Origin of the sequence: Paenibacillus sp. LC231, from assembly GCF_001860525.1 — a bacterium.
In the GTDB taxonomy this organism is placed as follows: Bacteria; Bacillota; Bacilli; order Paenibacillales; family Paenibacillaceae; genus Paenibacillus_AQ.
Window position 1 is genome coordinate 1 of sequence record NZ_JFOM01000024.1, and the last position, 57671, is coordinate 57671.

General features: G+C 50.3%; 57 protein-coding genes, 1 rRNA gene and 1 riboswitch (1 of these 59 running past the window's edge). Of the genes, 2 read left to right on the forward strand and 56 right to left on the reverse strand.

The features are described 5' to 3' along the window. From AK95_RS16700 to pth, 38 genes are all read right to left on the reverse strand, one after another. Positions 1–69: ribosomal RNA gene (locus AK95_RS16700) — 16S ribosomal RNA — on the reverse strand; the annotation flags it as partial. Positions 70–448: 379 nt separating this feature from the next. Next, positions 449–985: a hypothetical protein gene (locus tag AK95_RS16705; RefSeq protein WP_071221053.1), complete on the reverse strand. Its 537-nt coding sequence runs from the start codon at positions 983–985 to the stop codon at positions 449–451. Between the two features lie 157 nt (positions 986–1142). Next, positions 1143–2654 carry a lysine--tRNA ligase gene (gene lysS, locus AK95_RS16710; protein WP_071221054.1) on the reverse strand — a complete coding sequence of 504 codons (1512 nt, stop codon included), beginning with the start codon at positions 2652–2654 and terminating at the stop codon, positions 1143–1145. Between the two features lie 310 nt (positions 2655–2964). Further along, entirely contained in the window at positions 2965–3441 is a 477-nt protein-coding gene (gene greA, locus AK95_RS16715) for a transcription elongation factor GreA (protein ID WP_009591919.1), read from the reverse strand. Positions 3442–3651: 210 nt separating this feature from the next. Then, entirely contained in the window at positions 3652–4683 is a 1032-nt protein-coding gene (gene dusB, locus AK95_RS16720) for a tRNA dihydrouridine synthase DusB (RefSeq protein ID WP_071221055.1), read from the reverse strand. Positions 4684–4907: 224 nt separating this feature from the next. Then, the gene (locus AK95_RS16725; protein WP_071221056.1) at positions 4908–5114 is read right to left on the reverse strand and encodes a helix-turn-helix domain-containing protein; all 207 of its coding nucleotides are present in this window, start codon (positions 5112–5114) and stop codon (positions 4908–4910) included. Further along, on the reverse strand, positions 5066–5614 hold the full coding sequence (folK, locus tag AK95_RS16730; protein ID WP_071221057.1) for a 2-amino-4-hydroxy-6-hydroxymethyldihydropteridine diphosphokinase: 549 nt from the start codon (positions 5612–5614) through the stop codon (positions 5066–5068). The genes AK95_RS16725 and folK overlap by 49 nt, the downstream gene beginning before the upstream one ends. Before the next feature lie 7 nt (positions 5615–5621). Continuing rightward, entirely contained in the window at positions 5622–5984 is a 363-nt protein-coding gene (gene folB / locus AK95_RS16735; protein WP_006207454.1) for a dihydroneopterin aldolase, read from the reverse strand. Between the two features lie 39 nt (positions 5985–6023). Then, positions 6024–6884 (reverse strand): dihydropteroate synthase, encoded by an 861-nt coding sequence (gene folP / locus AK95_RS16740; RefSeq protein WP_071221058.1) that lies wholly within the window; start codon positions 6882–6884, stop codon positions 6024–6026. Beyond that, on the reverse strand, positions 6881–7768 hold the full coding sequence (locus tag AK95_RS16745) for an aminotransferase class IV (protein ID WP_071221059.1): 888 nt from the start codon (positions 7766–7768) through the stop codon (positions 6881–6883). Before AK95_RS16745 ends, folP begins: the two co-directional genes overlap by 4 nt. After that, positions 7765–8346, reverse strand: coding sequence for an aminodeoxychorismate/anthranilate synthase component II (gene pabA, locus AK95_RS16750; protein WP_071221060.1), 582 nt, complete (start codon positions 8344–8346; stop codon positions 7765–7767). Before pabA ends, AK95_RS16745 begins: the two co-directional genes overlap by 4 nt. A gap of 1 nt (position 8347) precedes the next feature. Beyond that, positions 8348–10012, reverse strand: coding sequence for an anthranilate synthase component I family protein (locus AK95_RS16755; RefSeq protein WP_071221061.1), 1665 nt, complete (start codon positions 10010–10012; stop codon positions 8348–8350). A 263-nt stretch (positions 10013–10275) separates the two neighbouring features. Then, on the reverse strand, positions 10276–11211 hold the full coding sequence (cysK, locus tag AK95_RS16760) for a cysteine synthase A (RefSeq protein ID WP_071221062.1): 936 nt from the start codon (positions 11209–11211) through the stop codon (positions 10276–10278). Between the two features lie 429 nt (positions 11212–11640). After that, complete coding sequence (locus AK95_RS16765; protein WP_071221063.1) at positions 11641–12576, reverse strand: peptidylprolyl isomerase; 936 nt, start codon at positions 12574–12576, stop codon at positions 11641–11643. A 20-nt stretch (positions 12577–12596) separates the two neighbouring features. After that, entirely contained in the window at positions 12597–13481 is an 885-nt protein-coding gene (gene hslO / locus AK95_RS16770) for an Hsp33 family molecular chaperone HslO (RefSeq protein ID WP_071221064.1), read from the reverse strand. A 57-nt stretch (positions 13482–13538) separates the two neighbouring features. Further along, positions 13539–14303 carry a type III pantothenate kinase gene (locus AK95_RS16775; protein ID WP_071221065.1) on the reverse strand — a complete coding sequence of 255 codons (765 nt, stop codon included), beginning with the start codon at positions 14301–14303 and terminating at the stop codon, positions 13539–13541. Then, positions 14300–15175 (reverse strand): carboxylating nicotinate-nucleotide diphosphorylase, encoded by an 876-nt coding sequence (gene nadC, locus AK95_RS16780; protein WP_071221066.1) that lies wholly within the window; start codon positions 15173–15175, stop codon positions 14300–14302. Before nadC ends, AK95_RS16775 begins: the two co-directional genes overlap by 4 nt. Further along, the gene (gene nadB, locus AK95_RS16785; RefSeq protein ID WP_071221067.1) at positions 15165–16781 is read right to left on the reverse strand and encodes an L-aspartate oxidase; all 1617 of its coding nucleotides are present in this window, start codon (positions 16779–16781) and stop codon (positions 15165–15167) included. The genes nadC and nadB overlap by 11 nt, the downstream gene beginning before the upstream one ends. Before the next feature lie 38 nt (positions 16782–16819). Then, entirely contained in the window at positions 16820–17758 is a 939-nt protein-coding gene (gene nadA / locus AK95_RS16790; protein WP_071221068.1) for a quinolinate synthase NadA, read from the reverse strand. Positions 17759–17987: 229 nt separating this feature from the next. Next, a complete protein-coding gene (gene ftsH / locus AK95_RS16795; RefSeq protein WP_071221069.1) occupies positions 17988–20063 on the reverse strand; it encodes an ATP-dependent zinc metalloprotease FtsH in 2076 nt (691 codons plus the stop codon). Positions 20064–20162: 99 nt separating this feature from the next. Further along, on the reverse strand, positions 20163–20702 hold the full coding sequence (hpt, locus tag AK95_RS16800) for a hypoxanthine phosphoribosyltransferase (RefSeq protein ID WP_071221070.1): 540 nt from the start codon (positions 20700–20702) through the stop codon (positions 20163–20165). A gap of 68 nt (positions 20703–20770) precedes the next feature. After that, the gene (gene tilS / locus AK95_RS16805; protein WP_071221071.1) at positions 20771–22201 is read right to left on the reverse strand and encodes a tRNA lysidine(34) synthetase TilS; all 1431 of its coding nucleotides are present in this window, start codon (positions 22199–22201) and stop codon (positions 20771–20773) included. 48 nt (positions 22202–22249) lie between these two features. Continuing rightward, the gene (locus AK95_RS16810) at positions 22250–23170 is read right to left on the reverse strand and encodes a serine/threonine protein kinase (RefSeq protein WP_071221072.1); all 921 of its coding nucleotides are present in this window, start codon (positions 23168–23170) and stop codon (positions 22250–22252) included. Beyond that, positions 23154–23894: a vWA domain-containing protein gene (locus tag AK95_RS16815; protein ID WP_071221073.1), complete on the reverse strand. Its 741-nt coding sequence runs from the start codon at positions 23892–23894 to the stop codon at positions 23154–23156. The genes AK95_RS16810 and AK95_RS16815 overlap by 17 nt, the downstream gene beginning before the upstream one ends. Positions 23895–24063: 169 nt before the next feature. Further along, a complete protein-coding gene (gene spoIIE, locus AK95_RS16820) occupies positions 24064–26574 on the reverse strand; it encodes a stage II sporulation protein E (protein ID WP_071221074.1) in 2511 nt (836 codons plus the stop codon). Positions 26575–26919: 345 nt separating this feature from the next. Beyond that, a complete protein-coding gene (locus AK95_RS16825) occupies positions 26920–27408 on the reverse strand; it encodes a S1 domain-containing RNA-binding protein (RefSeq protein WP_009591896.1) in 489 nt (162 codons plus the stop codon). A 114-nt stretch (positions 27409–27522) separates the two neighbouring features. Next, the gene (locus tag AK95_RS16830; protein ID WP_071221075.1) at positions 27523–27873 is read right to left on the reverse strand and encodes an FtsB family cell division protein; all 351 of its coding nucleotides are present in this window, start codon (positions 27871–27873) and stop codon (positions 27523–27525) included. Between the two features lie 11 nt (positions 27874–27884). Further along, complete coding sequence (yabQ, locus tag AK95_RS16835; protein ID WP_071221076.1) at positions 27885–28454, reverse strand: spore cortex biosynthesis protein YabQ; 570 nt, start codon at positions 28452–28454, stop codon at positions 27885–27887. Continuing rightward, positions 28451–28732: a sporulation protein YabP gene (yabP, locus tag AK95_RS16840; RefSeq protein WP_009591926.1), complete on the reverse strand. Its 282-nt coding sequence runs from the start codon at positions 28730–28732 to the stop codon at positions 28451–28453. The genes yabQ and yabP overlap by 4 nt, the downstream gene beginning before the upstream one ends. A gap of 220 nt (positions 28733–28952) precedes the next feature. After that, a complete protein-coding gene (locus AK95_RS16845; RefSeq protein WP_071221077.1) occupies positions 28953–29231 on the reverse strand; it encodes an RNA-binding S4 domain-containing protein in 279 nt (92 codons plus the stop codon). Beyond that, on the reverse strand, positions 29231–29503 hold the full coding sequence (locus AK95_RS16850) for an HU family DNA-binding protein (protein WP_009591918.1): 273 nt from the start codon (positions 29501–29503) through the stop codon (positions 29231–29233). The genes AK95_RS16845 and AK95_RS16850 overlap by 1 nt, the downstream gene beginning before the upstream one ends. 166 nt (positions 29504–29669) lie before the next feature. Continuing rightward, positions 29670–31184, reverse strand: a complete 1515-nt coding sequence (gene yabN / locus AK95_RS16855; protein ID WP_071221078.1) for a bifunctional methyltransferase/pyrophosphohydrolase YabN — start codon at positions 31182–31184, stop codon at positions 29670–29672. A 93-nt stretch (positions 31185–31277) separates the two neighbouring features. Beyond that, the gene (locus tag AK95_RS16860; protein ID WP_071221079.1) at positions 31278–32957 is read right to left on the reverse strand and encodes a putative polysaccharide biosynthesis protein; all 1680 of its coding nucleotides are present in this window, start codon (positions 32955–32957) and stop codon (positions 31278–31280) included. A gap of 198 nt (positions 32958–33155) precedes the next feature. Further along, positions 33156–33698, reverse strand: coding sequence for a stage V sporulation protein T (gene spoVT / locus AK95_RS16865; RefSeq protein WP_071221080.1), 543 nt, complete (start codon positions 33696–33698; stop codon positions 33156–33158). Positions 33699–34024: 326 nt separating this feature from the next. Further along, on the reverse strand, positions 34025–35110 hold the full coding sequence (locus AK95_RS16870; protein WP_071221081.1) for a peptidylprolyl isomerase: 1086 nt from the start codon (positions 35108–35110) through the stop codon (positions 34025–34027). After that, positions 35094–38621, reverse strand: coding sequence for a transcription-repair coupling factor (mfd, locus tag AK95_RS16875; protein ID WP_071221082.1), 3528 nt, complete (start codon positions 38619–38621; stop codon positions 35094–35096). The genes AK95_RS16870 and mfd overlap by 17 nt, the downstream gene beginning before the upstream one ends. 186 nt (positions 38622–38807) lie before the next feature. Then, positions 38808–39038 carry an anti-sigma-F factor Fin family protein gene (locus tag AK95_RS16880; protein ID WP_006207424.1) on the reverse strand — a complete coding sequence of 77 codons (231 nt, stop codon included), beginning with the start codon at positions 39036–39038 and terminating at the stop codon, positions 38808–38810. 127 nt (positions 39039–39165) lie between these two features. Continuing rightward, a complete protein-coding gene (gene pth / locus AK95_RS16885; protein WP_071221083.1) occupies positions 39166–39729 on the reverse strand; it encodes an aminoacyl-tRNA hydrolase in 564 nt (187 codons plus the stop codon). Between the two features lie 107 nt (positions 39730–39836). Between pth and AK95_RS16890 the strand changes: the two genes are divergently transcribed. After that, on the forward strand, positions 39837–40037 hold the full coding sequence (locus AK95_RS16890; RefSeq protein ID WP_071221084.1) for a hypothetical protein: 201 nt from the start codon (positions 39837–39839) through the stop codon (positions 40035–40037). Positions 40038–40190: 153 nt separating this feature from the next. On the opposite strand, the gene AK95_RS16895 is transcribed toward AK95_RS16890, so the two are convergent. The 13 genes from AK95_RS16895 to AK95_RS16955 all read right to left on the reverse strand — a co-directional run bounded on the left by AK95_RS16895 (position 40191) and on the right by AK95_RS16955 (position 52814). Continuing rightward, on the reverse strand, positions 40191–41144 hold the full coding sequence (locus AK95_RS16895; RefSeq protein ID WP_006207421.1) for a ribose-phosphate diphosphokinase: 954 nt from the start codon (positions 41142–41144) through the stop codon (positions 40191–40193). 81 nt (positions 41145–41225) lie between these two features. After that, positions 41226–42620: a bifunctional UDP-N-acetylglucosamine diphosphorylase/glucosamine-1-phosphate N-acetyltransferase GlmU gene (glmU, locus tag AK95_RS16900; RefSeq protein ID WP_071221085.1), complete on the reverse strand. Its 1395-nt coding sequence runs from the start codon at positions 42618–42620 to the stop codon at positions 41226–41228. A gap of 110 nt (positions 42621–42730) precedes the next feature. Continuing rightward, positions 42731–43015 carry a septation regulator SpoVG gene (spoVG, locus tag AK95_RS16905; RefSeq protein ID WP_006207419.1) on the reverse strand — a complete coding sequence of 95 codons (285 nt, stop codon included), beginning with the start codon at positions 43013–43015 and terminating at the stop codon, positions 42731–42733. Between the two features lie 183 nt (positions 43016–43198). After that, positions 43199–44026, reverse strand: a complete 828-nt coding sequence (purR, locus tag AK95_RS16910; protein WP_071221086.1) for a pur operon repressor — start codon at positions 44024–44026, stop codon at positions 43199–43201. Positions 44027–44135: 109 nt separating this feature from the next. Then, positions 44136–44990, reverse strand: a complete 855-nt coding sequence (ispE, locus tag AK95_RS16915; RefSeq protein ID WP_071221087.1) for a 4-(cytidine 5'-diphospho)-2-C-methyl-D-erythritol kinase — start codon at positions 44988–44990, stop codon at positions 44136–44138. 178 nt (positions 44991–45168) lie between these two features. Beyond that, positions 45169–45351, reverse strand: coding sequence for a small, acid-soluble spore protein, alpha/beta type (locus tag AK95_RS16920; protein WP_009591920.1), 183 nt, complete (start codon positions 45349–45351; stop codon positions 45169–45171). A 234-nt stretch (positions 45352–45585) separates the two neighbouring features. After that, positions 45586–45861: a biofilm formation stimulator Veg gene (veg, locus tag AK95_RS16925; protein ID WP_006207415.1), complete on the reverse strand. Its 276-nt coding sequence runs from the start codon at positions 45859–45861 to the stop codon at positions 45586–45588. Positions 45862–46150: 289 nt separating this feature from the next. Beyond that, positions 46151–47053 carry a sporulation peptidase YabG gene (yabG, locus tag AK95_RS16930; RefSeq protein WP_071221088.1) on the reverse strand — a complete coding sequence of 301 codons (903 nt, stop codon included), beginning with the start codon at positions 47051–47053 and terminating at the stop codon, positions 46151–46153. A 112-nt stretch (positions 47054–47165) separates the two neighbouring features. Beyond that, a complete protein-coding gene (gene rsmA / locus AK95_RS16935; RefSeq protein WP_071221089.1) occupies positions 47166–48050 on the reverse strand; it encodes a 16S rRNA (adenine(1518)-N(6)/adenine(1519)-N(6))-dimethyltransferase RsmA in 885 nt (294 codons plus the stop codon). Next, the gene (gene rnmV / locus AK95_RS16940; protein WP_071221090.1) at positions 48047–48598 is read right to left on the reverse strand and encodes a ribonuclease M5; all 552 of its coding nucleotides are present in this window, start codon (positions 48596–48598) and stop codon (positions 48047–48049) included. Before rnmV ends, rsmA begins: the two co-directional genes overlap by 4 nt. 185 nt (positions 48599–48783) lie before the next feature. Then, on the reverse strand, positions 48784–49971 hold the full coding sequence (locus tag AK95_RS16945; protein WP_071221091.1) for a 3D domain-containing protein: 1188 nt from the start codon (positions 49969–49971) through the stop codon (positions 48784–48786). 271 nt (positions 49972–50242) lie between these two features. Beyond that, a riboswitch (cyclic di-AMP (ydaO/yuaA leader) is annotated at positions 50243–50457 on the reverse strand. 205 nt (positions 50458–50662) lie between these two features. Beyond that, positions 50663–51427 (reverse strand): TatD family hydrolase, encoded by a 765-nt coding sequence (locus AK95_RS16950; RefSeq protein ID WP_071221092.1) that lies wholly within the window; start codon positions 51425–51427, stop codon positions 50663–50665. Between the two features lie 97 nt (positions 51428–51524). Further along, positions 51525–52814: an HD domain-containing protein gene (locus AK95_RS16955; protein WP_071221093.1), complete on the reverse strand. Its 1290-nt coding sequence runs from the start codon at positions 52812–52814 to the stop codon at positions 51525–51527. Between the two features lie 323 nt (positions 52815–53137). On the opposite strand from AK95_RS16955, the gene AK95_RS16960 reads away from it, so the two are divergent. Beyond that, positions 53138–53392 carry an AbrB/MazE/SpoVT family DNA-binding domain-containing protein gene (locus tag AK95_RS16960; RefSeq protein ID WP_006207408.1) on the forward strand — a complete coding sequence of 85 codons (255 nt, stop codon included), beginning with the start codon at positions 53138–53140 and terminating at the stop codon, positions 53390–53392. Positions 53393–53652: 260 nt separating this feature from the next. Here the strand turns inward: AK95_RS16960 and rsmI are convergent, their stop codons facing one another. From rsmI to holB, 5 genes are all read right to left on the reverse strand, one after another. Further along, complete coding sequence (gene rsmI / locus AK95_RS16965) at positions 53653–54546, reverse strand: 16S rRNA (cytidine(1402)-2'-O)-methyltransferase (protein WP_071221094.1); 894 nt, start codon at positions 54544–54546, stop codon at positions 53653–53655. After that, entirely contained in the window at positions 54543–55310 is a 768-nt protein-coding gene (locus AK95_RS16970; RefSeq protein WP_071221095.1) for a tRNA1(Val) (adenine(37)-N6)-methyltransferase, read from the reverse strand. The genes rsmI and AK95_RS16970 overlap by 4 nt, the downstream gene beginning before the upstream one ends. Positions 55311–55515: 205 nt before the next feature. Beyond that, the gene (gene yabA / locus AK95_RS16975) at positions 55516–55884 is read right to left on the reverse strand and encodes a DNA replication initiation control protein YabA (protein ID WP_009591928.1); all 369 of its coding nucleotides are present in this window, start codon (positions 55882–55884) and stop codon (positions 55516–55518) included. A gap of 32 nt (positions 55885–55916) precedes the next feature. Further along, a complete protein-coding gene (locus AK95_RS16980; RefSeq protein WP_071221096.1) occupies positions 55917–56717 on the reverse strand; it encodes a PSP1 domain-containing protein in 801 nt (266 codons plus the stop codon). Positions 56718–56773: 56 nt separating this feature from the next. After that, positions 56774–57671: the 3' portion of a DNA polymerase III subunit delta' gene (gene holB, locus AK95_RS16985; RefSeq protein ID WP_071221097.1), read on the reverse strand. The gene runs 89 nt beyond the window's last position; only the last 898 of its 987 coding nucleotides appear in the window; its start codon lies beyond the right edge, outside the window; it ends in the stop codon at positions 56774–56776.

The window sequence follows — 57671 nt, forward strand, 5'->3', positions numbered from 1 at the left end:
CCGCTCGACTTGCATGTATTAGGCACGCCGCCAGCGTTCGTCCTGAGCCAGGATCAAACTCTCCAATAAAGTGTTTGACTTGCTCATTTCTTAACTGACGAGAATTTGTTCAATTCTCTATTTCAACTCCCCACCAAAGTGGTTCGTTTTACTCACTCGTTGTTCAGTTTTCAAAGATCAACTTCTTCGTTTGTCGCCAACAGTTTATCTCGTTAGCAACTCTTATATCTTATCACATCCGCTCGATCATTGCAAGCTTTTTTTGAATTTAATTTTTCAAATTCATTTTGGCTTGTTGTCCCAAGCGTTTGTTTCGACCGTATTTCTTGGCCGGAAATATAATATACCATGGCACTCGACGATATGCAACCCTTTTGAGCAAATTAGTATTAAGGTAAAATAATACATTCATTTACTTACTATAATACTGTGTATTCATTATATCCATTTACCTCACCTGCTTCTTAGGCCAGAAGGTATAACTGAAGCTATATATGAAGTCAATTCCCAAGATCACCGCCCATTGCAAGGCCATAGCCTTTAACTGCTCTGTTCGCGCTAGCTCCCCAACCACAAGGATCATAACGCCAAGCAGCATAACTCCTATCATCCACGCCAACACATGGCGATACCAACCCTGACGCTCACGCTTCGCGCGAGCCGATCCATATTTCGGGGCAGGCTCCGGTTTCTTGCCACCTGCAAATCGGTGAGCAAACCGGGCGTCCGCCCATTGGATCATCCGATGCCCAAAAGCAATCGTCACCCCGATATATACAGCTGCCAGCCCATGCATGAATCCGGCTTCCGCCCCGCCACGCAGATCTATAATGGTTACGGCTATCAACAATAAGTCGATGATCGGCGTACACAGCAGCAGTATTCCGCCCGTTCTTTTCAGCCCGAGCAGATATCTTGCGCTTAATCCGGCTAGAACAAATACCCAGAATAAAATCTCACATCCAATAATAAAAGCCCCAATCATTCCGCCAACCTCCTTTTTTAATACAATTGTACCAAATAAATTTAACACAGCTTCCTTCTCTGAACAAGTACAATCGAGAAGTCCAAACAAAAAAGGCAGCCGACTATAGAAATCTATAGTCAACTGCCTCTTCAACCATCGATGAATGGAGCAAATTCTATTCCTTATTACGCATATGCGGGAACAGCAAGACATCACGAATGGACGGGGAATTCGTAAGAAGCATGATCAAACGATCGATCCCGATACCAAGTCCGCCTGTTGGCGGCATACCGTACTCCAGTGCACGCAAGAAATCCTCATCCATCTCGTGCGCTTCATCATTGCCCTGTTCTTTTTCCTTCATCTGCGCTTCAAAACGCTGACGCTGGTCGATTGGGTCATTGAGCTCCGAGAAGGCGTTCGCATGCTCACGCGCCACGATAAACAGCTCAAAGCGATCCGTGAACCGCGGATCCACGTCGTTCTTCTTCGCAAGCGGCGAAATCTCAACCGGATGGCCGGTTACGAACGTCGGCTGAATCAGCGTCTCTTCAACGAACTGCTCAAAGAATGCATTCAAGATGTGGCCGAATGTCATATGCGGCTCTACCGGAACTTTATGTTCTTTTGCAAGGCGATGCGCTTCCTCATTGGACATTTGCACACTGAAGTCTACACCTACAACTTCTTTTACCGCATCCACCATGGATACATGACGCCATTGTGGCGTCAGATCAACTTCATGCCCTTGATAGGAAATCACTTGTGTACCCAGCACCTCTTGGGCAATATGTGCGATCATATTCTCGGTCAATGCCATAATATCCTTATAGTCCGCATAAGCTTCATAGAGCTCAATCATCGTGAACTCCGGATTATGACGGGTAGAGATCCCCTCATTCCGGTACACGCGGCCAATCTCGTACACTTTTTCCAGACCGCCCACGATCAGACGCTTCAGGTGAAGCTCAATCGCGATTCGCATATACAGCTCCATATCCAGCGCATTATGATGCGTAATGAACGGGCGTGCCGCCGCACCACCAGCGATCGAATGCAAAGTCGGGGTCTCCACTTCAAGATACCCTTGTGAATCCAGGTAACGACGCATCGATTGGATAATACGGGAACGGGCAATGAAGGTCTTCTGCACATCTGGGTTAATAATCAGGTCGACATAACGCTGACGGTAACGGAGTTCCACATCCTTCAAACCATGGAATTTCTCAGGGAGCGGATACAACGACTTCGAAAGAACCTCCAGCTCCTTTACCTTAATGGTGGTTTCACCGGTTTTGGTCTTGAACAAGACCCCTTTTACCCCGATGATGTCACCCAGATCAAGGATGCTGAATGCTTCATATTGCGCTTCTGCAATCGAATCCTGGCGAACATAGATCTGAATTCGACCGCTCAAATCCTGAATATGAGCAAAAGAAGCCTTGCCCATGCCGCGCTTAGCCATAATCCGGCCGGCCAGGTTCACTTCCACCTGCTTCTCTTCAAGTTCTTCCTTGGAGAGCTCGTCATACTGCTTCAGAATATCACCTGCGTGATGTTCTCTTTCATATTTTCCGCCAAACGGATCGATGCCCAGCTTCCGAAGCTCGTCCAATTTGTTGCGGCGGATTTGCAAAAGCTCACTTAACTCCTGTTCTTGTTCCTGGTTATTCATTTCTTCCGTCATCGTCATTCATCTCCTTCATTTCACTTCCATCGTAATCCCCAACAGCACAAACGCCGCCACCTATAACATCCGGACAGCCCTTAAACAACTTGTATACATTCGGCTAGGACTTAACGGTAGGGCAGCCATTTCAAGACATGCCACTAACCCATTAAGCCCTCAACACAGCCTGCCTATTCAAAATAACCCCACAAAGTGGAGCCTATGCTTCGATGCTTATTCCAAATACTTTGCGGGGACCCCAAAAAACTTATAAATTCTAATATGTTAAAAAAGCCCCCCGAAGGAAGCTTTCTATACACATTCCGACTTACTTCTTAATGTCTACAATTTTATATTGAATAACGCCCGCAGGAACGTTAACATCTACAACCGAACCTTTTTGCTTGCCAATAATCGCTTTGCCGACAGGACTCTCGTTAGAGATCTTGTTGTTTAGCGGATCCGATTCAGCCGTACCGACAATGGTATATTCCATTGTGTCGCCGAATTCCAAATCCTCTACGATCACCGTGTTGCCCACGCCAACTACATCCGTATTGATATCATCGTTGTTGATGATGCGCGCATTACGGAGCATTTTCTCCAGCGTTATAATCCGGCCTTCGATAAAGGCTTGCTCGTTCTTGGCGTCTTCATATTCGGAGTTTTCACTAATATCACCATAACCGATGGCAACTTTAATCCGCTCAGCCACTTCACGGCGTTTTACAGACTTCAGATTCTCAAGTTCGTCCTCCAGTTTCTTCAGACCGTCCTGGGTAAGAATGACTTCTTTATCGCTCATTAACCGATTCTCCTGTCATGTAAATAATTTAAACCACGGTATCAACATACTATATGCGAATTCTTGGGGATCAGAACTTCCCTCTGATGCCTGCTCAATTTCTTGAATTTATACTGAAAGATTATATGGGAACCATTTCAAAAAGTCAATGCGCGCAAAGGCTGTCACGAATGTCGCATACACGCACCCGTTAACAGCCTGCACCCCTAATTATCCCATCGCCGCAACGGCTTGAGGATATACACTTTTTGTCGATTCTTCTTGGTCCTCCAGATTGTTCACAAAGTTGTTCAGAAGGTTCACCATTTCGTCGCGCTTCGTTTCTTCCATAATGATATCTTTAATGCGGGCGGAGCCTTTCAGACCTTTCAGATACCACGCAAGATGCTTACGCATTTCCCGTACCGCTACCGCTTCGCCGCGCAGAGCAATCAGACGGTCCATATGCAGAATGGCAATTCGGATTTTCTCCTGCGGAGCCGGATCCGGCAGCAGCTTGCCTGTCTTCAGATATTCCACGGTCCGATACAGCATCCATGGGTTGCCCAGCGCCCCGCGGCCGATCATGACGCCATCGCATCCTGTCGTATCCAACATCCGGCGAGCATCCTCCGGTGTCACCACATCGCCGTTACCGATAACCGGAATGGAGACGGCTTCTTTCACTTGGCGAATGATGTCCCAATCCGCGTATCCGGTGTAGAGCTGCTCGCGCGTACGTCCGTGAACGCTGACCGCCTGACCGCCCGCGCGTTCGACAGCCTGTGCATTTTCGACAGCATAGATGTGATCACTATCCCAGCCTGTACGCATCTTCACCGTGACCGGTTTGTTCACGGCATCGACAACCGCCGCCACCATCTCATAGATTTTGTTCGAATCCAGAAGCCAGCGTGCACCCGCATCCATCTTGGTTACCTTCGGTGCAGGGCAGCCCATATTAATGTCGATGATGTCGGCATTGGTTTGCTGATCGACCACTTTGGCCGCTTGCACCAAAGATTCGCGGTCACCACCAAAAATTTGCAGGCTCAGCGGCTTCTCCCGCTCGTCGACAAACAACATCTCCTGGGTGCGCTTGTTTCCGTGAACAATGGCCTTGCCGCTCACCATTTCAGCGCAAACCAATCCGGTGCCGAATTCCTTAGCAATCAATCGGAACGCCGGGTTGCATACGCCAGCCATCGGCGCTAGAACCACTTGATTTTTCATCTCGATGTTTCCGATTTTCAACTTATCCATTTTATGTGTCACCCCTTTGTGTTCAGATATTTATAGTCGAAAGATCCCGGTTATCGTGCAAGGGATCCCTGAGTTTCAAACCAAACCATCATACTCATTCATCGCGTTATCGTCCAGTCCGCAAAAATTACATGTTCTTGTAGATCGCATCCAGAAACATCATCCTATATGAATGGCAGAGTTTGATGAAAAACAAACCTGCACCGGCTTCCTATTTAGATAATCTAGCTCCGTTCCTTAAGCTCCTGCAATGAAATCTCCAGCACATCCGCAATCTGAGCCAACATTTGCTCCTCGGCACGGCGGTTCCCCCGCTCAATCGCACCAAGGACGGCTAGTGAAATACCGGTTCGCTCAGCGAGCTCTTGCTGGGTCAAACCCTTCAATTTTCGGAAAGCGCGGATACGCTGCGCCAGTTGCTTGTTTTCCAAAGCTGTATTCCTTCCTTTCCTTCCAGGTTCTCAAGTGCTGTCTTCACCATATTGTACAGACCTGAAGGTTCGAACTCATATACGATATCGGCCAGCGGTCTGAGCACAAAAGCCCGCTCCTGCATACGGGGATGCGGCAGTACAAGGTCCGGCGTATCCAGACGGCGCCCTTCCATCCATAGCAGGTCCAAGTCCACCGTCCGCGGCCCCCAATGAATATGACGGACCCGGCCGAGCTGCTTTTCAATTCGCTGCATTTCGGCAAGCAGTTCATGAGGACTCAGCGATGTCGACACGGCTGCTGCCATATTGAGAAACATCGGTTGGTCCACGTATCCGACCGGCTCGGTCTCATACAAGTTGGATACGCGCTCTACCGTAATGCCGGGTACTTCATGAAGCCGTTCCAAAGCCTCCATCAGGTTATCCTCGCGGTCACCCAAATTGGCCCCTAAAGCAATATAAGCCTCTGAACACTCAGAGGTGGCGTGTGAATTCATGATTGTCTCACTTCCTGGTCCGGTGCAGCTCAATGGTCACACCTTCAAAATGAATGTCAAAAGGCGGGTGCGGCTTCGTCAATCGGACCGTTAAAGCATCGATAATAGTATAAGTGTCCAATACCTTAGATGCAATATGCTCCGCTAAAGCTTCAATCAGGCGGAACGACTCCGTCCGCATAATATCCAGCAAAAGATCATGAATCTCGGCATAATTTACCGTGAGCGTCAGATCGTCAGTCTTGGCGGCTTTGCTCAGATCCATCTCCAGCTCCAGATCCACATAGAATCGTTGTCCCAGCTTACGCTCTTCCTCAAACACACCATGGTAGCCGTAGTATTCCATGCGGCTCAGTATCATTTTATCCATCTCGTACTCCGTCCTTCCATCCTTTGTCCCAAGGAAAAATTATATGCGTCTAAGCTCCGTCGAAGCGTAGGTCATGGCATCACACATCTTCGCTGTCCGTTTCATATGCAGCACGTCATGCACACGAACGATCTGGCAGCCTTGGGCAATCCCGTAAGCCACCGTGGCAGCCGTTCCTTCCAGCACATCCTGTGCCGGAGCGCCAAGCGCGGTCTGGATAAACCGTTTGCGGGAGGTAGCCAGCAGCACCGGAAACCCAAGCCCCACCAGCTGATCGAGGGATGCCATCACTTTCATGTTCTCATCATAGTCCTTGGCAAACCCGATACCCGGATCGAGCAAAATATGATGATCCTGCACGCCTGCAGCCCGCGCAATCTCGACACTTTCCAGCAAATCACGCTTTACGTCCTCGATAAGATTGGTGTAATTTCGATCGCGGCGATTGTGCATCAGGATCACGGGACATCCGAGCTCTGCGGCTGTCTTGGGCATATCCGCGTCGTCTTTAAAGCCCCAAATATCATTAATGATATGAGCACCCGCTCCAATAGCCTGACGCGCAACTTCCGCTTTATACGTGTCAATCGACAATGGAATATGCGGCGCGTGCCGGTGAATGGCTTCTATAACCGGGATTACCCGGGCAAGCTCCTCTGCGGCTTCAACCGGCTCGTGGCCCGGACGCGTCGATTCTCCGCCGATATCGATGATGTCGGCTCCCTCTTCCACCAGCTGAAGCGCGTGCTCGACCGCCCGCTCCGTATCGTTGTATCGACCTCCGTCCGAGAAGGAATCCGGGGTCACATTCAATATACCCATAATGAGCGTGGACTGACCGAGCTTTAACACAGCATCCTTGCTCAGATGAAATTCACGTTCGTAAATCGTTGTTTTCATGCCTTTTGCCCTGCTTTCCTTCTATATGCGCTCAGTAATGTACGGGTTATCGGACCGGCCAATCCTTGTCCAATAACTAGAGGCTCGCCTTCAGCTCCAATCAACGTCGTGACCGGAACAATCTCCTGCACAGAGCCTGTCGTAAATATTTCATCCGCTCCGGTAAAGAACTCCCAACTGTATCGGCCTTCTTCGGCTTCAATACCAAGATCGGCAGCCAACTCCAGCACCACAGCCCGGGTAACCCCTGGCAAAATGCCCGTGCCAACGTCAGGCGTATATAATCGACCCGATTTGACAAAAAAGACATTGCTGACAATGCCTTCTGCCACTTCCCCGGCCGCCGTTAGCATCAGCCCCTCTATTGAACCATTCGAGTGGCCGGGGTATCCGGCCACTTCCCGCTTTGCGAGAATATTGTTCATATAATGCAGAGATTTAAACCGAACCGATGATTCCGGTGTGTTACGCGGAAGGGACAATCTCCGCAAGGCTCTGCCTTTCTCGTAGAGCATTTCGTTTGCGGCCGGCAGCTCTTTGGCGAATAAAATCTCGGAAGGCTTCAAATAATCGCCAGCAGGCAAACCGAGCAATCCCTCTCCTGCCGTTACGGTATACCGGATATAAGCATCCTGAAGACCATTGGCCTCCATCAGTTCCGTTATCCAGCGGTTGATCCTCTCAGCATCCGTCCTGTGAACGATCCCGAGCTCCCTGCAGCTGTCCATGAGCCGGTTCAAGTGCCGCTCTATTAAAAAAGGCTTCCCCTCATAAGTGCGGAAGGTCTCGAATAACCCCATTCCGTACAGAAGGCCGTGATCCATTACAGGTATGACAGCCTCGGCAGCTTCAACGATGCCGCCGTTCATGCCAATATATTTCATGCTTTGGCGCCGGCCGTACGCTTCAGGAAATTGCGCAGCATCTGATGGCCATGGTCCGTAATGATGGACTCCGGATGAAACTGCACCCCTTCTACCGGATATTGTTTATGCCGCAACCCCATGATTTCGCCCTCCTCGGTCCATGCGGTAATCTCCAGCTCATCCGGCAAGGTCTCCTTCTCAACGATCAGCGAGTGATAGCGCGTTGCGGTGAACGGAACTGGCAAGCCTTCGAAGACCGAGCCACCCGTATGCTGGATCGCAGATGTTTTCCCATGCATGAGGCGCTCCGCACGAATCACGTTGCCGCCAAAGGCTTGCCCGATCGCCTGATGGCCGAGGCAGACGCCGAAGATCGGAATGACACCCTTGAAATGCGAAATCACATCCAGACTGACGCCGGCTTCATTCGGCGTACACGGTCCCGGCGATATCAGGATATGGTCCGGAGCCAACGCCTCGATGCCGGCGATGTCGATCTCATCATTCCGGTAAACCTTCACTTCCTCGCCGAGCTCACCCAAATATTGAACCAGGTTATACGTAAACGAATCATAATTGTCGATGACAAGTATCATGTTATTTCCCCCCTATATTCGCAGCCACTGCTGCCGCTTCCTCTTCACTGCATATCAGTGCGGCAATCAAAGCCTTTGCTTTGTTATGACACTCCCTGTATTCCCGGTACGGATCAGAGTCAATAACAATCCCTGCACCCGTCTGAATGTAACCAACCCCATCCTTCACGGCGAGGGTCCGAATAATAATGTTAAGCTCCATATCACCATTATAATCGATCCAGCCCATGGAGCCGGTATAGGGCCCTCGCGTCACAGGCTCCAGCTCCTCGATGATCTCCATCGTCCGGATTTTGGGTGCGCCTGTAATGGTGCCGCCGGGGAACGCTGCCGCAACGACATCATACGCATCGTTGCCCTCTGCAATCCGCCCTTCCACTTGCGACACCAGATGCATCACGTGCGAGTACCTCTCAACCGTCATCAGCTCCGGAACATGCACGGTCCCGTATGCGGCAATGCGGCCAATGTCATTACGCTCCAGATCGACCAGCATAATATGCTCCGCCCGTTCTTTCTCGCTGCCAAGCAGCTCCGCTTCCATTGCCTCGTCCTCTTCCGGACTGCTTCCACGGCGCCGCGTTCCCGCGATCGGCCGTGCAGACACGACATCGCCATCCAGCTTCACCAGCAATTCCGGCGAGCCACTGGCCAAGCTGAAGCCCGGTGAAGAGATATACCCCATATATGGCGACGGATTCAGAATGCGCAGCCACTCATAAATATCGGCAGGGTTCGCATGCAGCTGCAAGTGCCGGCGAAGAGACAAATTGACTTGAAATACGTCACCCTGCCGAATATATTCTTGAATCGAGAGCACCGCCTGCTCGAACGCTTCCTGCGTAAAATCAATCTCCAGCCGATCCCAGATTTCGACATTCGGCCCTGACAGCTCCTGCGCTTTCTTCCATCGTTCCTGCCGCACGCACTCATCCTCGGAACTCGAGTCGTTCCCTGAGCCTGTTCCGAACATTTGATTCCATTGGGACAGCATCGATTCAGCCCTTATGACAGCCCGATCATATAACTCCTGCAATAACTTCTCTTGGTCGGTTGAAAGCACCGAACCACTGGATTCTTCACCAGAAGCACCGGGCGCTTTCTTTTCTTTCGAAACTTCTTCGGTCCCGAATGCCCAAGGCAGAGGGATATGCACCGAACAGTAAATGCTGTCGTCTGTATGATCATAGATCCAAATCTCTTCCATCCGCATCCACATATAATCCAGGAACCCCGGCTCATCCTTGGCCATCGTGGGCAATTTCTCAATCGACCGAATCACATCATAACTTAGGAATCCGGCGCAGCCTCCGCGGAAGTCCGGCCACCCCGGTACACGGGGAGCCTTCCATTTGTTCATCCACTGCTCTAACAGGTGCAGCGGCTCTCCCGTTACCTGCGTTCGCAGACCGTCAGACAGCTCGATGATCTCACCATGGCATCCCTTCCCCTGCAGAATGGACACCGGCCGCAATCCAAGATACGTCTGGCGTCCGCCCTTACCGCTCTCCAGCACAAAGGCATATGGTGATGCGGCTTTCCATGCATGTCTCCATGACAGGGGTAACCCTCTTGTTGCTCCTTTATATTGAACCAGATAGGGAACGACGGACCAGCCCTCTTCAGCCCATGCCTGCCACTGGGCCAGCTCCACTCTTCTCTCCATGCCGATCCTCCCTTAGTCATCAAAAGCCTTACTGTTGCCTGTCAGTATACTGTATCCCGCTTCTCTTGAAAACCCTAAATAGAAGCTCGTCCAACAATAATTTTTGGAGCGGTCATCAGGCGGATTCTAATAAAGCGTTATCTTAGGGAGTAGTATACGCAAAAAGCTCTCAATGCTATAAAAACACATTGAGAGCTCCTTCCTTGCCACCTGTTACCCCAACCAGATGAGGTAAGGAGATAGGTGCATATTACGATATCATCTTACTCGAAGTTGTAAAGCGGCGTGCTCAGGTAACGTTCTCCGTTACTTGGGATCACGGCTACTACCCGCTTGCCTTTACCAAGCTCTTTGGCAACCTTCAAAGCTGCATATACAGCCGCACCGGAGGAAATACCTCCAAGAACGCCTTCTTCCTTCGCCACGCGGCGTGAAGTTTCAAAAGCATCGTCATTCTCAACATGAACGATTTCATCGTAGACTTCTTGGTTCAAAATTTCAGGAATGAAGTTTGCGCCGATGCCTTGGATTTTGTGAGGGCCCGGTTTGCCTCCGGCAAGGATTGGCGATGCAGCTGGCTCAACCGCGATAACCTTGATGTTAGGGAACTGCTCTTTCAACACTTCACCCGCACCTGTAATCGTTCCGCCTGTTCCGATACCAGCAACGAATGCATCCAGTGAACCACCGATGGATTCGATCGCTTCAACGATTTCCGGACCTGTCGTTTCACGGTGAATCTTCACGTTGGCTTGGTTCTTGAATTGCTCGGCCATAAAGAATCCGGCATTTTCCTGCAGAATTTCTTCTGCCTTCTTAACCGCGCCGTTCATTCCTTCCGATCCCGGTGTCAGTACCAGTTCCGCGCCATAGGCACGCAGCAGGTTGCGGCGCTCCAAGCTCATGGTTTCAGGCATAACGATAACCGCTTTGTAGCCTTTGGCAGCTGCCACCATAGCTAAACCAATGCCGGTATTACCGCTAGTTGCTTCAATAATGGTATCGCCCGGCTTCAAACGTCCGTCCTTCTCCGCTTCTTCCACAATGCTGATCGCGATCCGGTCTTTAACACTTGCGCCCGGGTTCTGGTATTCCAGCTTCAGATAGATCTCTGCGCTATCCTCCGGTACGATCCGGTTCAAACGGACGAGTGGAGTTCCACCGATTAATTCTGTCACATTATTTACGACTTTTGCCATGAATGAAGCCCTCCTCTAAATATGAATCTTAGATAAACTAGTAAGTCCATAATGGTGTTATACATTCAATGTTGAATCATTAAATTTGTAGTGTCTGGATGTTGAAAGAAAAGCGGAGCCAGCTTATAGACTCAAATTCTTGATTATTGAGGTCTCTGATATCCGAGTAAAAAGGTAGGTTTTTATACCTTCATCTTAACAACGTTACGAGTCATTGTCAATATCCCACACCTCGAAAATCAACATTTCTAGGTGGATTTTCCTGCGCCTCCCGAACGAGAAAACGAGGGACTCGCCTCCTAGGCATGCATGCGTTCTAAAAGCCATCATCCTTCAACGAAGGTAACCTTTTGCACCCTCTAACGCAAAAAAAGCTCCTGCGGCCACATCTTACTCCGCCACAGCGAGCTTTCCCTGTTCTTCCTCTTTTTACAACGTGACCGTACCAGCACTAATCCGTGCCTCGTATTTCTCACGAAGCTGACGCTCCAGTTCGGATAAAGACACCGCCTGCTCCAGAGCCAGCTGCTTGCGAACCGCCTCGCGGACACTTTCCTCACTAGGGGCCTGAGGCTCGATAATGTCCTTCACATAAACAATGGCATAGGTGTCTGTGAGCGAGATGGGCCCCGCAATATCCCCGGGCTCCAGCGTTAAAGCTGCATCCAGCAGTGCCGGCGGCAAAAAGGGATCATCCTCCTCGACCAGTCCGATCTGCCCGCCGTCTTCGCGAGTATACTCATCGAGTGATACCTGGGCTGCGAGATCCGCAAAAGCTTCTCCATCCTCCAGCCGATCCATGACCCGTTCCGCCTCATCTTTCGAAGCGACTTCGATCATGGATAAATTCAGCTGCTTCTTGGGACGAAATTGGTCAGGATACTGTTCCAGATATGAATCGATCTGCTGCTCCTCGATGTGCACGTCGGAAGTCGCAATTTTCTCAAGCAGCAGCCGATACGTCGTCTCTGTCTTTAATTCACTCTCCGTAATGCCTAGCTGATTTTCCATTTCCGATAAGAAACGCTCCATAGAACCATAGCTGCGGCTCATGACTTCGATTTCTGCATCGACTTCAGCCGCCGTAACATCAATATCCTTCGCTTTGGCTTCCAGAGCCACGGCGTGCCGATTCAGCATGGTCATCAGCATTTCGCGGCCATAACGCTTCTTTAGCTCGTCAACCCACTCGTCTTCGGTAATCGCCCTGTCCTGGATGGATGCAACTGGTTGGGAGCCCTCTTTCCACGGTGGTGAGTCCTCTTGCGAAAAATTCCCGGAAAACAGCATCCAGCCGCCCATACCCAATACGCATGCTGTCAAGACAATGACGGTCGCCCACAATCCCTTCTCTTGTCTCGTCATCACGGTCGCTCATCCCAACGTTAAGATTTGGCCCGCTCTAGCACGGATTTCAGCTGTTCTTTATCGAACGTGTATTTTTCATTGCAAAAATGACAGGAAACTTCGGCTTTGCCATCCTCTTCGATCATCTGCTCAAGCTCTACCTGTCCCAAGCTGATCAAAGCGCGCTCTACCCGCTCATGCGAGCAGTCACAGCTGAAGTACACTTCCATTTCTTCCAAGATGGTTACATCCGGAACGACTCGCTTCAGAATGTCTTCCAGTTCCAGCCCTTCTTCCAGCATCTCGGTGATCGGAGGAATCTTGCTTAGCGCAAGCTCAAGCTCTGTAATCTCATCCTCCGTAACGCCGGGGAGAAGCTGGATGATGAAGCCCCCGGCATTCGCCACGGAATAATCCGGGGAAACCAGCACTCCCAGACTTACCGCCGAGTTGGTCTGTTCGGATACGGCAAAATAGTATGTGAAGTCTTCAGCAAGCTCGCCCGAAATAATCGGCACGCTGCCACGGTAAGGCTCCTTCAAGCCGAAATCCTTGATCACATCAATATGGCCGGTGGTACCTACAGCAGCGGCCACATCCATCTTGCCAGGGCGGATATTCGTCAGCTCCACATGCGGATTTTTGACATATCCGCGCACCTCGCCGTTAGCATTACTCTCCGCTGCAATCAAACCGATCGGTCCGTCGCCGCGCACTTGAATGCTAAGACGCTCGTCTCCTTTCAGCATAGCTCCCATCATCGCTGCTGCTGACACGGTGCGGCCCAAAGCGGCTGTGACGACAGGGAACGTATCATGTCTTAGGCGAAGCTCTTCGACCAAAGCGGTTGTCCGCACGGCAAATGTCCGTACTTTCCCGTTTAATGCAGTTCCCCGCAGCAAACGGTCTTTTTGATTACCCATCTTGAGGCCTCCTTGTCTTTCTAGTTGTTTGTAATATCTAACGGTTTTATATCGGTTCTAGTTACGCTCATAAATAATACGCAAGCCTTCCAATGTCAGAAGGGGAGAAATCTCTTCAATGGACTCCGTCTCGCCGGCAATCAGCTCGGCCAGTCCCCCCGTAGCGATAACCTTAACATTGTCCGTACCCATCTCGGCTTTTATACGCTTGACCAGGCCATCGACCTGTCCCGCATAACCAAAAACGATACCGGCCTGCATGGCATGTACGGTATTGCGCCCGATTACCTTTTTCGGCTTTTCAAGCTCTACGCGAGGAAGCTTGGAAGCGCGCTGTACAAGAGCCTCCGTGGCAATGCCAATACCAGGCACAATCACTCCGCCAAGATAATTGCCTGCCTCATCGATGCAATCAAACGTCGTCGCCGTACCGAAATCCACCACAATCAGCGGGCCCCCGTACTGCTCGACGGCTGCTACTGCATTCACAATCCGATCAGCGCCAACCTCGCGCGGGTTTTCATACCGCAGATTAAGTCCGGTTTTGATGCCTGGTCCTACGATCAGGGGCGCCTTGCCAATATATTTATTGCACATCTCCTCGACCACACGCACAAGGGGAGGAACTACGGAAGAAACAATAACGCCTTCGATTTGGCTTACCAGTATATTGGACATTTGAAACAAATTGTGAATCAATACACCGTATTCATCCACGGTGGACTGACGCGATGTACTGATTCGAAAATCATGCAGCAACTTCTTTCCCTGATACACACCCAGTACAATATTGGTATTCCCTACATCCACAACCAGAATCAACTCTCTGTCCCTCCTTTCTTCGCATTTAGATCCAAACTGATATCGAGACTATGGAAAGAATAAGTCAGCCGTCCAACGGATATGACGTCGACCCCGGTTTCAGCAATCCCGCGCACGGTCTCCAGCGTCACGTTCCCCGATGCTTCAACGCGAACATGAGGGGCCTTGGCCTTGATTCTTCGAACAGACTCCGCCATCATGTCATGACTCATGTTATCCAGCATAATAATATCTGCGCCTGCAGCCAGTGCTTCCTCTACCTGCGCCAAGCTCTCGGTTTCAACTTCTATAGTCATGGTATGTGGAATATGGGCTCTTGCACGGCTGACCGCTTGCACGATTCCGCCTGCACCCTTAATGTGATTATCCTTAATCATGACGGCATCGTACAGGCCGAAACGATGGTTCGCGCCGCCGCCAACCTGAACAGCATATTTCTCAAGCATTCGGTGGCCTGGCGTCGTTTTGCGGGTATCCACCAGCCTCGTTGGCAACCCCTCAAGCACATCAACAAAAGAACGCGTTCTTGTTGCAATACCCGACAGACGCTGAAGCAAATTCAAAGCAAGACGCTCGCCTGTCAAAATACGGTGAGTGCTTCCTTCCACTTCGGCGAGAACCGTTCCTTTTTCAACCTCGTCCCCATCACGGACCAATGCCGTAAACGTCAGCGACGGATCAACCGTTTCGAATACCAGCTCTGCAACCGGCATGCCTGCTACAATTCCTGCCTCCTTGGCATGAATAACGCCCTTGGATTCATGACCCGGCTCAATGGTGGTGAGGGTCGTAATGTCCCCCGACCCGATATCCTCCTGCAGCCAAGTCCGTATACTCTGGAGAAGGCCATCGTTGTATCCGTTAAACATCATCGCTTAATTCCTCCGTCATTTCTTGATCCCGTGTATGGACAATATGTTTCTGCCATACGCTGTCATTCCGCTCCGGGAAATCCTCACGATAGTGGGCTCCCCGGCTTTCTTCACGACCCAGCGCACCCTGAACCACGAGCAGGGATGCTGTGAGCATGTTGGCAAACTCGTATTCCTCACGCTTGGAGAGCACGGATTGGAACAATGGCAGCTGACGGCCGAGCTCTTCCGCTGCTCTTAATAGAGTATCCCGATTTCTCCGAAGTCCTGCATAACGCACCATCACCTTCTGTAGCTTCAAGCGTTTTTCCACCATCGCTTGGGACGGAGCGTCCTTGCGACCGAGGTGGAATGATACATGAAGCGGATCGCCTGAAGGTTCCGGCAGGCTCTTAATGCGCTCGACAATACGACTACCATACACAATCGCCTCCGACAGCGAATTGCTGGCCAAACGGTTCGCCCCGTGGACACCGGTAGACGATACCTCCCCGCAAGCAAATAAACGTTTCACGCTGCTCTCGCCGTGCAGATTGGTTTTGATGCCCCCCATCATATAATGCGCAGCCGGGGAGACCGGAATCCAATCTGACGATAAATCGAGTCCATACTGCATGCAGGTTTCATAAATCGTTGGGAATCGATGTCTGACCATTTCCGGCGACTCATGGGTAATATCCAGATAAACAAAGGTAGACCCCGTTGCTTCCATCTCACTGACAATAGCCCGCGCTACGATATCCCGCGGTGCTAGCTCCAGTAAATCATGGTATCTGGGCATGAACCGTTCCCCTCGTATATTCCGAAGAACAGCGCCTTCACCCCGAACCGCCTCTGATATTAGGAATCGGGGTGCCCCTGGATAGCTAAGCGCCGTCGGGTGGAATTGTATAAATTCCATATCCCGAATTTCTGCGCCTGCCCGATAAGCCATGGCAACGCCATCGGCTGTGGCAACCTCCGGATTGGTTGTATACCGGTACAATTGACCGGCGCCGCCGGAACACATAACCGTCGCCCGTCCACGAACGAATACCCGTTTTCCATCAGGCATTTGTACCAAAGCGCCATGACATTCTCCCTGCTCGGTAATCAGGTCAATGACAAAATGATCGTCCCACACCTCTATATTGTGAAGCATTTCAACCTGAATGGAAAGGGCACGCACAATTTCATATCCGGTAGCATCCCCGTTGGCATGAAGGATCCGGCGGTGACTGTGTGCGCCTTCTTGGGTCAGCGCGAGCTCGCCATTCTCCACATCAAACATCGTACCGAGCCGAATCAACTCTTGAACGCCAACCGGCCCCTCGTTTACAAGGACATCCACCGCGGCAGATGAACATAAGCCCGCCCCTGCCAAGAGGGTATCCTGCCGATGATAGGCCGGAGAGTCATCCTCAGCAGTTACGGCTGCAATTCCTCCCTGCGCATAACGCGTGTTGCTTTCGAGCAGCGATTTCTTCGTAATCAGCAGCACATTCTGAGTCGCACTTGCCATGATCGCCGTATATAAACCCGCAATGCCTGAACCGATCACGATGACGTCCGTCTCAACTACCGGAAGATCGTTCAGCTCAAAATCAATTAAATACTGCGGTATCACGATGCCTCACCTGTCTTTTCACGAAAGAGTAGCGCATGCTACTTAACCTGTAACATGCGCTCTAATGAAGTTCTGGCTTTCTCTGCAACGACCGGCGGCACATAAATTTGCGGCTTCATCGTTTCCAACGCTTTGACCAGCTTTTTGAGATTATTCACTTTCATATTCGGACACACCAGGAATTTCGTAGCGAAATGGAACGATTTATCCGGGCTATCCAGTCGAAGCTGATAACCGGTTCCGTCCTCAGTCCCCACGATAAACTCCTTGGCCGATGAATTTTTGCAATACTCCAGGATGGCGGTGGTACTCCCTACAAAATCCCCCATTTCAACAACCTCCGGGCGGCATTCCGGATGCACCACAAATTCAGCATGAGGATATTTGGCCTTCATCTCGACGACATCCTTCACCGTCAGCATGTCATGCGTGTTGCAATACCCTTCCCAGATAATGAGTTTCTTGTCGGTATGCTGCTGAACATAATGCCCCAGATTTTTGTCAGGCACCCATATAATTTCATCCGAATCCACCGACTGAATCACTTTCACGGCATTGGATGAAGTACAGCAGATATCCGTCTCAGCTTTGATCTCAGCCGATGAATTGATGTACGTGACCACTTTGGCATTCGGATGCTGCGCTTTCAGCTTCCGCAGTCCGTCAACGTTCACCATGTCCGCCATAGGGCAGCCGGCCCGCTCATCCGGTATAAGAACCGTCTTGCCCGGTGCCAGAATTTTAGCGCTTTCGCCCATAAAATGCACACCGCAAAATACGATAACCTCGGCATCCGTTTGTGCTGCCTTCTGCGCGAGCAGGAAGGAATCCCCCCGGAAATCAGCGACCTCTTGTATTTCGTCCCGTTGATAATAATGTGCCAAAATGATTGCGTTACGTTCCTTCTTCAATTGCATTAACCGCTCACGCAGTTCACGGTTCTGTTCCGCCTTACGCTCCAGTGCCAACGCTTCCATGATCGACCCTCTCCCCTTATATAGTCCGGCAGTTCGCCGCTGATGACCATGTGACTTTCAGGATGGTTTCCACCTTTGTGAAAGGATTCGCATCCTTATTTAACAACTAATGTACACGTTCATTCTGCCCCCTGTCAATGTGATAGAAAGCACAAAAAGAACCGGAAAACGAATTATCGTTCTCCGGTTCTTCAATTTTATTCGGTATTCGAGGTTTTATCAGCAAATATTACGTTAAGCTGCTGTTACCGTTGTCCGATCCGCCTGGAGGATCCTTGCGTTCGGAATCTTTGCGCTCTGGCCCTGGATCATTCGAATCCATCGGGTTGTTCGGAATTTCTTCCGTGGAAGTCGGCTGCTCGCCGTCTTCTTTCCCTTGGATGCGAACCTTCACGTCGCCAATGTTGTCGATGATCGGTTCACCATTCTCGGAAGAACCTTCTCCTTCACCGTCGCCACTGCCGTTACCTTCAGCTGATCCGGTCTCAATGAGATTCTTGATTTGCTCAAGCTCCAGCGTTTCCATCTCGAGGAGCGTGTTCGCAATCAGGTGAACCTCTTTAGCATGCTTATTCAGGATCTCTTTACATTTCTCATAGCAATCATTAATGAATCGCTGCATTTCCTGATCGATCTCATAAGCGATTGCATCACTATAGTTCTGCTCATGTCCGATATCACGTCCAAGGAACACTTGTCCTTGGGATGTACCGAACTGCATCGGTCCGAGCTTCTCACTCATACCGTATTCCACAACCATGCTGCGGATAATGCCTGTTGCTTGCTGGAAGTCACTGTAGGCTCCGGTCCCGATTTCACCGATGAACAGCTCCTCAGCGACACGTCCGCCAAGCAAACCGGTTACGCGATCCAGCAATTCCTGCTTCGTCACGAGCATCCGATCTTCCTTCGGCATCATAATGACATATCCGCCGGCACGGCCACGAGGGATAATCGTTACCTTATGCACCGTATCCGCATGCTCGAGGAAGTAACCCACAATGGTATGACCTGCTTCATGGTAAGCCACGATGCGTTTCTCGCGGTCACTGATCACGCGGCTGCGTTTCTCCGTACCAACGATAACGCGGTCAATCGCCTCATCCACTTCTCGCATGGAAATATCTTTACGGTTGCGGCGAGCCGCAAGCAAGGCAGCCTCATTCAGGAGATTCTCCAGATCGGCGCCTGTAAAACCGGTTGTACGTTTGGCGATGATGTCGAGTTTAACATCCTTCGTCAATGGTTTGTTGCGTGCATGAACCTTCAGTACCGCTTCACGGCCCTTCACATCCGGGCGATCTACGGTAATCTGACGGTCAAAACGTCCCGGACGAAGAAGCGCCGGGTCCAAAATATCCGGGCGGTTGGTCGCAGCAACGATGATAATGCCTTCGTTCGCTCCGAAACCGTCCATTTCAACCAGCAACTGGTTGAGTGTCTGTTCACGCTCGTCATGACCGCCGCCAAGACCAGCGCCACGCTGACGACCTACTGCATCAATCTCATCGATGAAGATGATACATGGTGCATTCTTCTTCGCGTTCTCGAACAAGTCACGTACACGAGAAGCACCGACACCGACAAACATCTCAACGAAGTCGGAACCGGAAATACTGAAGAACGGCACTCCTGCTTCACCAGCAACGGCACGAGCCAGGAGCGTCTTACCTGTTCCCGGAGGGCCGACAAGCAGAACGCCCTTCGGAATGCGAGCGCCAACTGTGTTGAACTTACGCGGATCCTTCAAGAAGTCAACAACTTCAACGAGCTCCTGCTTCTCTTCATCTGCTCCGGCTACATCTTCAAATGTAATCCGTTTCTTCTCTTCATTATATAAGCGGGCTTTGCTCTTACCAAAGTTCATCACTTTGCCGCCGCCGCCCTGAGCCTGATTAAACAGGAAGAAGAACAGAACAAACATAATGATGAGCGGAATAAAGGATGAAAGCAATGTCAGCCAAATGCTTTGGCCTTCCATTGGCACCACGGACAGTTTGACATTGTTGCTCTCACTGGCTGCAGTCAGCTCTTGCATCGCTGCATCCGTGGCAGGAATATAGGTTGAGAAATTCTCTGATTTTTTCTCTTCGGAAATCTCCCTATACTTACCGGTCACCAGATAAGCGTAACCGTCAAATTGTACCGTCATTTCCTCTATGTTGTTAGCTTTGACTTCCTGCCGCAGTTGATTATAACTAGGGGCATCGGCTTGCTCGCCGCCATTAGTGACGAATTGTACTATGCCCACCACGACTAAAAATAGAATCAAATAAAAACCAGAATTCCGGATGAACCGACTCATCCCCTACCTCCTCTCAAGACACATAAGATATTTTACCACAGCCTGTCTGGCCATCTCAACAAAGGGCCCTGAACTGAGATAGCAGCCCATTGGCGCGGTTTAACTGCTGTAGATTTCCGGCTTCAAAATCCCGATGTAGGGGAGGTTCCGGTAATGCTCGGCATAATCAAGTCCGTATCCGACAACAAAAGCATCCGGCAGCACGAATCCGGTATAATCGGCCTGCAAATCCACCGTACGGCGTGCCGGCTTGTCAAACAAGGTGACAACGCACACCGAGTTTGCCTTGCGGCTCTTCAGAAGCTCAATCAAATGACTCAGCGTAAGACCGCTGTCGATAATATCCTCCACAATCAGCACATCCCTGCCTTCAACGGATGCGTCCAGATCTTTAATGATCTTCACCACGCCGGAGGATTTGGTTGATGCTCCATAGCTGGATACAGCCATGAAATCCAACTCAAGAGGTACTGTTATGGATTTAACCAAGTCGGCCATAAAAATAAACGCACCTTTAAGAACGCAAATAACGAGTGGATTGCGTCCCACATATTCGGCGCTGAGTTTGGAACCAAGTTCCTTAATCTTTGCGTGAATCTCTTCTTCACTGATGAGTATTTCCTGAATGTCATTCTGCAACTTAAGTGGACCTCCTACGTTTATACTATGAAAGCGTGAAACGGGCCATTCTTCGTTTTACACTTGCCTTAAGCATCCGATAGCTCCATCCGGAGAACTCGTGATGTGTGCCGCCCGCAAGCGGCGTGAACGGAACGTCGTACACCTGGAATCCACACAATGCTGCCGGAACCGTCACAAAGAATAGGAATCCGGGCACGGACAGACGGTGGGATTTTCTCATCAATGAGAATATCTTTCACCTTTTTGCTTCCGTTTAATCCCATGATCTTCATCTTGTCCCCCGGCTGTCTGTTACGCAAGGTTAAAGGAAACCTAAGCTCATCCGCATCAAAATCCGCCACAAAGGCCGATGGTCTGGAGCCGCTCCGGCTTTCGCTTCCTGTCTTTAACGACAATTTCAGCATCTTTCCGATTTCCTTAACATACTGCTGCGAAACATCAGGAGAATCAAGAATGTATATGTACTGTCCCTGTTCTTCCGGAGGCTTAGGCCAAAACTGGATCACTCCGTACTCACGAACACAGGTAATGCCGTCACCCAGATCCAGACGCCAGTTGCTTCGCTGATCGTTAAGAATGCCATGGCGCACCGTTTCAATCTTGACAAAATCGGTGTTTTCCTGGTCTGAGGGCAGGTAATTTAATATTAGTTTAATCAAACGCCGTTGTAAAGCGACATGTAAGCCCAAAAAGGAAGGCGCGTCGAAAGCGAGCCTCCCATCGTTCTCCTGTACCATACTCCGAAATTGTTTCGCAGCTTCTAGCTCCACAAAATCATCCTCCTGCTGGACAATCTCGGCCAGCTGATTGAGTGAGGAGGAGAACTGCCCATTGTATCGTTCCAGAAAAGGCAATACTTCCAGGCGAATCGCATTACGGCGGTACTTCGTCTGCAGATTGCTGTTATCGACCGCATACTGGAATCCGCATATACGGCACAGCTCCACGATATCCGCCTTGTACATACGAAGGAACGGACGGATAAGTTCCACTTTTTTTTCCGTTCGCTTAAATTTTATTCCGGCAAGTCCTGACAGGCCGCTCCCGCGCAGAAGCCGCATGAGCACCGTCTCGGCTTGATCGTCAGCATGATGAGCCAGCGCTACGGAGCGCGCATTGTATTTATGGGCTGTTTGCAGCAGAAATTCATAACGCTTCTCTCTTGCTGCCTCCTGTCCACCCTTACCGCTCTCTTCCATATAAGCAGGAATATCGATAAACGCCGTTTCTAATGGAAGTCCGAGCCGCTCCGCCAGTTCACGCACCATTTCTGCCTCTTGGTCTGATTCTTTCCGAAACCCATGATGCACATGGGCGCAGATCAATCGGAGCGGCGTCCGGTGCATAGAAATTTCATGCAATACGTGCAGGAGCGCAACGGAATCAGGCCCGCCGGAAACGGCGACCACGATGCTATCGCCTTCTGACCACAGATCAAACTCTGCGGCTGTACGCTCGACATGGTTGACGAATGTCCGTAAATAATCCTGTTTCACTTCCAGGTCCCCTTTATGAACTCCCAGTAACAAGGTAACAACTCAGCTTCATGAGCGGAAGAAAAAATAAACAGTAAGAGCCATGATGACTAATGACAAACCAAACGCGTTCTTCAGCCAACGCGGAGTTCGCCCCAGTTTAGGACGCACACTCCGGCCCGAACCTTCATATATTCGTTTTCTCCACTCGTTCAACGCTTCCCGTGAATCCGCGAAATCTCCCGACAAAGCCTTGTTCAGCCACACAGCGTATGGCTTGAACACGAGGTTTCTTCGCAGCACCAGCTGCAGATCGGCAACACTACGGGTCTGGGGAAGCTGACAAGACGCCTCCCGTAATGATTTCTCATCCAGCAAGCCGATACACATCACGGCAAACGAGAACAAATCATAGGATATGTCGCCAGTCCTGCTTCCGGCATTCCAGTATCCCCGATCATACCATTCCGTAAACTGCTTGACGCTGCGTCCGAAAGGGCTGACGCCTCCATAGTCGATCAGTTCCACGCTTCCGTATGCCGAGACCATCACATTATCCGGCTTCAAATCACCGAATGCATAACCGGATGCATGCAGAACGGACAGCTTCTCGAGCAGCTTCAGTCCGATCAATCCGATCCAATCGGCACCTCGTTTGCGAATAAAATGATGCAACGGACTCCCTTCAATGTAACGCATGACATAGAAGGACACTTCGCCACTGCCGTCATGATGATCGTCCGCCTCTACAAGGTAGGGGTTCGGCATCTGTTCTTTCAACGCATTCAGGACATTAATTTCGGATTGAAGATCCAGAGCGTCATACCCAACTTTTAGAGCATAACGCTCGCGTACTCCTGCCCGATGGACCAGATACACCTTGCCGTTAGCCCCTTTGCCGAGCATACGCTCCACGATGTACCGGCTGTTCCGCCACTTGCCTTTAATTACGGTTCCTGGCGGATAACCCGGGTTAGACAACGTAGTCACCGAGCATCCCTTCCTCTTGGCTGGAATGACCCTGCCATGATTGATTACCCTCTAGTGTACCATATCGGTAAAATTCAATCACCTTTAACAAGGCAGGTCCCGTCGGCGTTGCCCCCTTCATCTGCAGGCGGCTGAACATTCCCCGGGCACCGTCCAGATCCGAGGTCCAATGCACGTCCATCACGATATCCTCGCCGCTGTGTTTTCCAGGAAAATGGAATACGGACAATTCGCTTGAGCCTGCGCGCGCTTTCAAACTCAGCATTAGATCACGTATCGCTTCCTCAACGGCAGCCAGCTTGGGTTTCATGCTAGCACTTGCATCGATTAACAGCGCGACCTGCAGAGATGACGTCTCAGCCAGCTCATCCACCACTTCAACGACCTGCGATCGCTTGTCCGGCGGAAGCTCCTCCAGCGACCCGCCCCCCAAAATATGCTGTATCTCCTTATTTACCGCTTGTTGGATCGTCTGAACCACCGTTTTCCGAGTCATCATCTGTATCGTCTGCGCCAGCTGCGGTGTGCCTACGATCCGGTGTATACCCCCTCCCGCTTTGGCTATCTCCTGAATCTCCAATCCCCCTAGTTCACCAATCGTTCCGTAATCAAGGACCCCCACCACATTCACGACAATACCATCCTGGAGCGCATGAGCTGCAGCCAGAACCGGACTGGCCCCCACGTTCGAGCATCCGTCCGTAATCAGTAGAATTTGCTTCATAATAAATGATCGCCTCCGTCTCATCCTATCGATTTGACTTCTGTCTCTATCATTTCCACATTCAAGAGAGTTCAAACGATACATAGAAGAATCGACGGAAAAGATTTACCATCTCCGGGGTCCTCCATTTCCCGGGTAATCACTTAGTTTATCTATTTTATCTATCGCATCAGCTAACCGTTCGCGGCCGCTCCATTCGGGCGAAGCCCGGAACATGCACATTCGACCATTCCGGATGGAAGTGATCCACACGCCCGACCACCACCGTCATATCATCATGTATTTGATTCTGTTGATAGCGAATCACCTTCTCCAGCAAACAATCGGCTATTTCCTGCGGATCCTCGCTGTTCACCTCCTGAATCATTCGTTTCATCCATAGCTCCTTGTTCACCGCATAACCCGGCGCATCATATATGCCATCCGTCATCATGATGAGAACATCACCGGCTTGCAGCTGTAACGACACCAGATCCACTTCGATATCCTGAATAATCCCGATCGGGAGATTGCTGGCCGAGACCGGTATGACATCATTCCCCCGCTTGATAAAGCTTGGCGTCGAACCGATCTTCATAAAGGTGGTTTGAGCCGTATATTGATCAATTAGGGCCATATCGACCGTAGCATAGATTTCATCCGGTGAACGCAGCATAAGGATGGAGTTCACCGATTTGATCGCCAGCTTCTCATCCATCCCGGATTGAAGCAGCTGTTCTAATATATTCAGAGCCGAGCTGCTCTCAAGCCGAGCCCTTTCCCCGTTGCCCATACCATCACTAAGTGCTACCGCAAACGTCCCGTTCCCCAACTCGACCGTACTGAAGCTGTCACCTGATAAAATATCTCCTCCCTTAGCCGCTGCGGCTACGCCCGTCATAATTTCATATGTTTTCGCTGAGCCGAATCGCACGGTGGCCAATCCATCCCTTGGATGGGTCAAGGTCTCTTCCATTACGGCGATATGCTCCCCGAGAATGTCGGACAGCAGCGGTCCGATAATCTTCCTGCATTCGTCATAACCCCGGGTATACGCATGAACGATCTCAATCTCAACCTGCCCGGAGTCTAAACTGATGATATCAATGCCTTGAATCGATAACCCCAGCTGTTGAAGCGCTTCACGAATCTGTTCTTCCTGTATGTGCATCGTCTGGCTTTCCCGCTTAATCTCTCGTGCCAAGTCTTCCATAACCTGCGAAACCCCGGATAATTGTTCCGCTACCAGATGTCGGCTATCGTATATTTGGCGTTTCCACTGCATATCATGTTGGTAAAGATGATACTGCTGCTTGAGGATGCCAAGCACCTCCTCCTTCTTGGCACAGATCCGGCTCCATTCCGGCGGCAGATCGTCTGCTTCCATCTGAGGATTCTCCTCGATGGAGGTCATCATATCGGTCATGTATTTATAAGTCTGGTAAAACTTCATGTCCCAGCACTGATTCCGTTTAAAGCATGTGGCACAGCTGCCCTCCGCCACGGCATTCATGAAATGATTCATCTCCTCCGTTTGTTTGCCCGGAGGCTGTATAACCCCGGACGTTTGTCCGAAGCTTTGCGAGAGCTGCCGGAACACCCGGGAAAATTGGGTCACACGATCCGCCGTAAGATCCCTGACCCGCTTGGCATATTCATGCTGTGAACGGGTATGATCCTGCGTGCCTGGCACATATTTGCCTATTGCCTGCATCACGCTCTTGGGCGTAATGAGGAATAACACGATAGCCGCGCAGGTTTCCCAAGTGGAGATCATCACTTCTCCAGGATTGCTGAAATAGATGGAGAGAATGGTAGCCCCGAGCAGCATTCCCAGTGAAACGCCGCCTTTCTTCCCTTCCTTCAGCATACCGGCGAGCATCCCGGAGAAGGCGAGCAGACTCATCTGGGAGAATGCCGAAATGTTGGCAAGACTGAGGATGAGGCCTGTTACTACACCAACCGAGGCGCCTAGCGGAGCTCCCCCGACTAGAGCAAACAATAGAATTAAGTATCGGGATAGGACATGCTCTACCGACAGGGATTGGATCGTCCAGCCAACGGCTCCTGTCATGACCGACGCCAGCAAAATGATGATACATAGAATTTCTTCATTTCGAAGAGCATGTGTTTTTTTACGAAGTGTCAGCACCGGAATCGCCTGGATAAAGACCAGTGTCAGTACAAAGCTGAGTACGGCGTTCAGGGTGAGCATCATCATGGAATACCAGGTAATGCTGGGTCCGATAAGAACACTGAACAGATTCACGAAGAAGGTGGAGACAAATACCATCAGCGGCGCATACGACAATTCTGCCCGATCATAGGTCTCCAATCCCCGCATCATAAAGTAAAAGATCAAGATTTCTGCCGGTACCATCCATGCCACTGGAAAGGACGCAAATAAACTACCTGCAACGATCGCTGCGCCTACCGGCAGCAATACATCACGACGCATAAAGGCAATAACTGCAAAATAAGCGACTGCAAATGGAGACAGCTCCCCCAGAATCATAGCTCGTCCGAGCAGAAAACCCATGAAGGTTAGCAGAATCATCCACTTCTTAGCGGCCAGGAAGTGGATGGGACGCTGCAGGAAAGGCAGCTGCCCTAACCGTTCTGTTACACGGGCACGAATGGAACCCGCTCCCCCTTTAACCGCCTCAGTACCCGGAAACATCACCAGATTTCTTTTATCCATTACGCTGGCACCCCATTCTTCACGAATTTGTTGGTCCCATTATAAAACCCCTGTTCAGGAAAGTTTGTCAGAACACCGGACAAGCCCGAAAGAAATTTCCGACAAAATCAACGTGTCATGCGAACGTTCGGGAAAAGAGCGTTCATCCCCCGCGCCCAGCGGTGTTTCCACGGGTCAAGCCTGCAGCATTCTTGCGGATCATTTCCCGAATTGAGGCGGACATCCCGTGCTCATTTCATACGACAGCGCCGTAAAATGCGTAGGAACCTGTCGTACCCTTGGATGCAACGACAAAAAAACCGCAGAAGGCGATTTCCCTCTGCGGTCAGTTTATATTTTATCGAATTACATACGTTTGGCTCCGCGTCCACCGCGTTTGCCTTCCGTATTCTTCTTAAGCGAAGAGATCCGTTCTTCACTGTCTTTTAGGAAGCGTGACATTTTATCCTCAAATGAAGGCTTGTTGGCCGCAGGCTTAAACGGGCGTCCGCCGCGTTCACGGTTGAATCCTCCACCACCGCCACCTCCGAATCGTTCTCCGCCGCCTCCACTGCGTTCCGGTCTCGGTGCGCGGGGTGGACGACTTTCGGAAGCCGGCTTGTCGACAGCCTGCTTGATCGAAAGACCGATCTTGCCGTCCTTGTCGACATTAATCACCTTCACGGTTACGACGTCGTTGATTTTCAAATGATCGTTGACATCCTTAACGTAATTGTCGGCGATCTCCGAGATGTGAACGAGACCCGTGACACCTCCTGACAGATCCACAAATGCTCCAAAATGCGTTATGCCTGTCACCTTGCCCTCTAACTTGGTGCCCACTTCAATTGCCATAGAATAAAATGATCCTCCCTTAAAAATATACAGTCCGATTTAGAAATCGCGCTGCGGTGATTTGATTATACGATAATGACCTAAACAAGGTCAACAGACGTCTGTCATGCCTAATTACGGCTTTTCGCCCGAATTTTGGGGCTGAATGATCGGCGTCTCATTTGGCAGATACAGTCCAAACTTCTTGCGGGCAATCTGCCCGATATATTCAGGGTCCTTCAATCGCTCCACTTCATGAGAAATCTGGATTAGCGACTGTTCAACGGACTTATAATCCTCTTGCTTTTGAGCAAGCGCTTCGTTCTGATTACGGATGCGGTCATTCTGGGACCAGAGCGTTGAACCTGCCCAGATCAAAAACAGCGCCATCATCGCCACAAACATTCTTTTACGCCGGCGTGCGCCCTTGTTCTTTGTCTTGGTTTGTTGGGGAGCCTGCTTCGACGGATCAGCAAATCTTCCCATGACCATACCTCCTAAAACCAGCGCTTCCACGCCTTAATAACCTTGTCCGCGAATTGCTTGCTCCATGCCGGCAGCCTGACTCTGGATGTGATCGGTCTCAGCATCCATTTCAAGAGTCGCCAAAAAGGCATGAGGCATTTAAGGACTAAACGCAACAGCGACAGGAGAAACTTCCATAGAAACCTTAACAATCCCAAGATGAGCATCAGGATTCCTTTGATGGGATTCCACACTAACATACGGAACAGCTTGTACAAAAAGGTCAATAAGCCTTTTGTCACTTGAATTAACATTACCACAAAACGCTGGGTTATGACACTCCATAATAAAAAATAGATCCAAACCCCTATAAACAGGCCCACAAACACATAAAAACGCAGTTGACCGTCATTGGTCACGTACAACATGCGAAAAATGAAGAAGGCTGCCGCAATCCAGTAAAGGAAGTCCAGGGTATGCTTGGACCATTGCGGGAAACGGAGCTGCCCTGCCAGCACCCGGTAGCTGTCGAAGGCGACTCCCATCGCTGCTCCGGAGAAGAGCATCCAGAGCAGCGTGATCCATTGTACGCTGGGGTTCATTTAAACAGCTTACCCAGCAGACTCTTGTTCTTGGTCTGCGAACCGGGATTCAAATAAATCAGTGAATGCACCTGACCTTCAATCGACAAAAGCCCCTCTTCCAGGCTGAGATTTTTAATATGTAAATTTTGCCCCCGAATGGTGAGATGCCCAAGCTCGGTTTGAAGCAGAAATTCTTCGCTATCAAAGCTCTCCACATTTTGGACACCCGTAATGTCCAGCAGCTTCCGGTTCTGCATCCGCAGGTCATGAAACTTACCCTTCCCTTGGTCGATCATGGCATGTACCCCTCCTTTTAACAATAGCTTATGGGAAGGTGCCTGTCTTTAGAACCGGAAGAAGAACAACCGCCTCAGGAATGATCGTGACGCTGCGACGAAAGCCAGGCGAAAGAAAGAGAGCAGGAGCTCCAATGGTTTATACCATCCATGATAAACATAAAAACGCCCCCCACACCATATGGTGAGAGGGACGTTTGATGGAACGGCTTTGGGCTGCTTACCAGTCCAATCCGCGATCTTTAACGATCGGTTCTTCCTTGACCAAGGTGTAGAGGCTGGTCGCCTCATCTTTACGGGTTGTCTCGGTAAGACGCTCGACCCGGACGGTCACCAGCTTCTGGCCAAACTGGACGGTGATCTCATCGCCCAATTTAACCGTGCTGCTCGCCTTGGCCTCGCGGCCATTGATCAGCACCCGACCTTGATCCGATACATCTTTCGCTACGGTACGCCGCTTGATTAACCTCGATACTTTCAGGAATTTATCGACGCGCATTATTTTACGGCTTCTTTAAGCTTGTTACCTGCCTTGAACGCAGGAACGTTGGATTCTGGAATTTCGATCGTGTTACCTGTTTGCGGGTTGCGGCCAGTACGTCCAGCGCGCTTGCGAGTTTCGAATGTACCAAAGCCGATCAATTGAACTTTATCGCCATTAGCCAAAGCTTCAGTGATTTCGCCAAGGAAGCCGTTCAGGACGTTCTCTACGTCTTTTTTTGTCAAACCACTTTTACCGGAAATGTTGTTGATCAGATCTGTTTTGTTCATGAATTAAATCCTCCCAATTATCAGAAAAATATAAGATTTTACGGTTATTCGGTTAAACCGCCTTGCAATCTGCAAGATTTCACCATTAATGATTATTCTGGATGCCTTGCGGAATTCCTGCCGCAAATCCCTATTTTTTTATTTTTTACGTGAAAAGTTGCCCTTTTCACACGTCGATGCCGCCGTTTTGTGCCGATCCCGATTTAGCTGCCTGCCATAGGGCTTCCATCTCGTCCAGAGTACTTGCCTGCAAGGTTTTCCCCTGGGCGGCAAGCTTCTCCTCTATGTAGCTGAAGCGACTGACAAACTTTCGGTTCGTTCTCGAAAGCGCCTCTTCCGGATCCGAACCGATAAATCTTGCCGCATTGGAGACCGCGAACAGCAGATCGCCGAGCTCTAGTGCTGTGTCCTCATCAGACTGGCCCTCGGTCACCGCCTGCCTCAGTTCACCGAGTTCCTCTTCAATCTTCTGGAACACGCCTTCGATATTATCCCAATCGAAACCAACCTTGGATGCCTTCTTCTGGAGCTTGTACGCCTTCATCAAGGCGGGAAGATCCCGCGGGATGCCATCCAGCGCCGAGGCTTTCTCTGGTGAGAGCCCCTTGCGACGCTTCTCTTCCGCTTTCATCTGCTCCCAGTTCTGAAGGGCAGATTCCGCGTCTTTGGCGCTGCTCTCGCCAAAGACATGCGGGTGGCGGAAGATCAGCTTGTCATTCAGCGCTTGAATGACATCATACACCGTAAAGGTACCAAGCTCCTCTTCCATCTGGGAATGCAGCATAATCTGCAGCAGCAGATCCCCAAGTTCTTCCTGCATATGCTCAGGATCATCCTCATCAATCGTCTCCAATACCTCGTAGGTTTCTTCGATGAGATTTTTGCGGATGGATTCGTGGGTCTGCTCGCGGTCCCACGGACAGCCTTCAGGACTGCGGAGAATGCCAACGATCTCATGGAGCCGGGCAAACGTTCGCTGCCTTAGCTTGCTGTCATCGCTTCGGGGTACGTAGATCAGCGACAAATTCCCGTAGCCGTCGATACGATCGAGTTCAAAGAGCGGTACTTGCTGTATCGCTTCCTCGCCCTCAACGCCCAGCGCATGGCCGACAATGACTGGATAATCGTCCGGATACAGCTCCATCAGCGCCAGTTTAACTTCCGAAGCCGTAAACATGTCATACACCTGGCCGATCAGGGTATGCAGCTGCGGCTGGATGACGCTTGCCCGAAGCTCAGCCGCATCGAGAAGCTGGAAGCCCTCAATGGGATCGAAATCAAGGCGAACGAAGGCCTCGTCCAGAAAACTCTCACCGCCGAGCACCGTAAGGGTCACATGCTCTCCCGGGCAGCGTTCCCGTAATAACCGAACTGTTGCCTCCGCTACCATGGGATGCCCGGGCACCGCGTAGACAATCTCGCGATCCTCCTCAGCAGCTTTGGCCAAGTTGATTAGCGCGGATGCAATGGATTCGTACACCTCGGGAAAGGTGTCATACGCTTCATAGACATGGTCAAACGATTCCGGTTCAATCTGGAATTCATTCAACGCAGCAATGACGGGATGAGATAATGTACGCACATACACCTTCGATGCCCGCTGCATGGTTTTTATGATACCTATCGTCAATCGATCCGGATTGCCAGAACCCAAGCCGACCACCGTAATGGATGCACTCATACGCTACTTCCTTTCGTCTTCGTCCGCCTTGTCGACGTCATTATCGTACACTACTATAGCACAGAAGATCAAACATCTCACAATCGGCCCGGTTCAGCGCAGCACACGCAGGGCCCGCAAGAAGGCTGCCAGTGGTCTTCCGACCTTCGGCAGCATTCGAAGCTCCTCCTCGGTGAGGAGCTTCGTGAGCGCGGCGCCGATAAGGAAGGCGCCGCATCCGGCCGCGACGCCGCTCAGGCTCGCTGCCGCGTGGGTGAGGCGGCCTGGGGCGAAGCCGGCCGCCGCCAGAATGCCGCCGGCTGCCTCACCTGCGGCCCAGGCGGCCAGCGCCACCGCGGCGAGGACCGGCAGCGTCCTCGCGAGCATGCCGCCGGCGTCAAGGCGGGCGCCGGCGCTTCGCGAGAGCAGCGCGAGGTTGAGCGCGGCGGCGGTCAGATGCGCGGCCACGCCGGCGATGGCTGCGCCGGTAATGCCAAACTGCGGCACCAGCAGCAGGTTGAGCAGCAGCTTGAGCCCTGCCGCAGCCAGCAGATGAACCGCCGGGGCCTTTACAATGCCGATGCCTTGAAGCAGCGCGGCTGTAATCGTGCTCAGCGTACCCCCGGCGGCTGTAAAGGCAATCACCTGCATCGTCACCGTCCCTGCGGCATCCTCGTACAGCATGACGTTAATCGGCTCAGCCAGCACTGCCAAGCCTACGGAGGCCGTCATCCCGATCAGCCAAAACCAGCGGAGGGCCATGCGGGTTTGGCTTGCAACCCGGCTGGACTCTCCCTTGAACTTGGCCTCTGCCAGGGCAGGGATAAACAGAACCGACAACGAAGTGGCCAGCATCGTAACCAGCTGGACAAGCGGCAGTCCGCGGTTATAGACCCCAAACTCTGCCATAGCCGTTGCTTCGCCCAGTCCGCCGGATGTTAATAACCGGGGCACCGTGAAGGTATCCACCAGTCCAATCAGCGGAACCGCGAGCAGACTAAGACAGACCGGAATTCCATAAGCAAGCAGGCGGCCAAGGAGAACACCCGCTCCCTCTCTAGATACATCGGCACGCACCCTCGTTTCGTTCATACCCGCTGCGCTGATTCCGTGACCAACTTTTCCTTGTGCTTTACTCCGAGTTGCCCGGAGATGCTTGCGCCAGTACAGTCCCATCACCACCAGACCGGCAGCTCCACCGGCAGCAGATCCGAGCAGTGCCCCGGCGGCAATCACATCGGAATCGGCACCAGCCCGTATCATGTAAAGGAGCAGCGCAATCATAACCCCGACACGGACAACCTGCTCCGTAATCTGGGAGATCGCCGTCGGCACCATATTGTGCAGCCCTTGAAAATAACCGCGGAGGACCGACATCCAAGGCACGAATGCCAGCGCCAATGCGCCTGCGCGGAGGGCGGGTACAACCTGACTGCTTCCGATCCACATTCCGATCCACGGAGCACAGACATACATCAGCAAGCCGAGAATCATACCGAACAGCACCAACGAGGCGGAAGAAAGTCGGAGCAGGCGATGACCGTCCTCGGTGCGCCCTTCAGCCTCATATTCTGCCACATATTTGGAGACCGCTGCAGGGAAACCGACCGCCGCTATCGTAATGATCATCATATAGAACGGATAAACCGTATTATAGATGCCAAAGACGGCATCCCCGCCCATATTTTGCAGCGGTATTTTTTGCAGTGTGCCAATCAATTTGGACAAAAGCGCGGCCGCACTGAGAATAAACGCTCCCTGTAGAAGCCTTGCCCCTGTTTGATCTGGTTTCATATCCTCTTCCAATCCCCTAGTTTCTTTTTCCGTAACATAGACCCATCATCATTCAGATGCTGCCATATGCACATCCATTATAACCAAGGGTGTGAGCGTGGTACAAAAAAAGAAACCGGACAACAAAAACTCCCAGCTGCCGATTGACCTGTGATCAACGTTCAGCGGGAGTCTCCATCAAGGATTCATGTCCTCGTCTTACTGTTCCATTTGCTTGCCGAGGAAGCCAGCAGCAGTTTCAGACATCTTCACTTCCATCTCACCCATGTTCACGGATTCGTCCTTGTTCAGCAGCACAACACTGCCAATCGGGTCTCCACCAGCAATGATAGGCGCAGCGACAAATGCGGACAGCGTTTCCGGATTGTCTTTACTGATCTCATACGTACCGCTGTTGCTTTCCAGCACCGTCTTGCGATTTTCCATGCAGTTTTCCAGAAGGTTGCCGATCGGCTTGTCCAAATACTCCTTCTTGGAGCCGCCTGCTACAGCGATAAATGTATCACGGTCCGATATGATCGTGATGTGACCTGTGCTCTCATAAAGGGACTCTGCATATTCCTTCGCAAAATCACCTAACTCACCGATCGGTGAATATTTCTTCAGAATGACTTCTCCATCCCGGTCAACGAAAATTTCCAGCGGGTCGCCTTCGCGAATCCGCAGTGTGCGTCTAATTTCTTTTGGAATGACCACGCGCCCGAGGTCATCAATACGGCGGACGATACCAGTAGCTTTCATGTCACTTGTTGCCCCACTTTCATAAGAAGATTTTTCAACTACTGTTCCATTCGGGAAGAGGATGTCCCCAGGTATATAAGAGTTAATGTCTGACCATAGTATTCATCCATTCCCAATTCCTTATACATCATCTACCCTCTGTTGGTTGCGAAATCCAAAAATAAATATCATTCGAAAGAGACTGACGTCAAGGGAGAAAAAATCCATAACGCGCGATTTCGCACGTTATGGATTCGAAGACCCCACCATTTCTTCCGTGCGCTGGCATACATCCGGCATTGCCCCAACGCATTACAATATCATTGCCCGACCGCTTGTCTGCGGGCTTATTTACCTGTGTCGTCCTTGCCTGCATCCGGTGTTTGATTACCTTCCGCCGGTTTGTCGGTTGTACCGTCTGTCTTCTGGTCTCCCGTGCCCTCGGCAGGCTTGTCCGCATTCTCGCTTTTCGGAAGATTCATGCTCTCAATCAGGTCGTTAAGCTCATTCTGCATGAAGTTGTCGATCTTCGCCGAAGCCAGCTCATTTCGAATGCCTTCCTTCTGATCGGCAGGCAGCTTGTCGTAAGACACTTCCTCACGCTTCTCCACTTTCATGACATGGTAGCCGTAATCGGTTTCTACCGGGTCGCTGATTTTGTTCAGTTCCAGCGTTAAGGCCTTTTCCTTGAATTGAGGCACCCAGCTGCCTGCGGGTTTGTTCTCGTACAGACCCCCGCTGTCCTTGGAGCCCGGGTCCTGGGAGTATTCCTTCGCCAAAGCAGCAAAATCCTCCCCTTTATTTAGCTTGGACTGTACTTCCTTGGCAATTTTGAGCGCCTCGCCCTCCGGTCTCTCCTTGCCTTCGGTATCTTGAAAACCAATCAGGACATGACGAACGCTAATGTTGGTATAATCCTTTTTGTTCGCATCGAATTCCTTCTTGATATCCTCTTCTTTCACCTGATTCTTCTCGTGCTCCATGACGGTCATGACGCGAAGCATATAATTTTTGAGGTCGTCTTCCGTCAATTTCTGCGATTCCAGAGCAGCTTTAAACTGCTCCTCGCCCATTCCGCTCTTCTGCTGCTTTAACAAGTCATCCGCTTGCTTCCCGGCAGCTTCCTTCGCTTTATCGTCGGCTTTGGCGTACAGGTATTCATAGGCTACCCCCTGTTTCGCCAAATACTCTTTAAATTCATCCATTTGTAAAAATTGGGCGTACTCCGGGGACATGAACTGAATCATGCGCTGTTCCAGATCAAATTCCTTCTCGGTAATTTCTCCACCCTTATATTTGACGATAACTTTGCTATTATCATCTTCGGTTCCCTTAGTCTTGTCGTTTCCGCACGCAGCGATCATCGACATGGATAGCACTGCTGTGATGGATACAATAAACGTCTTCCATGCCTTGTTATTTCTTGACGGCATTTTGTAGTTCTCCCTTCAGGTTGAATGGCCCTCTTGCGGCCTCCAGGAATTGCTCCAGCAATTCTAACAGTTGTTGATCGGAAAGTCCCTTGCCTTTGATTCGAATGGCCATAGTCGGCCCTTGTTCAAATTGTACACGTCTTTCGAACATATTTCCAATTTGCGCAAGCCCTGTTGTATCAACCGCTTTGTCCTGCCCTTCATAAAACTGCAGCAGCACATCATCGCCGCGCTGAATAATGGAGTCGATCCCGTACGTACGACCATATACCTTCAAACGGGATACGGCAAGCAGGTTACTTACCGCAAGCGGCAGCTCGCCAAAGCGGTCAAGCAGCTCGTCCTCAAGCTCAGCCGATTCGTCGATAGACGAAACGACAGCCACTTTTTTATAAATTTCGATCTTCTGAATGCTGTCATAAATGTAATCAGACGGCAAGTAAGCATCAATCCCCAGATCGATCGAGGTGTTCCAGTCCTTCGATGGCAATGGCGGCTCACCCAGCATGCTGACTTTGCGCTTCTGAATCTCCTCCGCCAGCATCTGTGAATACAAATCAAACCCGACGGAAGCAATAAAGCCATGCTGCTCCGCTCCGAGCAGGTTGCCCGCTCCGCGAATCGACAGGTCCCGCATCGCAATCTTGAATCCGGAGCCAAGCTCCGTGAATTCTTTAATGGACTGCAGCCGCTTCTCGGCCACTTCGGTCAACACCTTATCCCGTTGGTACGTGAAATAAGCATATGCGATTCGGTTGGAACGTCCGACGCGTCCGCGCAGCTGATATAGCTGGGAGAGGCCCATTTTGTCCGCATCATGCACGATAAGCGTATTGACATTCGGGATATCCACGCCCGTCTCAATAATGCTCGTGCTCACCAATACGTCGTATTCGCCGTCCAGGAAGTCGAGAATAGTCTTCTCCAGCTCCGTTTCCGACATTTGGCCGTGTCCGACCCCCACTCGGGCCTCCGGTACCAGCATGGATATCTGGGCTGCCATCTCCTGAATGCCCTGAACCCGATTGTAAAGATAGTAAACTTGACCGCCCCGGGCCAGCTCTCGCTCGATCGCTTCCCGCACCAGGGTCTGGCTATGCTCTACGACATAAGTCTGCACTGGAAAACGATTCTCCGGCGGTGTCTCGATGACGGACAAATCCCGAACACCGAGCATCGACATATGCAGCGTGCGCGGAATCGGCGTTGCCGTCAGCGTCAGCACGTCGACATTGGTCTTCAGCTTCTTCAATTTCTCCTTATGCGTAACGCCAAACCGCTGCTCCTCATCCACGATCAGCAGTCCCAGATCCTTGAACACAATATCCTGCGACAGCAGTCGATGCGTTCCGATCAGAATATCGACGGAGCCCTGCTTTACTTTCTTGATCGTCTCATTCTGCTCCTTACGGCTCCGGAAACGGCTCAGCACCTGAATGTTGATCGGATAATTGGCGAAGCGCTCCCGGAACGTCTCGTAATGCTGCTGGGCCAAAATCGTCGTCGGTACCAGCACCGCAACCTGCTTCCCTTCGATCGCCGCTTTAAAGGCAGCTCGAACCGCCACTTCCGTTTTCCCGTAACCGACATCACCGCACAGGAGCCGGTCCATCGGTCGGTTTTGTTCCATGTCCTTCTTGATTTCGGTAATGGCCCGAAGCTGATCGGGTGTTTCATCATATGGGAACATGTCCTCGAATTCCTGCTGCTCCGACGTATCCTTCTCAAAACCGTATCCAGGCGCAGACTGACGCTCGGCATACAGCTTAATCAGATCGTCGGCGATATCCTGAACGGAAGAACGAACCTTGTTCTTAACCCGTGTCCATTCATTTCCACCCAGCTTGTATACCTTCGGCTCCTTATCTTCGGAACCGACATATTTCTGAATGAGATCGATCTGCTCAATCGGAACGGACAGCTTATCGCCCCCGGCATACAAAATATGCATGTAATCCTTATGGATTCCGTTGATTTCGAGCGTCCCGATCCCCATATATTTCCCGATACCGTGGTTTTGATGCACCACATAGTCGCCGACTTTGAGCTCCGTATAACTCTTGATGCGCTCGGCGTTGTCCATATTCTTCGTGGTTTTGCGTGTTTTACGCTGCTTCGAGGAGAACATCTCACTCTCAGTAATAATTGCAGCATGAACCGAAGGCATCTCGAAGCCATTTTGCAAATGCCCTTCATACATCACCGGTTCTTCGATGCCATAGTCCAGCAACACCCGCCGCATGCGGTCCATCCGCTCTGCATCGCCTGCCAGCATCATGACCTGCACGCCCGACTTCTTCCAGCGTTCCATCTCGGCCTTGAGCACATTCATCTGTCCATGGAAATCCTGCATGCCGCGCGTAATCATATTGACAATATTTTGCGGCTGCATTCTTGGCACCTGACGCAGGAAGATGGAGATCAACAGACTCTGATAGGGATGCTGGTAGATCAGTTCTTCCGTATCCAGCGACAGCGGCAGATCCGGCAGCGATTTGCCATTTTGCATTAGATGCAAATTCCATTCCGCTTCATCCCGCTCCAGCTGCTTGGCTGTTTCTAACAGCCGAGCAGGCTCATCCATAATCAGAATGGTATCCTTCGGCAAGTAATCATATAAATTGGTCTTCTCCGGATACAACAGGGAGATATATTTATAGATTTCAGGGAAATACATCCGCTCGCGCAGCATCTCAACTTCCCGGTGTATTTCGTCCCGCAAACGGAGCTTGGCCTGACGATCACTCATACGTTCGAGCTGCGTCTCCAGCAGACGGGCCACCGTATCCGCTGTGCGACTAAGCCTCTCCGAATCGGCAATAATTTCCTTGCATGGTGTAATGGTGACTTCCCGGACCTTGTCAATCGAGCGCTGATCCGCCGGGTCAAAGGTACGAATCGAGTCGATATCCTCATCAAACAGTTCTACGCGGTACGCCATTGTCGTTGTCATCGGGTAAAAATCGATGATACCGCCGCGGACACTCATCTCGCCGCGGCTCTCGACACGCTCCACCCGTTCATATCCCATCTCGATCATCTGGTTCAGAAAGGATTCCAGCACGAGTGTCCCGCCGTCATGGAGCACGATTCGGGCATCGGACATCACTTCGGGAGCGGGAAGCAGGCGACGCACGCCGGAAAATGGCGCAACGACAATACCCCGGAATCCTCTTGCACATCGGACGAGAACATCAATCCGCTGCGCCAGAGTCTCGGGGCTTGAAACGGCCGACTCGGCCGCTACCAGCTCATTCGCCGGGTATAATAACACTTGATCCGGTGAGAGCGCTTCCTGTAAATCATCCGCAATTTTCTGGGCTGAAAACATATTATGAGTGACCACGAGCAGCGGGCGCTGCTGGTCCTGGTGCAATGCGGCCATTAAGATCTGTCTGGACGACCCGGAAAGACCGGAGATCAATTGCTCCCTCATGCCGGCTTGGACGCCAGCGGTTATGGATTTGAAGTCCGAATCCTTCGAAAATACATCAATAAGTGCTTGTAACAAAAGGGGGCACCTCTCTTATGCAAAAGAAATGAATTTCCTAGACTCTATTTCTCATGGAATTTTAGACGATTGCCAAAAAATTATAACCGAAAAGAAGCCTTGAGCAAAACTGCCAAGGCTAGAGCAGCGGCAGGACCTGCCGCTGTATGTCTTCTACCAAAAAACGTCCTGTACCCCATTATACTCTCATTGCAGGGGATTTGCCAAAAGGCTTAATTCCGGATGGGCTTCGAGGGCTTCTCTGCAATGATCGCAGGTTACCCGGACCATCACTTCTCCGTTAAAATCATAGGCTATTATATCCTTGCGTTCCTCAGGGGTCAAGGAATCAAATCCGAGACGGGCTTCGGATACGTGATTGGAATCGATGCGGCCCTGAAACGCCCGACAGTGTCTGCAAACATAGGTTATCGCCATCATATGCCTCCTGAAGGTCGTATATACCTTCAGTATGCCCGGAATTCCCTCGTTTAAGACTTCGATTTTCCCGCTGCCTTATGCCCTTGGAATCATCTCTCGGTTGCTTCCATCCTATGATGCTTCTCTAGGACTTGTTGAACTTCGCCATCGTCTGCTCAAAGGTATTGTCCAGACTGAATTCCAGCGCGTCACAAGTCTCCTCTACCATGCTCTGCAACTGTTCGCGTTCCTTCTTCGGAAACGTACCCAGCACATAATCCACAATGGCATAACCCGGCTCAGGCCTCGATATGCCCATTCGGACACGGTTGAAGCTCTGCGTCCCGGTATGCTGAATAATGGATTTAATGCCATTATGTCCTCCGGCACTGCCTTGATATCGCAGGCGGATCTTACCGACGACGGTATCCAAATCATCATAGACCACAATCATGTCTTCAAGACTCACTTTATAATAATCCATATAAGCACGCACGGCCTCGCCTGAAAGATTCATGAACGTCATCGGTTTGATCAGGACCGTTTTGGTGCCACCAATCATTCCTTCCGCGATGACCGATTTGCATTTATTCTGATTGAACTTCATGCCGTGTCGCTCTGCCAGAGCATCCAGCGCCATGAACCCAACATTATGGCGTGTCTTCTCATAATTTGAACCGGGGTTGCCCAGTCCGACAATCCATTTCATCACAGGTTGATTCCTTTCACGATTTATACTTTCTTCTTTGCGCATTTCTGAGTACAATATGAACAAAACCTATCGGCGTTATGCCCTCATAAGAAGGTGAATCGGCATTGAAAGCTTTCGAACAGAAATTAACGCACCACAGTCATTTTCAATACCATATGAAGCATGGCATCCCTGTTCAAGTCTATGAACTGGGTTGTCACATCGACGTGGGTCTGATCACTGCAGTCGACGCCTACTTTGTCGAGCTTGAGGGGACGCTATACAACCGGAATACGTTCACTTTCATCTCCAGGCCCGGATATTGATAACCTGCGCCGCACATATCAGGCCGAAATTATGAAAACGTTTTCTTCCAGACTGTCCACCTGCTCTTGCTATACCCAAGCCGCAAAGTCGCCATAGCCGACAAGGGTTACATCTCCTCATGAGGAGATGTAACCCTGCCTTTACACGGTTTATTATTCTATTTCAAACAATTTACTAATCGACAATTCCTCATGAACCCGGATGATGGCTTCACCCATCAACGGAGCAACCGACAATACCGTCAGCTTGCTGCTCGGGTTCGGATTGGTGATCGGAATGGTGTCTGTTACAACAACTTCCTTCAGCGGGGAGTTTTCCAGGCGCTCATGGGCAGGGCCCGAGAGAACCGGGTGTGTACAGCACGCGTAGACTTCCTTAACGCCGCCTTCCATCAACGCATTGGCACCCAGCACAATCGTACCGGCGGTATCGATAATGTCATCAATCAGAATGGCGGTCTTGCCTTCGATATTCCCGATAATATTCATGACTTCACTGACATTCGGCTCAGGACGGCGTTTATCGATAATCGCCAGCGGCGCATTCAGGAAATCAGCAAGCTTTCTCGCGCGAACGACACCGCCGTGATCCGGAGATACAACGACAGGGTTCTCGATCTGCTTTGAACGGAAATATTGGGCAAGAATCGGCACCCCGAGCAGATGATCCACCGGAATATCGAAAAATCCCTGAATCTGCATCGCATGCAGGTCCATCGTAATGACGCGATGAGCTCCTGCTTTTTCGATCAGATTCGCAACCAGCTTAGCGGTGATCGGATCCCGCGAACGCGCTTTGCGGTCTTGACGGGCATATCCGTAATACGGAATAACCACGTTGATGCTCTTCGCGGATGCCCGCTTGAGCGCATCCACCATAACCAGCAGTTCCATCAGGTTATCATTCACCGGCAAGCAGGTGGACTGCACAATATATACATGGCAGCCCCGCACACTCTCGGAGAGCTTTACTTGAATCTCGCCGTCGCTAAAGCTGGTTGTATGCGATTCCCCCATCGGAATGCCGATATAATCGGCGATTTGATGGGCAAGTTTAGGATTGGAATTACACGTGAATATTTTTAATTTAGAATCAAGATAAGTCATAGAATAAAAACCCTCCGTGCTGGTTCGTTGAATTAGGTATCCGATCACCGCTTCATATCTTGGTAAAGGAAGCAGGGATAATTACGATTTCTTGTTCTTCTTGGCGATGGCGCGTGCCCGGATCTTCTCTGCGTACCCTGGCTTGTTCTCCTGACGCGTTCTGGCGATGGCCAGATCGTTATCCGAAACGGAATGCGTAATGGTAGAGCCTGCAACAACGAATGCGCCCTTGCCCACCTTCACCGGTGCAATCAAATTCACATTACTGCCGATAAATGCATCATCTTCAATTTCGGTAATGGACTTATTATAACCATCATAGTTGACTGTAATCGCACCGCAGCCGATATTAACGTTTTTGCCGACTTTGGCATCACCCACATAACTGAGATGAGATACTTTAGAGCCGTTATCAATCGTGGCGTTCTTCACTTCAACGAAGTCCCCCACCTTTACATCATCCCCCAGCTTGGCGCCTGGACGAAGATAAGCATACGGTCCTACGGAGGTCCGAGAGCCGACTTCAGCACTGCTGAGCACCGAATGTTTGACGCTGGCACCATCCGCAATAACGGAATCCTCGATATCGGTATCCGGTCCGATCACGCAATCTTCACCGATCACCGTATTCCCTTTCAGGACGGTGCCGGGATAGAGCACGGTATCTGAACCAATCTTAACATCAGCTCCGATATAGGTTGAAGACGGGTCAATGATCGTAACACCGTTCAACATGTGCGTGCGGTTGATGCGTTCTCTCATGAAGCCTTCGGCTTCCGACAGCGCCAGACGGTCGTTGACGCCAATCGATTCCGCGTAATCATCGGTCTGATAAGCAAGCACGGTCTCGCCGGCTTGTTTCAGAATACCGATGCAATCGGTCAGGTAATATTCCTGCTGCGCATTCTGGTTGGTTACATTGTCCAGTGCAGCAAATAGCTTTTTATTGTCAAAACAATAGGTACCGGTATTAATTTCAGTAACGGCGTCCTCTTCCGGACTGCAATCTTTCTGCTCAACAATCCGAAGTGCGCTGCCATCCTCGCCTCGAATGACCCGGCCGTAGCCTTTCGGGTTATCCATATGCGCGGTAAGCACCGTAGCGGCCGCATTGTTGCTCTCATGCAGCTTCAAAAGATTCTCCAGTGTCTCGGACGTCACCAGAGGAGTATCCCCGCAAATGACAATCGTGGAGCCTTCTTCGCCGCCAAGTAATTCCTTGGCTTGCTTCACGGCGTGACCCGTTCCGAGCTGCTGCTCCTGCAGTACATACTCGGCTGCGTCTTGCAGATAGGTGCGAACCGCTTCCGCGCCGTGGCCTACGACCACAACACTGCGTTCACAGTTTACCTGTTGTACGGTTTGCAATACATGTCCGACCATCGGCTTGCCACAAACAGGATGCAGCACTTTATATAGTTTGGATTTCATACGTTTGCCCTGCCCAGCGGCGAGCACAATAGCAAATCTTTTCAAGGGCCATGCCTCCTCCTCTTGAACTCACTACTGAATATATATCATTCTACAAAAAAAGAAAAGAGAGCCACAGGTATGGCTCTCTTTTCCTTGAACCCCAATTGTAAATCTTAAGCGCCTTCTTCAATCACTTCTTCTTCAGTAGCCGCTCGCTCATACTCGGCCAATACAGCCGATTGAATTTTCTCGCGAGTACCGGAAGAAATGGGATGGGCAATGTCGCGGAATTCTCCATCAGGAGTGCGTTTGCTCGGCATTGCAACAAACATTCCATTGTTTCCGTCGATGACGCGAATGTCGTGAACGACAAATTCATTATCGATGGTAATGGATGCGATTGCCTTCATTCTCCCCTCAGAGTTAACACGGCGGAGTCTGACATCCGTAATTTGCATATGTGTTCACCACCTTTTTCCATCAGAGACTTGGTGTATAATTCCACACAGCAAACCAGAAATCCTTCTTTTTTCTAATACAAAATGTCCTAAAAACAGGAATTTTTTTTAGAATGTGATATTTTCGACAGACTTCGGGCTAATTCGAATGAAAACGCTATTATATCGACAAATATCGCGACTCTATTTTTCGAAATAATTACCAGGGTTGACGGTAATTCTCTTCGTTTTGGAGTCCACATCGCTTAAGATGGCCAGTGAAATATAGTCCTCCAGAAGTCTTTCCTCGGTTTCCACCGCTCCCGACTCTACCAGCACACCGACACCTGCGACTTCAGCATTAAATTCACCCAGCAGATCAACCATTCCCTGAATGGTCCCGCCTGCCTTCATAAAATCATCCACGATCAGCACGCGGGAGCGTTCCTTGAGCGCCCGGCGGGATAATGACATGGTATGGATGCTCTTGTGCGAGCCCGACACATAATTGATGCTTACGGCCGACCCTTCGGTCACTTGATGGTCCCGGCGAACTAGTACGACCGGCAGGTTCAGTTGGGCCGCTGTCGCATAGGCCAGTGGAATCCCTTTGGTTTCCACGGTCATGACTACATCGATATCCCGGTCGGCGAACGCCGTGGCAATGATCTTGCCCGCCTCGTTCATCAGCGAAGGTTGTCCGAGCAGATCAGACATGTACAAATATCCGCCCGGCAAAATCCGATCCGATTGCTGGAGCTGCTGGCACAGCTCCTCCGCAAACCGTAGGGCATGATCTTTGCGCAGCTTCGGAATGTATCTGACTCCTCCCGCTGCGCCGGCCAGGGTCTGAAGTTCTCCGAGTCCCTCGCTCTCGAACACGTCCTTAATAATCGCCAAATCCTCACTGATGGATGACTTGGCTGCTCCATATCGCTCGGCGAACGTCGTCAGCGGAATCAGCGTATGCGGTTTAGATAGTAAATATTGGGTCATATCGACCAATCGTTCGCTTCGTTTTAATTTTTTCACCTAGGGTTCCTCGCTAAATCCGAATATTATATGTTAAATATAACACCTTTGTACGTATTTATACAACTTTGTTTGAAATTCGACCCCGAATTGTCAAACATAACCGTTTCTAAGTCAGCAGGCGAACGGCATACACTTCCTTGCAGAACCCCCGCAGGCCATTGTAAATCCGGGCTACCTTGGATTCCTTGGAGACCAAGCCGAAGACCGTAGGACCGCTTCCGGACATGAGCGCGCCGTCAGCTCCCAATTTCAGCATTCCTTCCTTTAGCTGCTGAACTTCCGGGTGCATCTTCAAGGTAACCTCCTCCAGAACGTTACCCAGCGATTGGCACATCTGCTGGAAGCTGCCTTGCGTAAGCGCCTCTACCATGCGCTCTGCCGATGGATGGCGCTGAATCTGATCGCTGCGCAAACGGCCGTACACTTCCGCCGTCGACACGTTGATCGGCGGCTTCGCCACGATCACCCAGCACTGCGGCGGGTTCGGGATCGGCGTGAGTACCTCCCCGCGCCCTGTAGCCAGTGCGGTGCCGCCCGTTACGCAGAACGGCACATCCGAGCCGAGCTCTGCGCCCAGCGCGAGCAACTCCTCCTGGGGGATACCCAGTCCCCAGAGGCGGTTCAAGCCGCGCAGTGTCGCCGCTGCATCACTGCTGCCTCCTGCGAGTCCCGCCGCAACGGGAATTTTCTTGTCCAGGTGAATATGTACACCCTGTTTCACGTCGTAGCGCTCTTTAATTAGTCTTGCTGCCTGAAAGGCCAAATTCTTCTCGTCCAGCGGTATGTACCCTGCCTGTGAGGTGATGATGATGGTGTCCCGCTTCTGTTCGGACATTTCGAGCCGATCGGCGAGGTCGATCATCGTCATGACCATCTCTACCTCATGAAAGCCGTCAGGACGTTTATGAAGTACATCCAGCATTAAATTGATTTTGGCCGGTGCTTTTTCGTATATTTTCAAGAACGTTCACCTATCCTTAGCTTTTCCCATATGCTTGAACTTAACATATTCGAGGAAAAACATCTAATGCCTCTATATTAACAAACTCAGGCTTTGAAGTCATGGGACCGTTTGATGGAGGTAAACAAACAGGGGCTTCCGCTTAACCGGAAGCCCCTGCCGCGTTATGGTCTTTCTCTTACAGATCGGATTTGCGGGCTGCCCGCTCGGCGAGCTCAATCGCCCGTTTTACCATGTTGCCGGCATCCTTGGCCTTAATGCCTCCCCAGCCTTCTTTTTCCACGGTATCGTAGAATCCCAATTCCTTAGCCAATTCGGTCTTCAATTGATCGGACATAATGCTTCGTCTTCTCCTGCTCATCAATCCCGCCTCCTTGGAAAATGTATTGAGTATGGCATGAATAGCATCCGGCGCGATGCAGTGACCTTTTACGATCCTCTGCAAGCTTAACCTCCATCACCGAATATAGAACGGATAAAGAAGGCTTCGCGCAGCCTTAGTATGTGTTCAACTTCCGCTTGTCATTCTCCCCGGTTCGATGGCAACAAAAAACAGCCTCCCTGTAAGTGGAGACTGCTCTCTCATGACATATCGTTATGACTTGATATAGGTGATTCGCATCTCGTTGTCATCACCGGTTACCATGATTTCCACGGTTTCGGTCAGAATATCGGCATAACTGTAGGACACACGTTTAAAAGTTTGCTGGTCTTGATCCAGCTTCACAATGAAAACAGAAGGGTACGTTTCTTCCAAAACACCAGTACGCTCGACGGTCTTCCGACGGCCACCGTTAGCCCGAAGCGTAATTTTTTGCCCTAAATGGGCATCGAGACTGCGTTTGATTTCCAACAGCGCGTTTTTAGCCATTGTCGACGACCACCTCTTTCCTTGTCCATTATACAAAAGATTCAGTCATTTGTCAATTCAAAAACATTAATTATATCAGCATCAAAAATATATTGTCAACGTATTTTTTTTGACCCTGTATTTCTCGTGTGCATTTGCTTTAATATGTGCTAAATTGACAAGCTTTATGTATTTTTTTTGACAACTTTCTTAAAGAATTGAAACAAAAAATAAAAAACCCCAGCTTGTGGGGTTCTTCTCGGGTCTTTCTTCAACGGCCGATAAGCGTCTTTCAGAACACAGTATGAGCCTAACTGACCGAAGGCGTAACCTTCAATGTGGACAAATCCTGCAGCTTGGGCAGACCGATCCGGTAGCTGCCTCTCGTCTCGATTCCGCCCACGCCCTGGCTGCCGCTGATCGTATGATGAACGACATCATGAATGTTCACGGTATCCCTGACCGACGTATAGGCTGCCTTGGCGGCAACGTAGACGGGATCCAGCGCATGAATGAGGATCCGCCCCGGCGAGCTGGCAAAATTGGCTCCTGCCTGCAGCAGCGCTTCAAAATGCGATTGACACGCCCCGGCCACAATGACCAGGGAATCCAGATTCCGCTCATATTGACGTGCTACCTGAATGGCCGTGACAAAGTTGTGTGAATTCTTATAGCTGTCCAGGCTATATAAATCGTATGGCTGTCGTCTCTTCAGAACTCCATCATGACCTGTAATTACCACGATATCAGGTCTTACCCGCGGAAGAAGACGATATAATGAATCGGCCATCCCCGACTCATTGATATAATGGCCTTCCGCTGGGACCCGAAGCTGATTGTACAAGGTCAAACTCTTCTTCAGGTATTGGGGATCCCCATCCAAATGCAGCACTTTGCCCGGCACGTCAAAATATCCTTTATCCGCAAGCTGGCCGCCTTCGATATTGCGCAGGCTGGCCAGTTGACGCTCGCTCTGCTCCTGTCTGTGCTTCTGCAGGCGGTCGAGCGACTCATTGGCTTTGATCTGTGCCTGCTTTGTTCGTTCGCTTAAGGTGGGATGCGGGACCGTGACCAGATCATCAACGGGAGCATCGGCCAGTAACCGGAATTCCGTCCCTTTGATGACGATATTGTTATTTTGCCGCATGCCTTCTACCCGGAACGTTACATCGCCGCCGTAGGATTTACGAACGACCAAGTCTCCCAAGTTCATCACAACATCACCCCTACCCTATGGTATGGGCCACTGTGACTATTGGTTCTTGGAAACATCAATTTATCGCGTCGAGACCCTCCTCGGGTCTATGGGCGCTCTAATGGCTGTATTAGCGAATATCCGCGTTGTACAATATGTTGCTAAGCCGGGCATACTCTTCAATACTAAGGGTCTCACCGCGCCGTGAAGGCTCGATGCCCGCCTCCTGCAGCAGCTGCTCCAGCCGTTCACGGCCCTCTCCCGGAAAGAACCGGCTCTTCAGATTGTTGGCAATCGTCTTCCTCCGCTGTGCGAAAGAGGCCTGGACCACCTCGAAGAAGAAGCTTTCATCTTCTACGTTGACAGGAGGCTGTTCCCGGACCACCAAGCGAATAACGGCCGAAGCGACATTCGGCTGCGGGATAAACACCGTATGCGGCACAATACAGACCAGCTTAGGCTCACTGTAATATTGAACGGCAATGCTAAGGCTACCGTAATCCTTGCTTCCCGGTGCGGCCGCCATCCGCTCTGCCACTTCTTTCTGAATCATCACCACGATGTTCTCCAGCGGCAGCTTCTCCTCCAGCAGCTTCATGAGAATCGGCGTCGTCACATAATATGGCAGATTCGCAACCACACTTACCTTCGATACGCCCGCAAAATCCTGACGGAACAGCTCATGAAGATCCACCTTCAGGACATCCCCATGATGCACCTTCACATTCTCATAGGGCTCCAGCACCTCCCGCAGGATGGGAATCAGGCGCTGATCAATTTCGACCGCGGTGACGGTTCCTGCCGTCTGTGCCAGCTTCTCGGTTAACGCACCGATCCCAGGCCCTATCTCAAGCGCTCCCTTATCTTCATCCAGTCCTGCAGCCTCCACGATTTTATACAATATATTCTGATCGATGAGAAAGTTTTGACCCAGACTCTTCTTGAAGGAGAATCCATGCCGTGAGATGATCTCCTTCGTCCGTCTTGGTGTTGATATATCCTCGATCCGATTCATTGGCTTACGCCCCCTTCTTCCAGCTGTGCAAGTGCGGCCAGAAATTCTTCCCGCGATATTTGAAACATGGCCAATCGTTTATGGAATTGCTTGCTGTTGCAATATCCGATCCCGAGCAGGTCTCCCATTGTCATACGCCTTGCAGCAGCCTCCGGATGGGCTGATAATCCAGCCTCCAGCATGTCCTCCAGACTGATCAGGCTCTCTCCGCCCTCAAAGGAGGTATGGACCCGTTCCAGCGCACGCCGTATCGCTTCCGGCGAGGCATTCTCTACGCCGATATCCCCTTTGCGGGTAGCATCCGCTTCCGGAATAAAGGCATGCTTGCAGCCAGGGACACCCTGATCCACAATTTTGCGGATCCGCTCCCCTGCATGGTCAGGATCGGTTAATATAATAACGCCTCTGCGCTCCTGAGCAAGCGCTATGCGTTTCAGGATTTGTTTATTGATCGCTGAGCCGCCCGTTTCAATCGTATCCGCTTCTACGGCCCTTTTAATGGCAACGGTATCGTCTCTGCCTTCCACAACAATCACTTCTTTAATCATGCGTTTGTTCTCTTCCTTCCCAAGAAAACAGGCTTGTACAACCTCTAGGTTCTACCATCTTAGCCCTATATACTCCGTTCTTAACAAAACAAAAGAAGAGGAAATATTCCCTCTTCTTCATCATTATATATTATAAGCTAAATAGTATAGCATTAGAATGGTATTGTAAATTGGAATTCATGCGTCTAGTTCAATTCAGGTTTAACCGGACCGATCACGTAAACGGTGCGGCCGCTCTTCCGGCCGAAATTTATGGCCGATTTCAGTGAATCATAATAAACATCGATTTTGTTGCCTTTGATGGCACCGCCCGTATCTTCTGCACGACGGAAGCCAATGCCTTCGATATAGACCCACCAGCCGATCGGGATGATGTTAGGATCAACGGCGATGGTGCGTCCTTCTGTAACGCGTGTGCCGGATGCCGTGCGTGTACCGATTCCCTGCTGCTCAGCGGAATACGCCGTCATCGACACGTTGTTCAATACCTTGCTGTATTTAAAATCAACGCCTGCCCGAGAAACCACATTGTTCTCGACTGCCTTGGCGGTCGTTACTTTTTTCGTGCCGGACAATTTAGCCGGTTTAGCCTTTACATCGGTGGCTGCCGCCTGGACGATGACAGGCTTCTCCACTTTTTTCGTGCCAACGGCAATGATTTTATCCTTCGTTCTGCGTTCAATCTCTTGGGAGACCTTCGTCTTGGAAACCAGCTTGCCATTGTGGTAGACCTTCTCATAATGGTTCACCATGAGACCAGGCTCGCCCCGCTGAATAACGCGGTTATCCCCTCTCTCAAGCGATGGGTCGGCTGTTTTGATCACGCGGAAATTGCGATCCTCCGTCTCCTTAACTTTTTGTTTCGTGACGCGAACGACATCGATATTCATATTGCTGGTCAGCTTCGTGTTCTGTGCCGGTTGTACTATATCTTCACCCTGGATCGTAATACCAGCCTCTTTAAGTACATGATCAACCGTATCCTGGGATGTAAATATGGTTTTGGTTGTGCTGCCTACTGTAACTTTGACTGGAATTGCCCGGTCAATGATGATCCGGTCTCCATCCTCGATCGCGCCGTTTAAAGGCATCGAAATCTGATCCTGGGGACTCAACGTGATCGCTTGCTCATCCAGCAATTCCTGCAGCAATGATCCACGTGTTTCAACTGTGGTGACACGACCATCGACGACAAGCTGGACTTCCTTGCCTGCCTGATCATGTACGACCAACGATATGAGAAGTGATACCGTAACGGCACCCATGGCACCGAGCAACATCAGTTGACGCAAATTGTCATGCTTCCATCTCAATGCGTAAGACATGCTGGATGATTGTGATTCATGGGTTTCTTCAGGTTGAAAAATGCCCACTATTCCATCCTCCTTCATAGTCCCGCCGTCTAGGTAAACGCATGAATGCATTTGACGTGACTATAGCAATTTTTCTCACAAGGCGCCCTGCTATCTATCTACACCCTGCGTCAATTCCCGTCTTTCCGTCCATGTACCACCACCCCTTGTTTACCAAGAGTATGATGATCCCCTCTCCATTATTCAAAAATAAAAGAAAGCCATTGAAAGAGTACTAGAGGCTCTAACGTGGCTTCCTGATGATTAGAATCATGGAAATGGTATGCACGAGAATTCCCCTCTTATTTCGCTTACGGAGTTAGCTGTCGGGTTCGGACGTAAGAGAGACGCCCTAGATCCGGATACCCGCTCATGGCGAGATCCTTCAAATTCACCCCAAAGACCCGAAAAAGAAATCAAATACAGCTGCGCGCATTCAGACCAGTATGCACGGCGGTATCGGTTCCCCCGTTCCCCAGAATTTCGGAGATTAAGCGAGACGGTTCATGAAATATTCGGCCGCGATCTGCACATCGCAGCTTCTTATCACTGAAAAGATGATATCCTGTTTGTATGCAGGTTGTAAAGCAACATTCAACCACATTTTCTCATGTAAAAGGTTAAAATATTGTAATATCAACGCCTTTTCTGATTAAAAAACTTTAATTAATCGAAAATGCTCTCTTTTTCATCGCTTTTGCTCTCGTTTTCGTTAAATACCAAATCGTTCCAGCGCATTTTGGGTGGTAATTTGGGCCAATTCCTCATAGGACAACCCCTTAATTTCGGCTGCCGCCTCCGCCACCAATTTTACATAAGCAGTCTCATTTCGTTTCCCGCGGAAGGGATGAGGTGTTAGGTAAGGGGAGTCCGTTTCGATCAATAATCGGTCAAGCGGAACCTGCGCCAAAACCTCTTTGGGCTGCTTTGCATTTTTGAAGGTAATCGGCCCGCCAAACGAAATATGGAATCCCATATCGAGACATATTTTGGCCGTTTCCCAGCTTCCGGAGAAGGAATGCATGACACCGCCCACCTCGGAGGCTTTTTCCTCGCGCAAAATTCTCACGATATCTTCATGCGCATCCCGATTATGAATGACAATCGGCATGTTCAATTCCCGGGCCAGTCCGATCTGGCGCCGAAGCACTCGGTGCTGAACTTCTTTCGGAGACGTATCCCAATAATAGTCCAAACCGATCTCTCCTATAGCCACCACTTTCTCGTGACTACACAAAGAGGCGATCCAATCCAGGTCATGATCCTCCATGGTAATGGCGTCTACAGGATGCCAGCCTACCGCTGCATATATAAAATCATAAGTTTCTGCCAGCTTCATCGTAGTCGGAATCGTCTCCCGGTTAAATCCAATATTGATCATCCGGGTCACGCCGGCTTCGAGCGCCCGCTGGATTGCCTTTTCCCGGTCTTCGTCGAATTGGGGAGCATCCATATGAGTGTGCGTGTCGAACAACATAAAATCCACACTCTCCTTCCTGTCGTTTCTGTGTCGTATATCTTCCATTAGCTGGGTAAATTGCAAATAAACCCAACGTTTCTGTATTCCACCTAGGTTAATGTTGTTGTTTGAAAACACTGGCTATCTTCTCCGGCATTTGAGGCAGCAGCGGACTTACCTTCTCCTCCGGATAATAAAGATGGTACCGTCCTTTATGAATGCCGCTGATCGAGCGTACAATATCGGATACCTCCGAGATTTCCTTCAGCTCATCATGCCGATCCAGAAGCAGGATTTGCTTCTCGTTAAGCGGCATATCGGAATGAACCTTATCATAAGGAAGATCCGTTGGAAAATCAATCTCCAGGTCATATTCCGGATGCAATCCCACGGCACTGAATGCGTGGCGTATCCCGTCGATGGTCTCCAGATCGATGTTGTCGATTTCTACATATTTGTAGAGCTTTCGGTGCATGAAACGGCCGCATAATTCGCTAAGAAGAGGATCTTCCTCCTCCGTCCATTGCAGAAAGGCCGTTTGGATCAGAGCTTCATCAAGGCGCAGATATTGATTCACCCCGATATCCCCCGAAAACAACGCAGGAAGCGGTTCGATCATGAACCGGAAACCATATCCACGGTCATGCAGTTCCTTGGCCCGGCGGAAGATTTGGCGCAGGATGATTTCGGAGCTTCGGGTGACGGGATGAAAATACACCTGCCAGTACATCTGATACCTTGACATCAGGTAATCCTCTACGGCATGCATACCCGATTCCTTCACGACGACCCGATCCCGATACGGCCGCAGCATCCGCAAGATCCGGTCAATATCAATCGTTCCGTAATTGACTCCCGTATAATAGGCGTCCCTTAACAAATAATCCATCCGGTCTGCATCCAGCGGACTAGTGACCAGGTTTATCACAATCGGCTTGTCGTAGGTTTTGTTAATAACCGAAGCCACTTTCTCGGGGAAATCCGCTCCAAGCTCCCGCAGTACCTGATTGACGCAAGTATCTCCAAGCAGGATCCGGCATGTCCAATCCTCGTGATTCATATGAAAAGCTTCTTCTATAGAATGAGAAAAGGGCCCATGCCCCAAATCATGCAGCAGGGCCGCGCAGAGGGCAACTTGCCTTTCCTCGGCAGGCCAATCGGAGTACCCTCTCCGTTCGAATTGAGAGATGATTCTTCTCGTAATTTCATAGACTCCCAGTGAATGGGAGAATCGGCTGTGTTCGGCCCCGTGAAAGGTCAGAAATGAAGTCCCAAGCTGTCTCACCCGGCGGAGCCGCTGGAATTCCGGGGTATCGATTAATCGCCATATGATATCGTCTTGCACATGAATATAATTATGGACGGGATCCTTAAACACTTTTTCTTCCGAAATTGGTGAATGCATTCCATCTCAACTCCTTATCGTTTTGATTTGGGTTTTTGCCGACAAACACTTCTTTTGACATCTAATGTCGAACGATGTCGAATAAGATAAAATTACGCTTTCCAAATCGACAAATAGAAAATCGCAGCAAAAATTGGTTCGATTATGGTAATTACGTTGCTATACAAGGGTTTTGTTCACTATACTTTCGTAAATAGGTTCCGATTTTTCAAAAATATAGGTTGACTGTTTTGGGAATCGTTGGTACTATAAGTAACATAAAAACTAGAACTATGTCGAATTATGACTTTTTTAAATTATGGCGAGAGGGGCATTTATAAGTTATGATGAAATCAACAGGAATTGTAAGGAAAGTCGATGAGCTTGGACGGGTCGTCATTCCAATTGAGTTACGCCGTACGCTCGGAATTGGTGAGAAAGATGCATTGGAGATTTATGTAGACGGCGAACGCATCATGCTTAAGAAATATGAGCCTGCCTGCATCTTCTGTGGTAACGCTGAGAATGTCACTTACTTCAAAGGTAAAATTGTTTGCCATGAATGTATCTCGGAAATCCCTACACCTGTGACAAATTAAGATTTTTAGTATATAATAGCATTATTACATTTTGTTAATTCTAACCTTTTTCATATCTCCTTGGTGCCTTCCTCGGCTATGAACCCGGCCGCAGGAGGGTCTTTTTTTTGATACTAAAGAATTTATAAGCTTTCAGCGAATTCTATAAACACATTTGTTTATATGTATCGGGGTCCCCGTAAAGGATTTGAATAAATATCGAAGCATAGGCCCCACTTTGTGGGGCTATTTGTTGTCCCCCCGCGCCAAATTACGCAAGATCACGACTCCGTCAGGAGTGCGTTATAAATATCCCGCTTCGATACACCGCGATCACTCGCGGTTTTTTTCATGGCATCCTTGCGGCTTAATCCTTCCCGCTCATAATGTTCCACATGCTCCTGGAGCGAAAGCTCCTGCCACCAGGCATTTTTCTCTTTAAGCTCCTCTTCTGCACTGCCGGCCTCAACCACCAAACAATATTCTCCCAGGGGCGGATGCTCCGTGAGCCAGTCCAGGCATTCGGAGATGCTTCCGCGCAAGAATTCCTCGTAGCGCTTGGTTAGTTCGCGAGCCAAGGTCACCTTCCGATTTCCCAGTACCTCCTGCAAGATCTCCAGGGTCTTTTTCACGCGATGCGGAGATTCATAAAATAATAACGTTCCCTGCGCCGATTGCAAAGCTTGCAGCTGCTGGACGATATCTTTGCGCTCCCGCGGCAAAAAGCCGATAAACGTAAACCGTTCGGTCGGCAAACCCGAAACGATTAGGGCGGAAAGAGCGGCATTGGCCCCCGGGATCGGAATGACCGAAATCCCCGCTTCAATCGCTAGTGAAACCAGATCACTGCCAGGGTCCGAAATCGCCGGCAGACCGGCGTCGCTGACGAGTGCCACATTTTTTCCTTCTATTATATAGCGTATGATTTCAGGCCCGCTGGCCGTCTTATTATGCTCGTGATAACTAAACAGTGGTTTAGCCGGAATTTCAAAATGGGTCAGCAGCTTGCGTGATTGCCTGGTATCCTCTGCCGCGATAATATCGCATTCCTGAAGGATGCGCACGGCGCGATAAGTCATATCCTCCAAATTACCGATCGGCGTTGCCACCAAATACAGAGTACCCGGGCTTCCCTCTCCCTGGTCGGCATAACTTTGCTGTACAAGATTTCTCATTCGTTCGTCTCATCCTTATGTGTTCCGTAGTAAATTTCCATAAAATCCGGTCCGTAGTTTCCTTGCTCATCATACACGATCAGCGGGGGCTTCAGCCGAACCTCAGGCTTCCCGTCCCGAATTCCCTCGATAAGCACCATGTTCGCTTCCATGCTCACGCGCGGATGGACAAAGCGGATGACTTTGGGCTCAATCCGGTATTTGCTCATCAGGGTAATAATTTCTGCCAGCCGCAAGGGCTTGTGGACCATGCTCATCTTCCCGCCTTGGCGAAGCAGTCTTGCACAGGATTCAATTACTTCCTCAAGCGTACAGTGAATTTCATGCCTGGCAATCGCCTGGTGCTCATTCAGCTTCAAGTCGCTGCCATTCATCGGCATATAAGGCGGGTTGACCGTAATCAGGTCGTACGCTCCATACCCTTTTTCCTTGTACAGTTCCCGCAGATCTCCCTCATGAATCGTGATCTGATCCTGCAGATCATTCATCTCGACGCTCCGTCTGGCCATGTCTGCAAGTCTGGGCTGAATCTCAATCCCCTCGATCGGCGCGCCTGTACGTGTTGACAACAGGATCGGAACAACTCCGTTTCCTGTGCACATATCCAAAATACGGCCCCTGCGCGGAATGCTGGCAAACCTGGCGAGCAGGACGGCATCCATGGAAAAGCTGAATACCTCCTCACTCTGGATGATGCCAAGCTCATGGGTAAGCAGATCATCAATCCGCTCGGATGGTTGCAATAACACTTCTTTCAATTTCATAGTTTCAACCCTTTATCTCCATAATTCCAAACACGCTCTTCTGGTGTATCGGCTCTCTACATAGTACCTGATAAAATGAAATACATAAAAGGCTGCTCTTCACATTGCATGACAAGCAGCCGTATGGTATTTTTTCAATCGCGATCCTTACAGTATAACCTTTCCATTCTAGAAAAAAACCGTAGGCAGTTTCTCCTACGGCTTCTTATTTATTCAAAAAAGATAAGCAGAACAGGCAATCCCCTTCCGTCCGCAGATGTCCGTAATAGACATTGCAGATGTGGAAGCCTTCATGATACAGCCGTGCCAGGTTATCATACCCCTCGCCGACCACATCTTCATGTTCCTCATCCTTCACATGAGGCTGAGGTTGTAAAGCCACTGGGTTTTCCAATTCTGCCGGATTGACTTCCCGCTTTAAAATTTTCCGGAGCTGTTCATTTTCAAGACTGAGGCGATGGTTCTCTTCCAGCAGTTCCTTGATGACCAGCTTAAGTCCACCCAGTTCACTGTGTATATGTCCCATCTGTGTTTCCAACTCTTGAATGAGCACAAAAATGTTTTTCTTCTCCAAGTCTACACCCCGAAAATAAACATTCTATTGGACTATTTAATGACAACGTCATCCATTGGAAGTTCCTTAACCTTACCAATTTCAAACAGCTGAACATGAACCGTCCGCTTATCCGCATTCAGTCCGACTACTTTGCCTTCTCCAAGCGAAGTAACGACCATTTTCCCAGCGGATGGAAGCTCTTCTTTCACGCTTTCATAATTATCATGCTCAAACTTCAGGCAGCACATCAATCTTCCACATAGCCCGGAAATTTTAGTCGGATTGAGCGATAGGCTTTGATCCTTTGCCATCTTGATCGATACCGGCTCAAAATCACCAAGCCATGAGGAACAGCACAGTACGCGTCCGCAAGGTCCAAGACCGCCGAGCATTTTCGCTTCATCGCGAACTCCAATCTGGCGAAGTTCGATTCTTGTTCGGAATATACTGGCCAGATCCTTGACCAGCTCACGGAAATCCACACGGCCTTCCGCCGTGAAATAGAAAATGATTTTGTTGCGGTCAAAGGTAAATTCCACATCGACCAGCTTCATTTTCAGTTCGTGATCCCGAATTTTATTTAAACAGGTGGTGAATGCATCCTTAGCCGCTTGTTTGTTCTCTTCAACCACACGGGCATCAGAATCACCAGCGATCCGAATGACCTTCTTGAGCGGAAGGACAACGTCTGATTCACCGACCTCCTTCTTTCCTATCACAACTTGACCATACTCAATACCTCTCGCGGTTTCCACAATGACGGATTGTTCTTTCTCCACGGGCAGGTCGAGCGGATCGAAGTAATATATTTTGCCCGCCTTCTTGAAGCGGACACCTACTACACTGTACAAAAATAAACCCCCTTGTGCCTGTACATAATGGCCATTCTGCGGGCCTGGGGGTCTTCTCACGCCGGAGTGTTACCGCCCAAACCCATCAATAACTGCTCTAAACTGAGCTGTCCATTGACATTATAGCGTAACTTCTTCTGACACTCTGCGGCCAAATCCATGTATGACACCCACTGTGCTGTGCTGCGGGCTGATGCATGACCAGAGATATACTCTGCCTGATCTATGAAAACGAGAGACTCTTTCCTTCCATACTGGACATGGATCATGTCCTTAAACCATAAATGAAACATACTGAACAATAGGTCCAGATGATCTGAGAGTTCGGTTTTGAACACTTTTTGACTCGCTGTGATGATCGCTGAGCCGCTGCGGTTCAAAGACTCCTTCCCTAATTGTAACACTACGTTTCTAATTTCTGCAAACCAATTCTCACTCAATATTTTCCTGCACTCATCAAGACCTGATGAAAGGTGAACAGCGCAGCGTACAAGTGCGGCAGGATAACCTTCCCCTACAAGAACCTTCTCCATCATCTGCGGATCTAAAGCCCGGAATGGGACCTGCTGGGATCTCGATTGAATGGTGGGCAAAAGGGCCTGTCCGTTCTCGGCAATCAGAATCGCTACAGCCGGCGCTTGGGGTTCCTCCAGAAATTTCAGCAGGCTGTTGGCTGCCTGTGTGGTCATCTTCTCCGCCCGGTCAATGATATAAACCTTAGGATTGCGATTCTCCGATCGATAAGAGAATATACGCTGAAGATCGCGAATCTGATCGATCTTAATGCTTGCTCCATCAGGCTCAACCAATGTAAGATCGGGATGGTTGCCATGATCTACCTTGCGGCATTCCAAACATTGGCCGCAGGCATCGTCTTCAAGTTCCGTACAAAACAAAGCCTTGGCAAACGTAAGCGCCGTCTGCATCTGTCCGGCACCATGAGGGCCGCTAAAC

Coding starts and splice junctions, on each gene's coding strand:
- AK95_RS16705 (WP_071221053.1), bottom strand. CDS start 985: ATGATTGGGGCTTTTATTATTGGATGTGAGATTTTATTCTGGGTATTT.
- lysS (WP_071221054.1), bottom strand. CDS start 2,654: ATGACGGAAGAAATGAATAACCAGGAACAAGAACAGGAGTTAAGTGAG.
- greA (WP_009591919.1), bottom strand. CDS start 3,441: ATGAGCGATAAAGAAGTCATTCTTACCCAGGACGGTCTGAAGAAACTG.
- dusB (WP_071221055.1), bottom strand. CDS start 4,683: ATGGATAAGTTGAAAATCGGAAACATCGAGATGAAAAATCAAGTGGTT.
- folK (WP_071221057.1), bottom strand. CDS start 5,614: ATGAATTCACACGCCACCTCTGAGTGTTCAGAGGCTTATATTGCTTTA.
- folB (WP_006207454.1), bottom strand. CDS start 5,984: ATGGATAAAATGATACTGAGCCGCATGGAATACTACGGCTACCATGGT.
- folP (WP_071221058.1), bottom strand. CDS start 6,884: ATGAAAACAACGATTTACGAACGTGAATTTCATCTGAGCAAGGATGCT.
- AK95_RS16745 (WP_071221059.1), bottom strand. CDS start 7,768: ATGAAATATATTGGCATGAACGGCGGCATCGTTGAAGCTGCCGAGGCT.
- pabA (WP_071221060.1), bottom strand. CDS start 8,346: ATGATACTTGTCATCGACAATTATGATTCGTTTACGTATAACCTGGTT.
- AK95_RS16755 (WP_071221061.1), bottom strand. CDS start 10,012: ATGGAGAGAAGAGTGGAGCTGGCCCAGTGGCAGGCATGGGCTGAAGAG.
- cysK (WP_071221062.1), bottom strand. CDS start 11,211: ATGGCAAAAGTCGTAAATAATGTGACAGAATTAATCGGTGGAACTCCA.
- AK95_RS16765 (WP_071221063.1), bottom strand. CDS start 12,576: ATGACGAGACAAGAGAAGGGATTGTGGGCGACCGTCATTGTCTTGACA.
- hslO (WP_071221064.1), bottom strand. CDS start 13,481: ATGGGTAATCAAAAAGACCGTTTGCTGCGGGGAACTGCATTAAACGGG.
- nadC (WP_071221066.1), bottom strand. CDS start 15,175: ATGATGTTTAACGGATACAACGATGGCCTTCTCCAGAGTATACGGACT.
- nadA (WP_071221068.1), bottom strand. CDS start 17,758: ATGGAAGCGTTGGCACTGGAGCGTAAGGCGGAACAGAACCGTGAACTG.
- ftsH (WP_071221069.1), bottom strand. CDS start 20,063: ATGAGTCGGTTCATCCGGAATTCTGGTTTTTATTTGATTCTATTTTTA.
- AK95_RS16815 (WP_071221073.1), bottom strand. CDS start 23,894: ATGAAGCAAATTCTACTGATTACGGACGGATGCTCGAACGTGGGGGCC.
- spoIIE (WP_071221074.1), bottom strand. CDS start 26,574: ATGGATAAAAGAAATCTGGTGATGTTTCCGGGTACTGAGGCGGTTAAA.
- AK95_RS16825 (WP_009591896.1), bottom strand. CDS start 27,408: ATGGCAATTGAAGTGGGCACCAAGTTAGAGGGCAAGGTGACAGGCATA.
- AK95_RS16830 (WP_071221075.1), bottom strand. CDS start 27,873: ATGGGAAGATTTGCTGATCCGTCGAAGCAGGCTCCCCAACAAACCAAG.
- yabQ (WP_071221076.1), bottom strand. CDS start 28,454: ATGAACCCCAGCGTACAATGGATCACGCTGCTCTGGATGCTCTTCTCC.
- yabP (WP_009591926.1), bottom strand. CDS start 28,732: ATGATCGACCAAGGGAAGGGTAAGTTTCATGACCTGCGGATGCAGAAC.
- AK95_RS16845 (WP_071221077.1), bottom strand. CDS start 29,231: ATGCGCGTCGATAAATTCCTGAAAGTATCGAGGTTAATCAAGCGGCGT.
- AK95_RS16850 (WP_009591918.1), bottom strand. CDS start 29,503: ATGAACAAAACAGATCTGATCAACAACATTTCCGGTAAAAGTGGTTTG.
- yabN (WP_071221078.1), bottom strand. CDS start 31,184: ATGAGTGCATCCATTACGGTGGTCGGCTTGGGTTCTGGCAATCCGGAT.
- AK95_RS16860 (WP_071221079.1), bottom strand. CDS start 32,957: ATGAAACCAGATCAAACAGGGGCAAGGCTTCTACAGGGAGCGTTTATT.
- spoVT (WP_071221080.1), bottom strand. CDS start 33,698: ATGAAAGCTACTGGTATCGTCCGCCGTATTGATGACCTCGGGCGCGTG.
- AK95_RS16870 (WP_071221081.1), bottom strand. CDS start 35,110: ATGCCGTCAAGAAATAACAAGGCATGGAAGACGTTTATTGTATCCATC.
- AK95_RS16880 (WP_006207424.1), bottom strand. CDS start 39,038: ATGGCGATAACCTATGTTTGCAGACACTGTCGGGCGTTTCAGGGCCGC.
- pth (WP_071221083.1), bottom strand. CDS start 39,729: ATGAAATGGATTGTCGGACTGGGCAACCCCGGTTCAAATTATGAGAAG.
- AK95_RS16895 (WP_006207421.1), bottom strand. CDS start 41,144: ATGACTTATCTTGATTCTAAATTAAAAATATTCACGTGTAATTCCAAT.
- spoVG (WP_006207419.1), bottom strand. CDS start 43,015: ATGCAAATTACGGATGTCAGACTCCGCCGTGTTAACTCTGAGGGGAGA.
- AK95_RS16920 (WP_009591920.1), bottom strand. CDS start 45,351: ATGAGCAGGAGAAGACGAAGCATTATGTCCGATCAATTGAAGACCGAA.
- veg (WP_006207415.1), bottom strand. CDS start 45,861: ATGGCTAAAAACGCGCTGTTGGAAATCAAACGCAGTCTCGATGCCCAT.
- yabG (WP_071221088.1), bottom strand. CDS start 47,053: ATGAACTTGGGAGACTTGGTCGTTCGTAAATCCTACGGCGGCGATGTA.
- rsmA (WP_071221089.1), bottom strand. CDS start 48,050: ATGAATCGGATCGAGGATATATCAACACCAAGACGGACGAAGGAGATC.
- rnmV (WP_071221090.1), bottom strand. CDS start 48,598: ATGATTAAAGAAGTGATTGTTGTGGAAGGCAGAGACGATACCGTTGCC.
- AK95_RS16950 (WP_071221092.1), bottom strand. CDS start 51,427: ATGTTGTTCGACACGCACACTCATATGGATGCTCCCCAATTCGACGAA.
- AK95_RS16955 (WP_071221093.1), bottom strand. CDS start 52,814: ATGCATTCACCAATTTCGGAAGAAAAAGTGTTTAAGGATCCCGTCCAT.
- AK95_RS16960 (WP_006207408.1), top strand. CDS start 53,138: ATGATGAAATCAACAGGAATTGTAAGGAAAGTCGATGAGCTTGGACGG.
- rsmI (WP_071221094.1), bottom strand. CDS start 54,546: ATGAGAAATCTTGTACAGCAAAGTTATGCCGACCAGGGAGAGGGAAGC.
- AK95_RS16970 (WP_071221095.1), bottom strand. CDS start 55,310: ATGAAATTGAAAGAAGTGTTATTGCAACCATCCGAGCGGATTGATGAT.